The sequence below is a fragment of the Lysobacter firmicutimachus genome, assembly GCF_037027445.1.
GTDB lineage: Bacteria > Pseudomonadota > Gammaproteobacteria > Xanthomonadales > Xanthomonadaceae > Lysobacter > Lysobacter firmicutimachus.
Map to the genome: position 1 here is coordinate 3,612,835 of NZ_JBANDL010000002.1, position 57,671 is coordinate 3,670,505.

General features: G+C 68.2%; 50 protein-coding genes (1 of these 50 running past the window's edge). 22 read left to right on the top strand and 28 right to left on the bottom strand.

Annotated elements, in window-relative coordinates; genetic code table 11:
- Both V2J18_RS15710 and V2J18_RS15715 read left to right on the top strand, forming a co-directional pair.
- Positions 1-371, top strand: partial view of a superoxide dismutase gene (locus V2J18_RS15710; protein ID WP_064748362.1) — the 3' portion only. Its footprint begins 208 nt before the window's first position; 371 of the gene's 579 nt are visible here — the last part of the coding sequence; its start codon lies off the left edge, out of view; the stop codon is at positions 369-371.
- A 140-nt stretch (positions 372-511) separates the two neighbouring features.
- Entirely contained in the window at positions 512-2,437 is a 1,926-nt protein-coding gene (locus V2J18_RS15715) for an esterase/lipase family protein (RefSeq protein WP_064748361.1), read from the top strand.
- Positions 2,438-2,539: 102 nt separating this feature from the next.
- On the opposite strand, the gene V2J18_RS15720 is transcribed toward V2J18_RS15715, so the two are convergent.
- Together V2J18_RS15720 and purE are read right to left on the bottom strand one after the other, a co-directional pair.
- A complete protein-coding gene (locus V2J18_RS15720; protein WP_064748360.1) occupies positions 2,540-3,679 on the bottom strand; it encodes a 5-(carboxyamino)imidazole ribonucleotide synthase in 1,140 nt (379 codons plus the stop codon).
- On the bottom strand, positions 3,676-4,200 hold the full coding sequence (gene purE, locus V2J18_RS15725) for a 5-(carboxyamino)imidazole ribonucleotide mutase (RefSeq protein ID WP_064748359.1): 525 nt from the start codon (positions 4,198-4,200) through the stop codon (positions 3,676-3,678). Before purE ends, V2J18_RS15720 begins: the two co-directional genes overlap by 4 nt.
- A gap of 64 nt (positions 4,201-4,264) precedes the next feature.
- On the opposite strand from purE, the gene V2J18_RS15730 reads away from it, so the two are divergent.
- From V2J18_RS15730 to V2J18_RS15740, 3 genes are read left to right on the top strand one after another with little or no spacing between them, the layout of a single operon-like run.
- The gene (locus V2J18_RS15730) at positions 4,265-4,534 is read left to right on the top strand and encodes a Trm112 family protein (RefSeq protein WP_064748358.1); all 270 of its coding nucleotides are present in this window, start codon (positions 4,265-4,267) and stop codon (positions 4,532-4,534) included.
- Positions 4,531-5,409: a carboxylating nicotinate-nucleotide diphosphorylase gene (gene nadC / locus V2J18_RS15735; protein ID WP_336132267.1), complete on the top strand. Its 879-nt coding sequence runs from the start codon at positions 4,531-4,533 to the stop codon at positions 5,407-5,409. The genes V2J18_RS15730 and nadC overlap by 4 nt, the downstream gene beginning before the upstream one ends.
- Before the next feature lie 40 nt (positions 5,410-5,449).
- Entirely contained in the window at positions 5,450-5,773 is a 324-nt protein-coding gene (locus tag V2J18_RS15740) for a DUF3301 domain-containing protein (RefSeq protein ID WP_064748356.1), read from the top strand.
- A 264-nt stretch (positions 5,774-6,037) separates the two neighbouring features.
- On the opposite strand, the gene V2J18_RS15745 is transcribed toward V2J18_RS15740, so the two are convergent.
- The 6 genes from V2J18_RS15745 to V2J18_RS15770 form a co-directional block, all read right to left on the bottom strand.
- A complete protein-coding gene (locus tag V2J18_RS15745; RefSeq protein WP_425606034.1) occupies positions 6,038-6,499 on the bottom strand; it encodes a ClpXP protease specificity-enhancing factor in 462 nt (153 codons plus the stop codon).
- 118 nt (positions 6,500-6,617) lie between these two features.
- Positions 6,618-7,253, bottom strand: a complete 636-nt coding sequence (locus tag V2J18_RS15750) for a glutathione S-transferase N-terminal domain-containing protein (protein ID WP_064748441.1) — start codon at positions 7,251-7,253, stop codon at positions 6,618-6,620.
- Positions 7,254-7,440: 187 nt separating this feature from the next.
- Positions 7,441-8,100: a cytochrome c1 gene (locus tag V2J18_RS15755; protein ID WP_261370127.1), complete on the bottom strand. Its 660-nt coding sequence runs from the start codon at positions 8,098-8,100 to the stop codon at positions 7,441-7,443.
- Positions 8,101-8,260: 160 nt separating this feature from the next.
- Positions 8,261-9,520, bottom strand: coding sequence for a cytochrome b (locus V2J18_RS15760; protein ID WP_064748354.1), 1,260 nt, complete (start codon positions 9,518-9,520; stop codon positions 8,261-8,263).
- Between the two features lie 3 nt (positions 9,521-9,523).
- On the bottom strand, positions 9,524-10,135 hold the full coding sequence (gene petA / locus V2J18_RS15765; RefSeq protein ID WP_064748353.1) for a ubiquinol-cytochrome c reductase iron-sulfur subunit: 612 nt from the start codon (positions 10,133-10,135) through the stop codon (positions 9,524-9,526).
- Positions 10,136-10,432: 297 nt separating this feature from the next.
- Positions 10,433-11,434 carry a lytic transglycosylase domain-containing protein gene (locus V2J18_RS15770; protein WP_336132274.1) on the bottom strand — a complete coding sequence of 334 codons (1,002 nt, stop codon included), beginning with the start codon at positions 11,432-11,434 and terminating at the stop codon, positions 10,433-10,435.
- A gap of 152 nt (positions 11,435-11,586) precedes the next feature.
- On the opposite strand from V2J18_RS15770, the gene miaB reads away from it, so the two are divergent.
- The gene (gene miaB, locus V2J18_RS15775; protein ID WP_425606035.1) at positions 11,587-13,014 is read left to right on the top strand and encodes a tRNA (N6-isopentenyl adenosine(37)-C2)-methylthiotransferase MiaB; all 1,428 of its coding nucleotides are present in this window, start codon (positions 11,587-11,589) and stop codon (positions 13,012-13,014) included.
- A 21-nt stretch (positions 13,015-13,035) separates the two neighbouring features.
- The gene (locus V2J18_RS15780; RefSeq protein ID WP_336132276.1) at positions 13,036-13,533 is read left to right on the top strand and encodes a GNAT family N-acetyltransferase; all 498 of its coding nucleotides are present in this window, start codon (positions 13,036-13,038) and stop codon (positions 13,531-13,533) included.
- Between the two features lie 449 nt (positions 13,534-13,982).
- Here V2J18_RS15780 and V2J18_RS15785 read toward each other — a convergent pair whose 3' ends face one another.
- From V2J18_RS15785 to V2J18_RS15825, 9 genes are all read right to left on the bottom strand, one after another.
- Complete coding sequence (locus V2J18_RS15785) at positions 13,983-15,377, bottom strand: DUF1501 domain-containing protein (protein ID WP_336132277.1); 1,395 nt, start codon at positions 15,375-15,377, stop codon at positions 13,983-13,985.
- Between the two features lie 23 nt (positions 15,378-15,400).
- Positions 15,401-17,227 (bottom strand): DUF1800 domain-containing protein, encoded by a 1,827-nt coding sequence (locus tag V2J18_RS15790; RefSeq protein WP_336132279.1) that lies wholly within the window; start codon positions 17,225-17,227, stop codon positions 15,401-15,403.
- Between the two features lie 245 nt (positions 17,228-17,472).
- Positions 17,473-18,558 (bottom strand): ABC transporter permease, encoded by a 1,086-nt coding sequence (locus tag V2J18_RS15795; RefSeq protein ID WP_336132281.1) that lies wholly within the window; start codon positions 18,556-18,558, stop codon positions 17,473-17,475.
- Positions 18,555-19,478: an ABC transporter ATP-binding protein gene (locus tag V2J18_RS15800; RefSeq protein ID WP_425606113.1), complete on the bottom strand. Its 924-nt coding sequence runs from the start codon at positions 19,476-19,478 to the stop codon at positions 18,555-18,557. The genes V2J18_RS15795 and V2J18_RS15800 overlap by 4 nt, the downstream gene beginning before the upstream one ends.
- Positions 19,479-19,522: 44 nt before the next feature.
- Positions 19,523-20,467 (bottom strand): HlyD family secretion protein, encoded by a 945-nt coding sequence (locus V2J18_RS15805; RefSeq protein ID WP_425606114.1) that lies wholly within the window; start codon positions 20,465-20,467, stop codon positions 19,523-19,525.
- 26 nt (positions 20,468-20,493) lie between these two features.
- Positions 20,494-21,174: a TetR/AcrR family transcriptional regulator gene (locus V2J18_RS15810; protein ID WP_064748345.1), complete on the bottom strand. Its 681-nt coding sequence runs from the start codon at positions 21,172-21,174 to the stop codon at positions 20,494-20,496.
- 916 nt (positions 21,175-22,090) lie between these two features.
- Positions 22,091-22,969 (bottom strand): MBL fold metallo-hydrolase, encoded by an 879-nt coding sequence (locus tag V2J18_RS15815; protein ID WP_336132285.1) that lies wholly within the window; start codon positions 22,967-22,969, stop codon positions 22,091-22,093.
- A complete protein-coding gene (locus V2J18_RS15820) occupies positions 22,966-23,985 on the bottom strand; it encodes an NAD-dependent epimerase/dehydratase family protein (RefSeq protein WP_336132287.1) in 1,020 nt (339 codons plus the stop codon). The genes V2J18_RS15815 and V2J18_RS15820 overlap by 4 nt, the downstream gene beginning before the upstream one ends.
- A gap of 66 nt (positions 23,986-24,051) precedes the next feature.
- Positions 24,052-25,227 (bottom strand): 3-oxoacyl-[acyl-carrier-protein] synthase III C-terminal domain-containing protein, encoded by a 1,176-nt coding sequence (locus tag V2J18_RS15825; protein WP_336132289.1) that lies wholly within the window; start codon positions 25,225-25,227, stop codon positions 24,052-24,054.
- A gap of 33 nt (positions 25,228-25,260) precedes the next feature.
- Between V2J18_RS15825 and V2J18_RS15830 the strand changes: the two genes are divergently transcribed.
- The 10 genes from V2J18_RS15830 (at position 25,261) to V2J18_RS15875 (ending at position 34,975) form a co-directional block, all read left to right on the top strand.
- Positions 25,261-25,917, top strand: a complete 657-nt coding sequence (locus V2J18_RS15830; RefSeq protein ID WP_336132291.1) for a phosphatase PAP2 family protein — start codon at positions 25,261-25,263, stop codon at positions 25,915-25,917.
- A gap of 11 nt (positions 25,918-25,928) precedes the next feature.
- Entirely contained in the window at positions 25,929-26,162 is a 234-nt protein-coding gene (locus V2J18_RS15835; protein ID WP_064747095.1) for a hypothetical protein, read from the top strand.
- Between the two features lie 83 nt (positions 26,163-26,245).
- Positions 26,246-27,232 carry a PhoH family protein gene (locus V2J18_RS15840; protein WP_064747096.1) on the top strand — a complete coding sequence of 329 codons (987 nt, stop codon included), beginning with the start codon at positions 26,246-26,248 and terminating at the stop codon, positions 27,230-27,232.
- A gap of 92 nt (positions 27,233-27,324) precedes the next feature.
- Positions 27,325-27,804, top strand: a complete 480-nt coding sequence (gene ybeY, locus V2J18_RS15845) for an rRNA maturation RNase YbeY (protein WP_064747097.1) — start codon at positions 27,325-27,327, stop codon at positions 27,802-27,804.
- A gap of 188 nt (positions 27,805-27,992) precedes the next feature.
- Positions 27,993-28,532, top strand: coding sequence for a GspH/FimT family pseudopilin (locus V2J18_RS15850; RefSeq protein ID WP_336132294.1), 540 nt, complete (start codon positions 27,993-27,995; stop codon positions 28,530-28,532).
- Between the two features lie 213 nt (positions 28,533-28,745).
- Complete coding sequence (locus tag V2J18_RS15855) at positions 28,746-29,615, top strand: CorC family transporter (protein ID WP_064747099.1); 870 nt, start codon at positions 28,746-28,748, stop codon at positions 29,613-29,615.
- Between the two features lie 271 nt (positions 29,616-29,886).
- The gene (locus V2J18_RS15860) at positions 29,887-31,155 is read left to right on the top strand and encodes a lipoprotein N-acyltransferase Lnb domain-containing protein (protein WP_425606036.1); all 1,269 of its coding nucleotides are present in this window, start codon (positions 29,887-29,889) and stop codon (positions 31,153-31,155) included.
- A 38-nt stretch (positions 31,156-31,193) separates the two neighbouring features.
- On the top strand, positions 31,194-32,186 hold the full coding sequence (gene corA, locus V2J18_RS15865; RefSeq protein ID WP_064747101.1) for a magnesium/cobalt transporter CorA: 993 nt from the start codon (positions 31,194-31,196) through the stop codon (positions 32,184-32,186).
- Positions 32,187-32,679: 493 nt separating this feature from the next.
- Complete coding sequence (locus V2J18_RS15870) at positions 32,680-34,752, top strand: carbon starvation CstA family protein (protein ID WP_336132297.1); 2,073 nt, start codon at positions 32,680-32,682, stop codon at positions 34,750-34,752.
- A 1-nt stretch (position 34,753) separates the two neighbouring features.
- The gene (locus V2J18_RS15875) at positions 34,754-34,975 is read left to right on the top strand and encodes a YbdD/YjiX family protein (RefSeq protein WP_064747103.1); all 222 of its coding nucleotides are present in this window, start codon (positions 34,754-34,756) and stop codon (positions 34,973-34,975) included.
- Positions 34,976-35,236: 261 nt separating this feature from the next.
- Here V2J18_RS15875 and V2J18_RS15880 read toward each other — a convergent pair whose 3' ends face one another.
- The 3 genes from V2J18_RS15880 to V2J18_RS15890 form a co-directional block, all read right to left on the bottom strand.
- Entirely contained in the window at positions 35,237-36,496 is a 1,260-nt protein-coding gene (locus V2J18_RS15880; protein ID WP_336132298.1) for a DUF819 family protein, read from the bottom strand.
- 296 nt (positions 36,497-36,792) lie between these two features.
- Positions 36,793-38,874, bottom strand: a complete 2,082-nt coding sequence (locus V2J18_RS15885) for a S9 family peptidase (protein WP_336132299.1) — start codon at positions 38,872-38,874, stop codon at positions 36,793-36,795.
- Positions 38,875-38,989: 115 nt separating this feature from the next.
- Positions 38,990-40,936 (bottom strand): OPT family oligopeptide transporter, encoded by a 1,947-nt coding sequence (locus tag V2J18_RS15890; protein ID WP_336132300.1) that lies wholly within the window; start codon positions 40,934-40,936, stop codon positions 38,990-38,992.
- A 352-nt stretch (positions 40,937-41,288) separates the two neighbouring features.
- Here V2J18_RS15890 and V2J18_RS15895 point away from each other — a divergent pair, with 352 nt between their 5' ends.
- Positions 41,289-43,076, top strand: a complete 1,788-nt coding sequence (locus V2J18_RS15895) for a peptide MFS transporter (protein ID WP_336132301.1) — start codon at positions 41,289-41,291, stop codon at positions 43,074-43,076.
- A gap of 101 nt (positions 43,077-43,177) precedes the next feature.
- Here V2J18_RS15895 and V2J18_RS15900 read toward each other — a convergent pair whose 3' ends face one another.
- The 8 genes from V2J18_RS15900 to V2J18_RS15935 all read right to left on the bottom strand — a co-directional run bounded on the left by V2J18_RS15900 (position 43,178) and on the right by V2J18_RS15935 (position 51,736).
- Entirely contained in the window at positions 43,178-45,178 is a 2,001-nt protein-coding gene (locus tag V2J18_RS15900) for an alpha/beta hydrolase family protein (protein ID WP_336132302.1), read from the bottom strand.
- Positions 45,179-45,333: 155 nt separating this feature from the next.
- Positions 45,334-46,233, bottom strand: a complete 900-nt coding sequence (gene rfbD, locus V2J18_RS15905) for a dTDP-4-dehydrorhamnose reductase (protein WP_336132303.1) — start codon at positions 46,231-46,233, stop codon at positions 45,334-45,336.
- Complete coding sequence (gene rfbC / locus V2J18_RS15910; protein WP_064747108.1) at positions 46,230-46,787, bottom strand: dTDP-4-dehydrorhamnose 3,5-epimerase; 558 nt, start codon at positions 46,785-46,787, stop codon at positions 46,230-46,232. The genes rfbD and rfbC overlap by 4 nt, the downstream gene beginning before the upstream one ends.
- A 10-nt stretch (positions 46,788-46,797) precedes the next feature.
- A complete protein-coding gene (rfbA, locus tag V2J18_RS15915; RefSeq protein WP_064747109.1) occupies positions 46,798-47,682 on the bottom strand; it encodes a glucose-1-phosphate thymidylyltransferase RfbA in 885 nt (294 codons plus the stop codon).
- A 10-nt stretch (positions 47,683-47,692) separates the two neighbouring features.
- The gene (gene rfbB / locus V2J18_RS15920) at positions 47,693-48,745 is read right to left on the bottom strand and encodes a dTDP-glucose 4,6-dehydratase (RefSeq protein WP_064747110.1); all 1,053 of its coding nucleotides are present in this window, start codon (positions 48,743-48,745) and stop codon (positions 47,693-47,695) included.
- Between the two features lie 382 nt (positions 48,746-49,127).
- Positions 49,128-50,555, bottom strand: coding sequence for a hypothetical protein (locus V2J18_RS15925; RefSeq protein ID WP_336132304.1), 1,428 nt, complete (start codon positions 50,553-50,555; stop codon positions 49,128-49,130).
- Positions 50,556-51,143: 588 nt separating this feature from the next.
- Positions 51,144-51,281, bottom strand: coding sequence for a hypothetical protein (locus V2J18_RS15930; RefSeq protein WP_186442535.1), 138 nt, complete (start codon positions 51,279-51,281; stop codon positions 51,144-51,146).
- Positions 51,260-51,736 (bottom strand): hypothetical protein, encoded by a 477-nt coding sequence (locus V2J18_RS15935; RefSeq protein ID WP_336132305.1) that lies wholly within the window; start codon positions 51,734-51,736, stop codon positions 51,260-51,262. The genes V2J18_RS15930 and V2J18_RS15935 overlap by 22 nt, the downstream gene beginning before the upstream one ends.
- Before the next feature lie 346 nt (positions 51,737-52,082).
- On the opposite strand from V2J18_RS15935, the gene cpaA reads away from it, so the two are divergent.
- From cpaA to V2J18_RS15955, 4 genes are all read left to right on the top strand, one after another.
- The gene (gene cpaA, locus V2J18_RS15940; protein ID WP_336132306.1) at positions 52,083-53,876 is read left to right on the top strand and encodes a metalloendopeptidase CpaA; all 1,794 of its coding nucleotides are present in this window, start codon (positions 52,083-52,085) and stop codon (positions 53,874-53,876) included.
- Complete coding sequence (gene cpaB, locus V2J18_RS15945; protein ID WP_336132307.1) at positions 53,873-54,628, top strand: metalloprotease secretion chaperone CpaB; 756 nt, start codon at positions 53,873-53,875, stop codon at positions 54,626-54,628. Before cpaA ends, cpaB begins: the two co-directional genes overlap by 4 nt.
- An 854-nt stretch (positions 54,629-55,482) precedes the next feature.
- On the top strand, positions 55,483-56,856 hold the full coding sequence (locus V2J18_RS15950; protein ID WP_336132308.1) for a hypothetical protein: 1,374 nt from the start codon (positions 55,483-55,485) through the stop codon (positions 56,854-56,856).
- 53 nt (positions 56,857-56,909) lie between these two features.
- Complete coding sequence (locus tag V2J18_RS15955; RefSeq protein WP_336132309.1) at positions 56,910-57,605, top strand: aspartate/glutamate racemase family protein; 696 nt, start codon at positions 56,910-56,912, stop codon at positions 57,603-57,605.
- The last annotated feature ends 66 nt before the right edge of the window (positions 57,606-57,671 follow it).

The window sequence follows — 57,671 nt, forward strand, 5'->3', positions numbered from 1 at the left end:
AGATCTGGAACCACACCTTCTACTGGAACTGCCTCTCGCCCAAGGGCGGCGGCGAGCCGACCGGCAAGCTGGCCGAGCTGATCAACAAAGCCTTCGGCGATTTCGCCAAGTTCAAGGAAGAATTCACCAAGACCGCCATCGGTACCTTCGGTTCCGGCTGGGCCTGGCTGGTGCAGCGTCCGGACGGCTCGCTGGGCCTGGTCAGCACCCCGAACGCGGCCACCCCGCTGACCGGCGAAGACACCGCCCTGCTGACCTGCGACGTGTGGGAACACGCCTACTACATCGACTACCGCAACGCCCGCCCGAAGTACGTCGAGGCGTTCTGGAACCTGGTCAACTGGGACTTCGTCGCCGCCAACCTGAAGTAAGCGCGCGCGGTCCGCAGCATCGGGACGGCCGGGGCGACCCGGCCGTCTTTTTTTTTAGCGCCCACCCGCCGCCAGACCGGTTCCGCGCCGCCGTTGCGTTGCTGGATATGCACGCATCGCCGCCGCAGGAGCCCGGACGTATGAACAGCATCGGCCGCACGAGCTGCATCGGCCGCAGGGTCCGGACCGCCGCGCTGTCGCTGGCGCACCACGGCTTCGCCGCCGGCCCGGCCGCGGCGCTGGCCCTGGGACTGGCCGGCTGCCCCGGCCCCGAACCCGCGCCCGGCCCCGACGGGCAGACCCAGGCCGCCGAAGCGCCGGCCAACACCACCGATCCGCGCTGGATCCGCCAAGCCCAACCGCACGCCAAGATCGCGGTGGTGTTCGTCCACGGCATCTTCGGCGATACCCTCGGCACCTGGACCCACGCCAACGGCGCGCGCTTCTTCGACTTGCTCGGCAGCGCGCCCGGGGTCGGCGACAAAGTCGACACCTACGCGTTCGGTTTCACCTCGCGCATGTTCGGCCAGGGCTCGCAGGACATCCGCGAGGCCTCGCTCAAGCTGCACGAGTACCTGCAGTACCACGGCGTGACCGACTACGACACGGTGGTGTTCGTCGCCCACAGCATGGGCGGGCTGGTGGCGATGCGCGAGCTGATCTCGCATCCGGAGCTCAGCGCCAAGGTGCCGCTGCTGATGTTCTACGCCACGCCCCAGGAAGGCTCGGACATCACCCGCATCGCCAAATACGTGGTCCAGAACAACGCGATCCGGCAGATGCTGCCGGCCGACGGCAACGACTACCTCAAGCAGCTCAGCGACGACTGGACCGGGCTGAAGGCCGCCGGCCGGGCGCCGAAAGTGATCTGCGCCTACGAAACCGTGACCACCCACGGCCAGATGATCGTGAAATGGACCAGCGCCACCCGCTTCTGCGACGAAGCCCCACCCGGCATCGCCGGCGCCGACCACATCAGCATCGTCAAACCCGACCGACAGGAGCACGAGTCGGTGGTCAAACTGGTGAACGCCTTGCGCCGCTATGCGCTGCCGCGACTGGAGGCCTCGGCCTGGGACACGCCCGATTTCGTGCCCGAGGCCGACGGCTGGAGCTACGTGCTGCAGCGCGCCGACGACCTCAACCACGCCGGCCTGATCAACAAAAGCGCGACCAGCCAAAGCTATCGCATCGCCCTGCCGCAGAATTCCAAGCTGTGGATCTCGCCGGAAACCACGCCCAAATTGATTCCGGCCGGAGGTCGCGAGGACCTGCGCCTGTTCGTCTACGGCGTGCCGCAGGCGGAGTACCGCTTCACCCTGCAGCTGGCTTCGCTGCCCGAACGCACGGTGGTGGTGCGGATCCCGGACCTGGCCGCGGCGCAGACGGCCAAGACGCAGCGGCTGGAAGCCACCGCCGAGGCGATCAATGCCCGGATCGAATCGGCCGATGGCGGCGTCGCCTTCCAGGACCTGCCCGATCAGGCCAAGTGGCAGGCCGTGGCCGAGGCCGCGCAGGCCTCGATCGCCGCCGAACGCCCGGACCTGCCGGCCGGCGCGCGCTGGGTCGCCGCCGCCGACACCCTGTCCGAACTGGGCATGCTGGATTCTTCGGTGGCCGCCCTGCACACAGTCGAGCAACGCTACCCGGGCACGGCCAAGTCGATCGCGGTCAAGCAGGTCGCCGCGCAGATCTCGGCCCAGTCCGGCCGCGACGACGTGCCGGTGGCGCCGAAACTACAGCCGCAGCTGCAGCCGCGCGAACGCCCGGCCGGCACCGCGCCGCGGCCCGACACCGCTCCGCCTTCCGAATCGCGGCGCGACCCGGTGGTCGTCGCGCCGGCCGTGACCGCACCCGCCGTCGCCGCCACGCCGGCAGTGCGCGAGTTGTCGGTCAAGCTGCAGTCGATCCCGGCGACCCGACGCGAAGGCTTGTCGCTGCAAGGCGATGTGCTGAAGGCGCAAGGCGACACCGCCGGCGCAGCGCGCGCCTATTCCGAAGCCAAGTCGATCCGCGCCACGCCCCTGCTCGAGGCCAAGTTGCGGGGGGCTGGGAATGGGGATTAGGGATTAGGAAATCGTCGAAGCAAAAGCGCGTTTAACGGTGCCTGGCGCACGAGTGCGCAGCACCGCTCTGACCAATCCCCAATCCCTAATCCCGCCTTGGCCTCAGGCCAAGGCAAGAATCACCGGCTCGACCTGCGCCTGGCGACCGAGCGCGACACCGACCCGGCGCAGCGCCGCGGCCAGTTCGGCCGGGTCGTCGGCGCGCAAGGTGGCGTGGCCGACCTTGCGCCCGTCGCGCGCGGACTTGCCGTAGTCGTGCCAGTGCCCGCCGGCTTCGGCCAGCACCGGCGCGGCCTCGGGCATCGCGCCGATCCAGTTGAGCATGCAGGCGTGGCCGAGCATGCGGGTGTCGCCCAGCGGCAGCCCCAGCACCGCGCGCAGATGGTTCTGGAACTGCGAGGTCTCGCTGCCTTCGATGGTCCAGTGGCCGGAGTTGTGCACGCGCGGGGCGAGTTCGTTGGCCAGCAGCACGCCGTCGCGGCAGAACAGCTCCAACGCGAACACGCCGACGTAGTCCAGCGCCTGCGCCAGCTTGCGGGCGTGGGCGATCGCGGTCGCGGCCAGTTCGTCGTCGACCCGCGCCGGCGCCAGGCTGGCCGACAGCACGCCGTCGACGTGCCAGTTCTCGGTGATCGGCCAGGCGCGGAATTCGCCGTCGCGGCCGCGCACCGCGACCACCGACAGCTCGCGCTCGAAGCGCACGAAGCCTTCCAGTATCAAACCGACCTTGTCGGCTTGCGCGCCCAGCGCGTCCCAGGCGGCGTCCAGGTCGGCCGGAGCCTTGATCCGGAACTGGCCCTTGCCGTCGTAGCCCAGGCGGCGGGTCTTGAGGATGCAGGGCGTGCCGATCCGCTCCACCGCCGCGGCGAGCTGCTCACGGGTGTCGATCGGGGCGAAGTCCGGCACCGGAATGCCGAGTTCGCGGAACAGGGTCTTTTCGGCCAGGCGGTCCTGGGCCACGGCCAGCGCGCGCGGGCTCGGGAACACCGGCCGGCGCTCGGCCAGCCAATGCGCCGATTCGGCCGGGACGTTCTCGAAATCGAAGGTCGCCACGTCGATCTTGGACGCGAACTCGTCCAGCGCCGGCTGGTCGGTGTAGTCGCCCACCACCATCGGCGCGAACTGGCCGGCGCAGGCGTCGGCGGTGTTGTCCAGGACCAGGAAACGCAGGCCCAGCGGCGCGCCCGACAGGGCCAGCATGCGGGCCAGTTGCCCGCCCCCGAGGATGCCGACGGTGGTCATCGGCGCGGGTCGTCGTTGGCCAGCACGTCGTCGGTCTGGCGAGCGCGGAACGCGCTCAGCGCCGCGCCGATCGCCGGATACTCGGCGGCCAGCAAGGCGGCCGCGAACAGGCCGGCGTTGGCCGCGCCGGCGTTGCCGATGGCGAAGGTCGCCACCGGAATGCCGGCCGGCATTTGCACGATCGACAGCAGCGAGTCCATGCCGTTGAGCGCCTTGGACTGCACCGGCACGCCGAGCACCGGCACCGCGGTCTTGGCCGCGAGCATGCCCGGCAGGTGGGCGGCGCCGCCGGCGCCGGCGATGATCGCGCGCAGGCCGCGCGCGGCGGCGGTGTCGGCGTAGTCGAACAACACGTCCGGAGTGCGATGGGCCGAGACCACCCGGACCTCGTGCGGGACGCCGAGCGCCTCCAGCTTGGCGGCGGCGTGCTGCATGGTCTCCCAGTCCGAGCGCGAGCCCATGACGATGCCGACCAGCGGCGGCGGAGCGGACGAGGGGGCGGAACTCTGGGCTGGGGACATGGGACGTGCCTTGGCGCAAAGACGTATTCTAACGCCCTGTCCCGTCGTACCGGCATCGCACCGTATGGATCGCAAATTGCTCGACCTGCTCGTTTGCCCCACCACCCGCCAGCCCCTGCTGCCCCTGGACAGCCGCGGCCTGCAGGCGTTGAACGCGGCGATCGCCGCCGGCGCGGTGGTCCGCGGCAGCGGCGACGCCCAGTCCCAGACCCTGCGCGAGGCCCTGGTCACCCGCGACCGCAAGATCGTCTACATCGTCGACGACGGCATCCCGCTGCTGGACGCGGAGAACGCCATCGCCGCGGCCCAGATCGACGGCCTGCCGGCCGCATGAACGCGCCCGAGCGCGACCTGACCCCGCCGCCGGCGGGCGAGATCGAGGCCGACGTCGCCGACGCCCTGGCCGAGGACCTCGGCCCGGGCGACGTCACCGCCTCGCTGCTGCCCGACGCCGCCGACAGCGCCTACCTGCTGTGCAAGGAAGACGCGGTGGTCTGCGGCCGGCCCTGGTTCGACGCCTGCCACCGCGCGCTCGACCCCGAGGTCGTGATCGACTGGCGCGTGGCCGAGGGCGACCGAGTCGCCAAGGGCACGGTGCTGGCGACCCTGCAGGGTCGCGCCCGCGCCCTGGTCAGCGCCGAGCGCGCCTCGCTGAACTTCCTCCAGACTCTGTCCGGCACCGCCACGGTCACCGCCCGCTACGTCGAGGCGGTGCGCGGCACCGGCACTCGCATCCTCGACACCCGCAAAACCCTGCCCGGCCTGCGCCTGGCGCAGAAGTACGCGGTCCGGGTCGGCGGCGGAGTCAACCACCGCATCGGCCTGTACGACACCGTCATGCTCAAGGAAAACCACGTCCGCGCGGCCGGCTCGCTGACCGCGGCGATCCACGGCGCACGCGACCGTTATCCGCAGCTGCCGCTGATCGTCGAGGTCGAGACTCTGGCGCAGCTGCGCGAAGCCCTGGACCAGGGCTGCGACCGGATCTTGATCGACGACTTCGACGCCGCGACCCGGCGCGAAGCCGTGCGCATCGCCCGCGCCGCGCCCTATGGCGGGCGGATCCCGCTGGAAGTCTCCGGCGGCGTGGACCTGGAAGGCCTGCGCGCGATCGCCGAGGACGGGGTCGACTGCATTTCGATCGGCGGCCTGACCAAGCATGTGCGCGCGATCGACCTTTCGCTGAAACTCGGTCCGCCGCCGGCCTGAGCCCCTTGGCTTTGCCCTTCGCCGCCGCCACCACTGCGCCATGCCTACCCTGATCCTGCTGATGATCTTCGGCGCCGCCGCCTTCGCTTTCTGGAGCGCCGGCCGCGCCGCCGCGGAGCGCGCCGAGGCGGTCGGCCGCGACGCCTGCCGCGCCGCTGGCGTGCAATGGCTGGACCAGAGCGTGCACGCCGTCGGCCTGCGCCTGATCCGGCGCGAAAGCGGCTGGCTCGGCTTCGAGCGCACCTTCCGTTTCGACTATTCGATCGACGGCGAAGACCGCCACGTCGGCCGCCTGGTGCTGCGCGACGGCCGCCTGGTCGCGTTCAGCGGACCGGTCGCGCGCGAACCGGCGTCGCTGCACTGAGCGCCAGCCACCTGTAGAAGCGGCGCGAGCCGCGACAACCGCAGCGACGTCCGCCAGCGCGGTTGCCCGAAGTCCGGCCATGCGAGGGCTGTGCGCGCTCATGCCGATCGGCGCAATTCTTGACGCAGGCGAGCATCGTTCAGCGCTTCGGTGGTCGCGGCTCACGCCGCTCCTACGACAGCAGCCGAAGACGGCGACGCGAGAACGGGGCATGGCGGTCGCGGCTTACGCCGCTCCTCCCCCATGCGCAAGGTTCGCGGCCGCTTACTTGACGATGCGCAGGTGTCCGCCGCGGCGCGGCGTGGGGGTCTGCGGGCCGTCGTCGTCGCCGCCGTCGCTGGGGTCGTTGGGGACCGCGGTCAGGGGCGGGGTCGCGGTTTCGCCGGCCTCGTCCTCCAGGCCCGCCTCTTCCATGCCGACGTCTTCCGGCAGGGCCATGCCCTGCCCGGTTTCGCGGGCGTAGATCGCCAGCACCGCGCCGACCGGTACCGATACCGGATGGCTGACGCCGCCGAAGCGGGCGCTGAAACGGATCACGTCGTTGCCCATTTCCAGGTGCGAGACCGCGCGCGCGGCGACGTTGAGGACGATCTTGCCGTCCTTGACCGCGTGGCTGGGCACCTGCACCGCCGGGCGGGTCGCATCGACCAGCAGATGCGGGGTCATGCCGTTGTCGGCGATCCACTCGTACAGCGCCCGCAGCAGGTAGGGGCGGTGGCTGGTCATCGTCGAGCTGCTTTCGGTCATGCCGGCATTTTAGCCCCATGCCGGCATGCGCGACGAGGCGTCCGCGCCGAAGCCCCGGATCCGGCACCGCGGCGCGCCCACGCCGTGGCGCTGAAACTCAGGTCGGCAGATCGCGCAAGCGCCGTTCCTGGTCGGTCAGACTGCGGCTGAACCCGGGGCTGCGGAAGATCCGGTTGCCGTAGTCCTCGATCGCCTTGCCGTCCTTCGGCAGGGCCACGTCCAGAGAAGGCAGGCGCCAGATGATCGGCGCCATGGCGCAATCGGCCAGGCTCATCTCGGGGTTGAGGAAGAACTTGCTGGCCTTGAACAGCGGCACCGAGGCGGTCAGCAGTTCCTTGAGCCGCTTGCGCGCGGCCTCGGCCTGGACTTTGTTGCCCATCTGAATCGCCTGCACCTGCGGCACCCAGTCGTGCTCCAGGCGCAGCATGGCCAGGCGCAGGCGGGCGCGGGACAGCGGGTCGACCGGCATCAGCGGCGGGTGCGGATAGCGCTCGTCCAGGTATTCGCTGACCACGCTGGCCGCGTACAGGACCAGGTCGCGCTCGACCAGGGTCGGCACCGAGTGATAGGGATTGAGGTCGACGAGGTCTTCCGGCGGATTCTGCGGGTCGACCGGTATCAGGTCGTAGTTCACGCCCTTGGCCGCCAGCACCAGGCGGACGCGATGGCACAGGACGCAATCGGTGGACGAAAACAGAGTCAGGGCATTACGCATACGGGGGCTCGCCGCCATCATCGACCTCTCCAGCGACCGGAATCCGCCAGTCGCAAGACGCCCTCCACCCGCTGTGGAAGGTCGTCACGGCCTCGAGTCCGCGCTTCGTTCCGCCCTCGTCCGCCTCCGGACCGGCGGCTCCCCGGCCGCCCCCGCAAACGGAAAAGCCCGCGCCTTGCGGCCCGGGCTTCTCGCTGGACTGGGATCAGTGTTCCACGTCGCGCCAGTACTCGGTCTTCAACAGATACGCGATGAAGGTGAACAACGCCAGGAACAGGATCACCCAAACGCCGATGCTCTGGCGCTTGAGCGCGGCCGGTTCGCCGGCGTACTCGAGGAATGTGGTGATGTCGCGCACCGCGGTCTTGAAGCCCTGCTCGTCGAGCGAGCCGGGCTGAACGACCTTGAGCGCATGCACCGGACGTTCGCCGGTGGTCTTGTCGGGTTCGCCGAACTCGGCGTGCTGCAGCCCTTGCAGCTCCCACAGCGGGTTCGGCATCGAGGCGTTCGGGAACAGCTTGTTGTTCCAGCCCAGCGGCCGCGACTCGTCGAGGTAGAACGAATTCAGGTAGGTGTAGACCCAATCGCTGCCGCGCACGCGGGTGATCAGGCTCAGGTCCGGCGGCATCTTGCCGAACCACTGGTTGGCGTGCGCCTCGGTCAGGTTGACCTGGATGTGCTCGCCGAACTTGGCGCCGGTGAAGTTGAGGTTCTTCATGACCTCCTCTTCGCTCAGGCCCAGATCCTCGGCCATGCGCGAATAGCGCAGGTACTTCAGCGAATGGCAGCCGGAGCAGTAGTTCATGTACAGCTGGGCGCCGCGCTGCAGCGAGGCGCGGTCGCTGAGGTCGGTGCCCGACTGCATCAGGTCGCCGCCGCCGGAGGCGAAGGCGGTGGCCGACACGAGCAGGCCGGCGGCGAAGGTGGCGAGCTTCTTCACGATGCGGTTCTTCTTGAAGGGCTGGCTATTCGGAAAGTCCGCACGCGGGCGTGCGGGCTCTTGCAGAGGGACCTGCATAGCGTGGTTAGTCATGCATCGTCACCCGTTCCGGCACCGGCTTGGTCTTGTCCAGCTTGGTCCACAGCGGCATGGTGATGAAGAAAACGAAGTACAGGAAGGTCAGCACGCGGCCGATGATGGTCTCGACCGGATCGGTGCCGGGGCCGGCGCCGATCTTGCCCAGCCACAGGAAGCACACCGCCAGCACGGCGAGCATCAGCTTGGTGATCCAGCCGCGGTAGCGGTGCGACTTGACCTTGCTGCGGTCCAGCCACGGCACCAGGAACAGGATCGCGATCGCCGCGAACATCACGATCACGCCGCCGAGCTTGTCCGGGATCACGCGCAGCATCGCGTAGTACGGCGTGTAGTACCACACCGGCTTGATGTGCTCCGGCGTCACCAGGCGGTTGGCCTCGGTGAAGTTGTCGTGCTCGAGGAACCAGCCGCCGAAGGCCGGGGCGAAGAAGATGATGAAGGCGGCGATGATCAGGAAGAAGCCGACCCCGACCAGGTCCTTGACCGTGTAGTACGGGTGGAACGGAATGCCGTCGGCCGGCTTGTTCGCGTCCCAGCGGTTGCCCTTCGGGCCGTACTTGATGTCGACGCCGTCGGGATTGTTGGAGCCGACCTCGTGCAGCGCGCCCAGGTGCAGCACGACCAGCAGCAGCAGCACCAGCGGCAGCGCGATCACGTGCAGGGCGAAGAAGCGGTTGAGGGTGGCGTCGCCGGGCAGGTAGTCGCCCATGATCCACTCGGTCAGGCCGTTGCCGATCACCGGGATCGCGCCGAACAGCGAGATGATGACCTTGGCGCCCCAGAACGACATCTGGCCCCACGGCAGCACGTAGCCCATGAAGGCTTCGGCCATCAGCACCAGATAGATGAACATGCCCAGGATCCACACCAGCTCGCGCGGCTTCTGGTACGAGCCGTACATCAGGCCGCGGAACATGTGCAGGTAGACGACGATGAAGAACAGCGAGGCGCCGGTGGAATGCATGTACCGGATCAGCCAGCCCCATTCCACGTCGCGCATGATGTACTCGACCGAAGCGAAGGCCTCGGTCGCGCTCGGCTTGAAGTGCATCGTCAGGAAGATGCCGGTGACGATCTGGTTGACCAGCACCAGCAGGGCGAGCGAGCCGAAGTAGTACCAAAGATTGAAATTCTTCGGCGCGTAGTACTCGGTCATGTGCTTGCGGTAGACCGGCATCATGCCGGGCGCGCGGGCGGTGACCCAGTCGAACACGTTGTTGGCGGTGCGGGTGAGGATGTTGGCCATGGCTTACGCCGCTCCCTTCGGGTCAACGCCGATCACGATCGTGGTGTCGTTCTCGTAGTGATGCGGCGGCACCAGCAGGTTGATCGGCGCCGGCACGCCCTGGAACACGCGCCCGGCCATGTCGAAGCGCGACTTGTGGCAGGGGCAGAAGTAGCCGCCCTTCCATTCCGGATCGAACGGTTCGGGGCGGATCTCGGCCTTCATTTCCGGCGAACAGCCCAGGTGGGTGCACAGGCCGACCAGGACCGAGATGTCCGGCTTGATCGAACGCAGCTCGCCCTTGATGTAGTCGGGCTGCTGGTCCTTGTTGTCCGACTTGGGATCGCGCAGGTGCGGATCCAGGGTCGGCAACGCGTCGAGGATCGCCTTGGAGCGCTTGACGATCCAGATCGGCTGGCCGCGCCACTCAAGGATCAGCCGCTGGCCCTCGGCCAGGGCGCTGATGTCGGCCGTCACCGGAGCGCCCGCGAGCTTGGCGCGCGCGCTCGGATTCCAGGACTTGATGAAAGGCACCGCCGCAAAGCCGGCCCCGACCGCGCCGACCACTGCCGTGGTCGCCGTCAGGAACCGACGGCGGCCCGTGTTGATAGGATCGTGGACCCCTTGGTTGGCCATCCGGCACTCCGCAAAGCTGCAGTTCGAAGTTACGCCGCGAAGACCTGCACCAGGAGCGACTACTTGTACCACTGGCGGAAGGCTGGCGGCTCAAAAGACAGGGAAGTGTAGCGGAACCGTTAAGGGCGCGACAATCGGCCCTATTGCAAAAAACCGGACCGCCCGCACCCGCGCGTCCGCGCCCTGCCTGGGCGACGCCCGACGGACGCCGCGACCGCGACAGGAAACGCGGTAAAACAAGCGAAAAACGACTCTTTCCAGGCTACCGCCGCGGCGCCTCCCCGGCGCCGGACGGGCTCAACGCGCCAGGGTCGCCGCGGCGCGATAACGCTCGGCCAGCACGCCGACCCGCTGCACGTAGCGCTGGGTCTCGCTGTACGGGGGCACGCCCTTGTACTTGTCGACCGCGCCCTCGCCGGCGTTGTAGCCGGCCGCGGCCAGGGTCAGGTTGCCGTTGAAGCGCTTCAGCAACCACGCCAGGTACTGCACGCCGCCCTGGATGTTCTGGCCGGCGTCGAAGGCATTGGCGACTCCGAAGCGGCGCGCGGTGGCCGGCATCAACTGCATCAGCCCCTGCGCGCCGACCCGCGACATCGCGTTCGGGTTATAGGCCGACTCGGCGTGGATGATGGCGCGCACGATCGCCTCTTCGACCCCGTGCTGGCGCGCCGCGGCGGCGATCTCGTTCGAGTAGGCCTCGGTGTTCAGGCGCAGGGTGCCGAAGTTGACCCCCGGCCGGGCCGCGCAGGCGAAGCAGGTCTCGATGAAGGAATAGCGGATGGTGCGCACCGCGGTGGCGCTGGCCAGCCCCTTCGGCCGCTTGCTGGTGTAGTGGCGCACGCCGTCCTGGATATAGGAGTAGACCTGGCCTTGCACCAACCGGGTCGGCGGCGCCTGCGGCGCGGCCGGTGCCGGCGGCGGCGTCACCGGCGCGATCGCGTTGGCGGCGCCTGCGGTCGCGGCGGCGGCGGCCGGCGCGGCGGGCTTGAGCCCGGCCGCGGTCATCATCGCCGCGGCCCCGCTGTAGGTCGCCGGCGGGTTGTTGTTGACCGTGGCCGGCGCGCCGAGCGCGGCGACGCTGGCGGCCGGCGGCGGCGCGTACGGCGCCGGGGCCGGGTTGCGCGGCCGGCTGGCGCGGCTGGTGTATTGGCTGGCGACCACGCAGGTCTGGCCCTTGGGCTTCTTGCTGACGTAGCTGCGCTCGCCGGCGGCGTTCTCGCAGCGCCAGACGGTACCGGCCACGGCCGGCGCCACGGCCAGCAGGCAAGCCATCCCCAACAGTAGTGAGCTCCCCCTCATGGCGGCGAGTGTCCTCTGCCGCGCCCTCACTGCCAAGTCTTTGATACTGAAACGTGACCGGCGGCGCGGACAGGGCCCGCCGGGCCCCGGTTGCGGCTACACTGTCGCCCCCTTCCGGCGCGGATTAACCGCCGCCCTCCCCGGACCGAACCATGACCGACCTGCACCCCCTGCCCACGGCGCCCGCCGCGGGCGCCGCCCGGCCGTCCACGCCCGGCGCCAAGAAACTGTTCATCGAGACCCACGGCTGCCAGATGAACGAGTACGACTCGGCCAAGATGGCCGACGTGCTCGCTGCCAGCGAAGGCCTGGAGCTCACCCAGGACGCCGCCGAGGCAGACGTCATCCTGATCAACACCTGCTCGATCCGCGAGAAGGCCCAGGAGAAGGTGTTCAGCCAGCTCGGCCGCTGGAAGCAGCTCAAGCAGGGCGGGCGCCCGGTCATCATCGGCGTCGGCGGCTGCGTCGCCTCGCAGGAGGGCGCGGCGATCGTCAAGCGCGCTCCGCACGTGGATCTGGTGTTCGGCCCGCAGACCCTGCACCGCCTGCCCGAGCTGATCCGCGCCAAGCGCGAGACCGGCCTGCCCCAGGTCGACATCAGCTTCCCGGAGATCGAGAAGTTCGACCGCCTGCCCGAGCCGCGCGCCGAAGGCCCCAGCGCCTTCGTCTCGATCATGGAAGGCTGCAGCAAGTACTGCTCGTTCTGCGTGGTGCCCTATACCCGCGGCGAGGAAGTCAGCCGGCCGTTCGAGGACGTGCTGGTCGAAGTCGCCCAGCTCTCCGGCCAGGGCGTGCGCGAGATCAACCTGCTCGGCCAGAACGTCAACGCCTACCGCGGGCCGATGGCCGGCGAGGACGGCGCCGCCTCGGCGGAGGTCGCCGATCTCGGCCTGCTGATCCACACCATCGCCCAGATCGACGGCATCGACCGGATCCGCTTCACCACCTCGCACCCGCTGGAGTTCAGCGACTCGCTGGTCGAGGCCTACCGCGACGTGCCGCAGCTGGCCGACTACCTGCACCTGCCGGTGCAGGCCGGCAGCGACCGCATCCTGGCGGCGATGAAGCGCGGCTACACCGCGCTGGAGTTCAAGCAGAAGATCCGCAAGCTGCGCGCGGTGCGCCCGAACATCTCGATCTCCTCGGACTTCATCGTCGGCTTCCCCGGCGAGACCGAGGCCGACTTCGAGAAGACCATGAAGCTGATCGAGGACGTCGGCTTCGACCAGTCGTTCTCGTTCATCTATTCGCGCCGCCCGGGCACCCCGGCCGCGGACCTGGAAGACACCGTCTCCAGCGAGGAGAAGCACGCGCGCCTGTCGCGCCTGCAGGCGGCGATCAACGCCAATGCGGCGAAGATTTCCCAGGCCATGGTCGGCAGCGTGCAGACGGTGCTGGTCGAAGGCCCCTCGCGCAAGAACCCCAACGAGCTCACCGGCAAGACCGAGAACATGCGCTCGGTGAACTTCCCCGCCCCGCCGCGGCTGATCGGCCGGTTCGTCGACGTGCTGATCACCGAGGCCATGTCCAACTCGCTGCGCGGCCGGGTGGTCACCGACCAGGACGCCGGCGCCGCCTGACCCGCACCCGGAGACCTGCGCATGGATCGCGACTTCAACATCCGCGAAATCGGCCCGGACGAATTCGAGCGCGTGTGGCCGATCTTCCGCGAGGTGCTGGCCCGCGGCGAGAGCTACAACTACCCCGCCGAACTGTCGATGGAGCGGGCGCGGGAGATGTGGACCAGCCCGCCCTACCGCAGCTTCGTCGCCGAGGGCGACGACGGCGAGGTGCTGGGTTGCTACAAGCTCGGCCCCAACTACGCCGGCCGCGGCGACCACATCGCCAACGCCAGCTACATGGTCGCCGAACGCTATTGGGGCAAGGGCATCGGCGCCGCCCTGTGCGCGCACTCGCTGGCCCAGGCCAGCCAGGCCGGCTTCGCCGCGATGCAGTTCAACTACGTGGTCAGCAGCAACGCCGCCGCGGTCAACCTGTGGCTCAAGCACGGCTTCGAGATCGTCGGCCGCGTGCCCGGCGCGTTCCGCCATGCCAGCCTGGGGCTGGTGGATGTGTTCGTGATGTATCGGCCGTTGTGAGGCGGGGATTGGGGATTGGGGATTCGTTGAAAGCGTGATGGGGAATCGCGAAAGCGGTGGAGGGTCGCGTCGCTAAGGCTGCCCAACTCCCGCTTATCTCCCTCCTGCCTCGCTCTTACCCCCTTATCTCGCCATCGCCCTTCATCGCACCCTGGCCGCCTTTTCGTCGCGCGTCTGACAGCCACGTCGCGATCCTGGCCGCCTCCAACATCGTCGCGCCCTTGCCTACAGCCCGTCATTCCCGCGAAAGCGGGAATCCAGGGCCGTTCGCGCGAGAACGCTTGAAGTCGGTGGATTTCCTCTTTCGTCGGGATGATGGACCGCAACGAAATCGCTGACGGCCCTGGCCTGCGAATACCCGGCTCCGCCGCAGCAAAGCGGAGCGCGCTCTTACCAGCGTTTGCACCCGAAAAGATCCCCGGCGCGCGACTGCGCGCGCGCCGGGCCGGCTAGGCCATGAATCCAAGATCGCGCGAGTTGAAGTTGCCCAAGTTCGGGAAGATCAGATCCAGCTCGCTGTCGCCCACTCCGAACCACCGGGCCAAGGTCGCCCCGTACTGGTCTACCGAGGTGGTCGGAATGATCTGGCCCCAGCCGGCGTCGTCGGCGCCGCCGTTGATCAGGGTCGGCATGGTGCCGAAGAATCGCCCGCCGCGCACCGCGCCGCCGACGATGAAGTGATGCCCGCCCCAGCCGTGATCGGAGCCGTCGCCGTTGGAGGACAAGGTGCGGCCGAAATCCGAAGCGGTGAACGCGGTGACCTTGTCGGCCACGCCGAGCTCGCCGGTGGCCGCGTGGAAAGCGGTCATCGCCTGCGACAGCCGCGCCAGCAAGCCGGGCTGATCGCCGAGCAGACTGTCGTGGTGGTCGAATCCGCCCATCGACACGAAAAACACCTGCCGCTTCAGGCCCAGCACCTCGCGCACCTTGATCAGCCGCGCCACCATCCGCAACTGGCTGCCCAGATCGGTGTCCGGAAACGCGGTCTGCAACGGCGCGGAGGCCTCCAGCGCCATCGCCACCGCCGAGGCGTTCTCGCGCGCGCGCCGGAACGCGCCGGCGTAACTGCGCCCGAACACGTGCGGCTGCGCGCCGGGCGCCATCAGCTCCAGAAAAGCGCGGCGGCTGTCGTCGTCCCACTCGAAGCGGCTGAACTGGCGCGGACCGTCGTTGCCGATCACGTACTGGCTGGACTGGCTCGCGCGCTGCAGGATGCTTTCGAAGTTCAACGACACCGACATCGGGATGAAGGCATCGGGATTGGCGTCGCGCAGCAGGTCGGCGATGTGCCCGGCCCAACCGAAACCGCGGCCCTCGCCGGTACGCGAGACCTGCCAATACTGTTGCTGATCGTTGTGCGAGAACAGCTGCGGCGGCAATTCGACCCTTTGATTGAGGTAGTCGGCCTTGCTGGTCGGCCGGATCAGGGTACCGACATTGCCCAGCACCGCCGCCTGCCCGCTGTTGAACAAGCCTTGCAGGCCGCCCATGCCGACCGGGTCATCCTCGGTGGTGCAGGCCTGCAAGCCGTACTCCGCGCCGTCCGAAGCGCCGCCGCCGGCGCGCGCGACCAGGGGCAGCAGCCGGTCCTGATCGACCGCCAAGGTAGCGCGCGCGGCGCGGTACTGTTGATAGTGGCCGTCGTCGCGCGGCACGATCATGTTCAACGAATCGTTGCCGCCGAACAGGAACACGCAGACCAGAGCCTTGTAATCGTCGAAGCGCGACGGGCCGTAAGCGTTGGCGGCCGCCTGCGCCAAGCGCAGATTGCCGAGCGCGGAATAAAGGCCGGCGCCGCCGAGCGCGGCGCAGATCGTGTTGGTCAGGAATTGCCGACGTTTCATGGGTGCTATCTCCGTATTCCGGCTTACTTCTGCACGATGTAATCGGGCGAGTTGACGATCAGGTACAACGCCTCCTGCACCCGCAGGCGCTTGGCCGCGGTGGTATTGGCCGGCATGGCGGTCAACCGCTGGGTCAGCACTTGCTTCATCCGGTCGCTAATCTGCCCCGACAGGAACAGCGCGTCGTAACGCGCGATCAACGCGGGAATGTCGTGCGCAACCGCGACCTCCGCGCTGAGGTCGATCGCCACCTCGTCGTTGCCGATGCCTTCCGGATTGCCGACGTAGGCGTCGAAAATCTTCCTCATCAGATAGCTTTCGTTGGCCGGCATCATGTAATCGGTCGCCAACTGCAGTTCCGGCGCCACCAGTCCCAGACTCTGCGGCTCGCCGTTGGGGCTGTAGCGCGGGCTGAAGAAGTTGAACACCGACGGCGCATACATCGGCACCTGGCCGAGGTAGTTGTCGACGCTCCAGAACTCCTCGGTGTGCCCGCTCTTGGACTTGCCCTTGAGCGCGCGCCACAGATGGGTCAGGCGCAGGATCGGCTCGCGCACCTTGCCGAAATGCGCCGGTTGCGCGGCCGGATCGCGCGCTTCGGGATCGAGCAAAATCGCGCTGACCACCGCGCGCAGGTCGCCGCGCACGCCCTGGCCGTTGTCGTTGAACGCCGCCGCGACGCGGCCGACGTAGGCCGGGCTGGGATTGCTGGTCACCAGCCGCTGGATCAACTGCTTGCCGATGAACGGCCCCACGTTGGGATGATTGAAGATATTGTCCAGCGCCGCGCTCAGGTCGCTACGGCCGCTGCCGCCGGCGGCGAGCTTGCCGGCCGGCAGGCTCACGCCGGGATACAGCAGCAACTGCTTCTCCTGCGCCGAGGCGTGGTACGCCGCATGGTTCTCCATCGGCGACACCCAGGCCGGCGCGGTGATGTCGTAGAAATAGCAGTCGAACGAGCCTTCGGCCTGGCAGCCCTTGAAGGTCCAGCCGGTGAACACGTGGGCGAACCCCCTGACGGTGTCCTGGCCGTAGGTCGGGATGGGCTGCTGCTGCGCATCGAGCAGCGGCGTTCCGTCTTGATTGAGCTGGACCAGGCCGACGCTGAACAACTGCATCACTTCGCGCGCGAAGTTCTCGTCGGGACGGATGTTGTTGACCGGATCGGGCTTCCGGTTCTGCAGCATCGACAGATAGATGCCCATCACCGGATGCAGCGTCACGTCCTCGAGCAAGGTGCGGTAGTTGCCGAACGCATCGCGGGCCAAGGTGTCGTAGTAATGGGTCATCCCATACGTTGCGTGATACAGCGGATCGGAGGTCGCATCGGACACCACCATGATCTGGCTGAGCGCGAACGCCACCCGCTGGCGCAGTTGATCGCGGTGCACGATCTGGGTCGGCTTGATCGGGTCTTTGCCGCCGACGGCGTTGACGAACCACGCGTCCAGCCGCCAATCGCGGCTGTAGTCGTCGGGTCGGCGCGCCCTGGCGTTCTTGAGGAACGTCAATTGCGAAGACACCGGGAAGCCGATCTGCTCGTTGATCCAGGCGGTGTAGCCGATCTGCTTGAGCCGGTCGATGTCCTCGCGGGTCGGTCCGAACGTGGCCTGGGCGAGGAAGCGCGCGGCTTCGCCGTCGGTCGCTGGAATGTCGGCGAACCGCGCCGCAGGCGCAGCGCCGATCGCGTCGCGGTCGCTGCGCAGTTGCAGCGCATCCGGCGCGCCGGGGTACGGCCCGTAGTGGTCGGGCATCGGCGTGACGCCGCGCAAGGCGATGAAGATGCCCAGCGCTAGCAACAGGCGCGACGATGCGCCCATCCGCGCCGCGCGCAGAAGTGTCGATTTCATTGCAGGCCCCCAAGGCTGGCTGTTCGGCAGCGATGCTAGGGGCGACGCCGGCGCCGGAATTTGATCGGCGACGCGTTTTCCATTGGAAACACAACCAAATCCGGATTGACAATCACGGAATTACGCGGCCGTGACAATCGTCATCGGCGCCGCGTGATCGTCGCTTGCCGCCGCGCGGGCGGCAGCGCACCTCGGCTTTCGGCGAGCGCGCGACGACGCACGCGCGGCGGTCGCGGCGACGACGCTCAGTCCAGGCGCTTGCGGAACCGCGCCACCGCCAGGCTCATCATCGTCGCGATGAACCCGACCAGGTAGAGCACGTCCTGCCACAGCTCCCACAGGCTGGCGCCGCGCAGCATCACCCCGCGGATCAAGCGTAGGAAATGGGTCATCGGCAGCACTTCGGCCAACCACTGCGCGACCCGCGGCATGCCCGCGTAGGGAAACATGAAGCCCGACAGCAGGATCGACGGCAACAGGATGAACACCGTCATCTGCATGGCCTGGAACTGCGAAGCGGCCTTGGTCGAGATCATCAGGCCCAGGGTCAGATTGGCCAGGATCAGCAGGATCGCCGCCAGGTAGACGTCGAGCACGCTGCCGCGGATCGGCACCTGGAACAGCCACAGCCCGAGCAGGATCACCACCGTGGTCTGGATCAGCCCGATCAACGCGTACGGCAACACCTTGCCGACCATCAGTTCGGTGCGGCTGACCGGGGTGGTGATCAGCAGTTCCATGTTGCCGCGCTCGCGCTCGCGCACGATCGCCACCGAGGTGAACATGACCATGGTCATGGTCAGGATCACGCCGATCAGGCCCGGCACGATGTTGACCGGCGAGCGCCGCTCCGGGTTGTAGAACGACACCACGCCGATCGGCGCGGCCTTGCGTGGCGCGGCCACGCCGTCGATCGGCAATTGCGCGAGTTGCACCGCCGCGCTCTGCACCACCGTGTCGCTGCCGTCGACCAGCACCTGCACCGCTTCGCGGCCGTCGATGCGCCGCCGCTCGAAATCCGCCGGCACGCTGACGCCGACGCTGATCTCGCCGCGACGCAGCATCGCCATCAGCTGCTCGGGGGTGTCGGCCGTCGCCACCGGCCGGATGACCCCGGTCGCGACCATGTCCATGACCACCGCGCGCGAGCCGGCGGTGCCCGACTGATCGGCGACCGCCGCGGTGAGCCCGCGCGGATTGAGGTTGATCGCGTAGCCGAACAACACCAGCTGCCCGACCGGAATCATCACGATCATCGCCAGGGTGATGCGGTCGCGGCGCAATTGCCGGACCTCCTTGAGCACGATCGCCCACAGCCGCCGCAGATTCATGATCCGCTCTCCGCGTCCGCCGCGCGCCGCTCGCGGCCGCGGGTGGCCGAAACGAACACGTCTTCGAGATTGGGTTTGGCCCGGCCGACCTCGGCCTCCAGGCCGGCCGCGCGCAGGGCGTCGCGCAGCACGCGTTCGCCGACCCGCGCATCGGCCAGCAACACGCGCAGGGCATTGCCGACCTGCGCCACGCTGAGCACGCCGTCGAGATCGACCAACACCCGCTGCGCCCTGCGCGGCTGCGCCGCCAGCACTTCGACCGCGCGGCCGTCGAGCTGGCCGGCGAGTTCGGCCGGGGTGCCGTCGGCGACCAGCACGCCGCGGTCGAGAATGGCCAGGCGATGGCAGCGCTCGGCTTCGTCCATGTAATGGGTCGAAACCAGCAAGGTGGTGCCGGCGTCGGCGAGCTCGAACAGCTTCTCCCAGAAGTCGCGTCGCGATTCCGGATCGACCGCGCTGGTGGGTTCGTCGAGGAACAGCAGCTCGGGCTCGTGGATCACGGCGCCGGCCAGGGCCAGGCGTTGCTTCTGCCCCCCGCTCATGGTGCCGGCGAGTTGCTTCTGGCGGTCGCCGAAGTGGTATTGCTCGATCAGCTCGTCGACGCGCTTGCGCGCGCGCTCGCGCGGCAACTCCTGCACCGCGGCCAGGAATTCCAGGTTCTCGCGCACGCTGAGGTCTTCGAACAGCGAGAACTTCTGGGTCATGTAGCCGATCCGCCGGCGCAACGCCTCGGCCTGGGCCGGGATCTTCAGCCCCAGCACTTCGATCTCGCCTTCGCTGGGAGTCAACAGGCCGCACAGCATGCGGATGGTGGTCGACTTGCCGGAGCCGTTCGGGCCCAGGAAGCCGTACACGCAGGCGCGAGGCACGCTCAGGTCGACCCGGTCGACCGCGCGCAGCGAGCCGAACTGTTTGCTCATGCCGCGTGCGCGGATGACCCACGCAGCGCTTTCGGGCAGCGCGCTCATCGCGCGAACTCGACCCGCACCGGCAGCCCGGCCGGCAGCGCGACCGCATCGGCCTCGGTGAACTCCACTTCGGCCAGATAGCTCAGGCGCGCCGCGTCCTCGCCGGTGAGCGCGTAGTACGGCGTGAAACTGGGCTCGCTGCGGATCATCCGCACGCGGCCGGTCCAGGCGCGCTCGCGGCCTTCGATGCGGATCCGCGCATTGCCGCCGACGCGGACATCGGCGCGGATCGTCTCGGGCACGTAGACCCGCGCATAAGGACGCTCGCCGACCAGCATCACCGCCAGCGGCGCGCCGACCGGGGCCTGATCGCCGAGCTTGTACGGCAGGCTGTCGACCACGCCGTCGCGCGGCGCCAGCACGTCGAGCTTGGTCAGGCTGATCGCCTGCGTCGCGGCCTGGGCCTGCGCGGCGGCGAGCGCGGCGCGGCCCTGGGCGATGCGTTCGCGGCGGGTGCCGTGCTCGAGTTCGAGCAGCGCGGCCTGCGCCGCGCGCACCCGCGCCTGGGCATTGCCGGCGGCGGCGCGGGCACGATCGACCTCGGCCGCGGCGATCAGGCGCTGCAAGCCCAGCGGCTGCACCCGCGCGTAATAGGCAGCCGCATCGCGCGCCTGCGCCTGCGTCGCGGCGACGTTCGCGCGCGCTTGTTCGATGCTTTCGCTGCGCGCGCCGGCCTCCAGTTCGGCCAGCGCATCGGCCGACTGCTGCGCCTGCGCCTGCGCCGCCTCGGCCTGGGCCCGGCTGCGATCGGCTTCCAGTTGCAGCAAGCGCGCGCCGGCGCGCACGCGCTGGCCTTCGCGCACATCGATCCGCACCACTTTCTCGGCGACCGGTGCCGGCAGCGTGACCCGGTCCCACTCCAGGGTGCCCAGCGCCTGCGGCGCGCGCTCGCCGCAACCGGCGATCAGCAAGACGGTCAACGCGGTCAACACGCGCACCATGACGGTTCGGGAAATCGGGCGAGTGGTCATGGTTGCAGTCCGCGATCGAGCAGGGCCAATGCGTGCCGGCGTTGCCGGTCCAGATCGAGATCGTCGGCATCGAACAGATGGCGCCAGATCGGCGCGCTCGCCGCCGGGAACAGGGTCAGGCCGATCAGGCTGACCATCAGCAGGCGCGGGTCGAGATCGGGGTTGATCTTGCCCTCGGCCTGGGCCTGGGCGAAGCGCGCCGCCATCATCTTCGGCAAGGCCGGCGCGATTTGCTGGAACAGCACGCTTTCGCGCAGCGCCCCGCCCTCGCACAGCACTTCGCGCACCCACAGCGACGGCAGCCAGGGATGCGCGGCGACGATCCGGCCCATGCCAGCGACGAAGCCGCCGATCAGGTCGAACACGTCGCCCTCGCCGGCCGCGCTTCCGCGCAGGCTCATGAACACCGGCAGCAGGCGCTCGCCGACTACCGCCTGTTGCAGCTGCTCCTTGTCGCCGAAGTAGTAATGCAGCAGCGCCGGGTTGACCCCGGCTTCGGCTGCGATCGCGCGCAACGAGGTCGCGGCGATGCCCTGGCGGGCGTAACAGGCGATCGCCGCGTCGAGCAGGCGCTCGCGCAGGTCGGGGTTGTCCGCCGCCGCCGGCCGCCCGGGGGCGCGGCGCACGGCGGCGGTCTTGCGCGGTCGTCCGCGCGGCTTGGGGGCTGACGGGTCCATGCGCCATATTTAATTCAGTGATTAATTAGTTTTCAAGAGCCAGCCGACGGACGGTCGGACCCGTGGCGACGCGACCGGACTGGGATGGCTTTGATAGGAGCGGCGCGAGTCGCGGCTGCCGCAGAGGCGAAATGCCGCGCCGGCCGCCACACTGGCGATCCGGGCACCGCCGGAAGCGACCGGTTGCCCGGGCTTCGGTCGCGACGCCCGCGCGCACCTGTGCGTTGTTCCCGGCTTGCGCCGCTCTTCCCCCACCCGCCGCGATGCAGCGCCTGCTCTTGCCTTTGCCTTTGCCTTTGCCTTTGCCTTTGCCTTTGCCTCTGCCTCTGCCTCTGCCTCTGCCTCTGCCTTTGCTGTTGCTGTTGCTGTTGCTGTTGCTGTTGCCGTTGCCGTTGCCGTTGCCGTTGCCGTGAATAGCTTGGCGCCGCATCGAACTTGCGAGAACGCCCTGACGCCCCGGAGGGCGGCCCGCAGGGAGGCGGGCCGTGCGCAGCCAGGCCAAGGATGGCCTGTGCGGAGCAGCCCGGCGAAAACCTCGTCCCATAGTGGCTTTTGATCCGAAAACAGCCATGGCGTTTTCTTTGGTTACTTTTGACCGAAGGAAATCCAGTCGGACTTTGTCGCCTTGGACAAAGAAAGTGACCCGGCCGCTTGCGGACGGAAGCTTTGCTTTGGAGTTTTGGGGCTTTGGAGCTTTGGAGCTTCAGAGACCTGAGAACGATAAACGCCGCGAGACCGCAAGAGCGCGGTCGCGGCTTACGCCGCTCCTACAGGGGGCAAAGGGCAAAGACGCGGTGAGAGTGAAGCATGGCGGTCGCGACTTGCGTCGCTCCTACCCCGCGAGGGTGTCGGGCTTCGATCGACGGCGAAGAGGTTGGTTCTTCTGCGCGTCCCGGGGGCGCGGCTTACGCCGCTCCTACAGGGGGTCGCTGTCGTCGAGTACGGCCTGCGGGTGACGGGCGCGCCATTGCGCCAAAGTGTCGGCGCAGTGCGCGGGAATCACCCACGCCTGCGGATGCTCGCGCTGGAAGCGCGCCAGCTTTCGCACCGTGTCGCGATAAGCCGCCCCATCGTCCACCGCCAGCCAGCGCGTCAGCCAGGGCAGTTCGACCTCGCGCTGCAATTGCTCGCGACGCCAGAATGCGTCCGCGGCAAGCAGCGCCCGCTCCCCCTCGACGGTGCGCAAGGCCAGACCGATCTGCCCGCGCGCATGGCCCGGCAAGGACACCACGGCTACGCTGCCGTCGTCGAACAGATCCCAGCCCAATCCGAGACCGGCCAGATCCCCGTCGAGCGCGCGTGCGCCGCGCTCGTCCAGGCATTGCAGGCGCGCGGCGAAGTCCGCCGGCAGCAATTCCTTCCAGATCTGCGCGTGCAGCAGGCCGAACCAGCCGCCGCGCCGGACCTGGCGCCAGGCCTCGGCGTGGACCACGAACCGGGCGTTGGCGAACGGCGCCAACCCGCCGATGTGATCGGGGTGAAAATGGCTCAGCACCACCGTGCCGATATCGGCGCAGCGCAGGCCGCGCTGTTGCAGCAGGCTGGCCGCGTCGGTGTGCGCCGCCGAGCAGGCGTGGATCACATGCCGGTAGATCCGGCGCAGGCCGCGGCGCATCGCCGCGCGCGCGGCGGCGCCGTAACCGCAGTCGAACAGGACCGCGCCGTGGCGCGGATGTTCGATCAGGGCCCAGCCGGCCGGGAAGCGCAGCGCCGGTCCGCCGCCCAGGCCGAGGTGGCGCGGCGACGCGCAGCTATGGCCGGACACGCCGAGGCTGAGCGCGACCCCGGCGCTCACCGCCGCGGTTCCTTGCGCGCCAGTTCGGCCAGGGTGCGGTTCAAGGCCTCGTCCATGCCAACGCGCGGACGGTACCCGAGCTCGGTACGGGCGCGGCCGATGTCCAGGGTCATGTCCACGCTCAACAACTCGATGCCGTAGCGCAGCAGCGGCGGCTCGCGATCCGGACGCAGGCGGCGGTAGCCGGCCTCGACCGCGCTGGCCAGCGCCAGCACCAGCGGCCGCGGCAGGCGCCGCTGTGGGCGCGGCAGCGACAGCGCGTCGGCGAGACGGTCGATCACGCTCCAGATCCGCACCGGCTCGCCGTTGCTGATGTTGTACACGCGGCCGGCCAGGCGCCAGGACGCATCCATCGCCAGCACGATCGCGTCGACCGCGTTGTCGACATAGGTCAGGTCGACCTCGCAGTCCTCGGCGCCGAGGCGCGGCAGGCGGCCGCGACGCAGCGCATCGGCCAGGCGCGGCAGGATCGCGCTGTCGCCGGGACCGAAGATCGCCCGCGGCCGCAACGCGATCGCGGCCACTCCGCCGGCGGCGCAGCGCGCCAGCACCCGTCGTTCGGCGATCAGCTTGGTCGCGGCATAGTCGTTCACCGCGCGCGCCGGCAGCGGCTGGTCTTCGCGGATGTTCCGATGCGAACGGCCGTCGTGATAGATGCCCGGGGTGGAAATGTGGACCAAGCGGCGCACCTGATGAGCGACGCAGGCCTCGGCGACATGCTCGCTGGCGTCGACGTTGGCGGCGACGAAATCGGCGCGCCGGCCCCAGGGGCTCGACAACGCGGCCGCATGGACGACGATGTCGGCGCCGCGCAGCACGCGATGCACCGCCGCGGCGTCGGTCAGGTCGAGCGCGGCGAATTCGACGCCCTGCGCCTGCAGCGCGCGGCCGCGCACCGCGTCGCGGCCGAGGCCCAACACCCGGTCCCAGGGCCGGGCCGCAGCCAGATGACGCGCCAAGGCGCCGCCGAGGAACCCGGTGGCGCCGGTGACGACGATGCGGCGCGGCGCGCTCATGCCCGCCGCTCCGACGCGTGAACCGCGTGCGAGCGCCGGAGTCGGTTCGTCTTCGACGCCGTCATGTCAGTAGGTCAACGTCATGCCGACGCCGGACAGACCGGCGCCGGTGCCGAGCAACACGCCGCGTTCGCCGCGGCGGATCGCGCCTTCGCGCACGCCCTGTTCCAACGCCAGCGGAATCGAAGCGGCGATGCAGTTGCCGGTCTGCTCCAGCGTGCGCACCAGGCGCGCGCCTTCGAAGCCGATCTGCTCGATCACCTCCAGCGCCGCTCGGCTGGCCTGGTGGCTGACCACCCAACGCAGCTCGCGCCGCGCCTGACGGTCTTCCAGCGCCAAAGCGCGCATCACGTGCGGGACCAGGCGGATGCCGCTGCGCAGCGCGGCCGGCCCCTGCATGCTGAAGTACGCGTCCTCCGGCCGGGTCGACGCGCCCAACGGCGGCCGCCAACTGCCGCCGCCGCGCAAGGTGGTCAGCTCCACGCCTTCGCCCAGCGTGCGCCAGGCGACGCGATGGATGCGGCTGGGGCAGTCGTCCGGCGCGCGCTCCAGTACCGCCGCCGCAGCGCCGTCGCCGAACAGCGTGCAGACCTCGGCGTCGGCGAAGCTCAATCCGACCGAGGCGATCTCGCTGCTGACCACCAAGGCGCGTTCGATACGGCCGTGATGGATGCGCTCGGCCGCCAGCTCCATCGCGGCGACGAAACTCAGGCAGGTCGCATGCACCGACAAGGCCGGAATGCCCGAACGGCCGAGTCCGAGTTCGCGCTGCAATAGCGGCCCGCCGTCGGGAATCGCGCGCTCGGCCGAGCCGGAGGCGTTGACGATCAGGTCGACCTGCTCCGGTGCGATGCCGGCGCGCTCGCAGGCCTCATGCGCGGCCTGCGCTCCCATCCAACTGGCGCGCTCGCGCTCGGGTTCGGCCCAATGGCGAAAAGCCACGCCGCTGTACTGCAGAGCCCAACCGTCCGGCAAGCCCGCGTGCGCCTCGATTTCGGCGCTGGCGACGCGGCGCTGCGGCAGATAGCGGCCGAGCCCGGCGATTCGCACCCGCCAATCCAGGTCGGGGCCGGCGCCGCGGCGGCGGATCGCGCCGCCCGCATCGGAAGCCAAGTCCGGATTCGATTCGCTGTCCCTGTTCTGGATATCACTCATCGCGATGCAGTATGAGCCCTGCATCGCGGTTTGCCGATACGCGCCGGCGGCGTCGCGCCCCTGGCCGAGCGCGCGCGGATCGCCCATGCTCGACATCCGTTCCCCTTCCGTCGCCGCCCTTTGTCCGCGATCGCCGCCTCGCCGCCCGCCGTTCTGCCCTGGCCGCAGCGCCTCGCCGTCGTGCTCGCGGCGACCGCGCTGGGCGCCGTGGTGTACCTGGGCATCAATGCGCACCCCTGGCGCCTGCCGGCGAGCCTGCCGCGCACCGTGATGGACGATGCGATCGGTTGGCGGGCCTGGGCGATCTGGCCGTACTGGGCGATGTTGCTGACCGGGCCGGCACTGGCGTTGGCGATCCGCGAACGCGCGCTGTTCTACGCCACCCTGCGCGCCTTCGCTCTCGCCGCCGGGCTCAACGCGGCGATCTGGCTGGCCTGGCCGACCCGGATCGCGCGACGAGCGCTGCCGGAGGGGCTCGATGCCTGGACCCAGGCCGCCTGGCGCGCGTTGTACGCACTGGACGCGCCGCACAACTGTTTTCCCTCCGGTCACATCACCGTGCCGGCGGTGGCCGCGGTCGGTTTCGCCTTGCAGTATCCGCGCGCCCGGCCCGCCGCCGCGCTGGGCCTGGCCGCGCTGGCGCCGAGCGTGGTCGCCACCGGCCAGCACTACGCCTGGGACGTCGCCGGCGGCCTGGCGACCGCGACCCTGGGTCTCTTGCTCGCCGGGGCGCCCTCGTGGCGATCTGTCGCTCCCCCCGCCGTCATCTGCCGCTGAAGGACGCCGCCATGCCCGCTCCCCCGCCCCCTTCCGGCAAGCCCTCGCGCGATGCGGTCGGTTTCTGGTTCCTCGGCCTCGGCCTGCTCGGCCTGGTGCGTTCGCTGATGCGCGCCAACCGCAACGGCAGCTTCGACGCCGATGCGATCACCCTGCTGTGGCTGATCGGTTCGATCCTGCTGACCGCGATGGGCGCGCTGCGGCTGTGGCGCAGCTGGCGCGAGGGCCGTCCGCCGCGCGCCTGAACCGCGCGGCTTTGCGAAAACCCGGCGACAGGCGCAAGCTTTTACACCCCATTCGCAGCCCTTGCGCGCACCGCCCCGGTCTCATGCCCGCCCGAACCGCTTCCGAATTCGCCCTCGACCCCGCCGACAGCGAGCGCCTGGCCAACCTCAACGGCCCGTTCGACGGTCATCTGCGCATGATCGAACTGCGCCTGGGCGTGGAAATCGCCAATCGCGGCAACGTGTTCCGCATCGACGGCCCGCTGGCCGCGGTCGGCAAGACCGAAAAACTGCTGCGCAGCCTGTGGCGGGAAGCGGCCGAGCAGACCCTGGACGAGAACGCGATCCACCTGGCGCTCAGCGAAGCCGGCGTCGAACAGGTCGTCGCCGACGACATCGAGCCGCAGGAGGTCGCGATCCGGGTCAAGCGCGGCACCATCCGCGGTCGCGGCGCCAATCAGGCCAAGTACCTGCACGCCATCGCCACCCACGACATCAACTTCGGCATCGGCCCGGCCGGCACCGGCAAGACCTTCCTGGCCGTGGCCAGCGCGGTCGAAGCCCTGAACGAAGCACGGGTGCAGCGCCTGATCCTGGTGCGTCCCGCGGTCGAGGCCGGCGAGAAGCTCGGCTTCCTGCCCGGCGACCTGACCCAGAAAGTCGACCCCTATCTGCGCCCGCTGTACGACGCCCTGTACGAAATGCTCGGGGTGGAGAAAGTGGTCAAGCTGCTGGAAAAGAACGTCATCGAGATCGCGCCGCTGGCCTATATGCGCGGCCGCACCCTCAACGACGCCTACGTGATCCTCGACGAAGCGCAGAACACCACCATCGAGCAGATGAAGATGTTCCTGACCCGCATCGGCTACGGCAGCACCGCGGTGGTCACCGGCGACCTGACCCAGATCGACCTGCCCAAGCACCAAAAATCCGGGCTCAAGGACGCGCTGGACGTGCTGCGCAACGTCAACGGCATCAGCTTCACTTTCTTCGAGGCCAAGGACGTGGTCCGCCATCCCCTGGTCGCGCGCATCGTCAACGCTTACGACGCGCGCGACGCCAAGGACGCCGAGACCGGGCCCTCGGCCTGATCCGGCCGGGTGCCCGCGGGTCGGCGCTTCCGCTCGCGGCACCCCGGCAGCTCTCATCGCGAAGCCCCGCACTCCATGCAGCGAACGCCGTAATGACCCAAGGCCCCGTCCGACTCGATGTCACCGTCAACTATGCGATGCCGCGCAAAGGCCTGCCGGCCGCGACCAGCTTCCGCAAGTGGGTCGCGGCGGCGCTGGCCGGACGCATCCGCGAAGCCGATCTGGCGATCCGCCTGGTCGACAGCAAGGAAGGCCGCGCGCTCAACCGCCACTATCGCGGCCGCGACTACGCCACCAACGTGCTCAGCTTTCCCGCCGACCTGCCCGAAGGCCTGCCGGAGGGCGTGCGCCTGCCGCTGCTCGGCGACCTGGTGATCTGCCCCCCGGTGGTCGCCCGCGAAGCGCGCGAGCAGAAGAAAGCGCTCAACGATCACTACGCCCACCTGACCGTGCATGGCGTCCTGCACCTGCTCGGCTGGGACCACGAGGACGAGCGCGAGGCCGAGTGCATGGAGCAACTCGAGCGCGAGATCCTCGCCGGGCTCGGCATCGCCGATCCGTACCGCGAATAAGCGCGTTACAGACGCAGGCGGATCAAGCGCGCCATCCCCTCCGTCCTTGCCCGTGTCAGCCGGCACATTCGTCCGGGCGAAGTTCCGACATCCACGCCCGGAAAATCCGACCCCGCGTCGCGCCGGGCGCCGATGCCCGCCGGCGTTGCCGCAACCGACACTGAGCGCCTCTTCCAGGAGGAATGCTCATGCGCCGGATGCGCGGGATCACATTGATCGAGGTCGCGATCGCACTGACGATCGGCTTCCTGCTGTTCGGTTTCGCCGTACCGGCCATGCACCAGGCCGTGGCCCGCACCCGCATCGGCCACGCCCGGCTGGCCTTGGCCGACAGTTTCCTGCATGCCAATCGGGTCGCCGTCGCCACCGGCAGCGCCACCGTGATCTGCCCTGCGCCGCAAGACGGCGGCTGCCGCGCCAGCACCGACTGGAGCGCAGGCTGGCTGGTGTTCGCCGACGTCGACGGCGACCGCCGCTACGGCCCCAGCGACACCCTGATCCAACGTCGGCGCGCGCTCGCCGGCGACATTCGCCTGCTCAGCACCGCCGGCCGCACCCGCATCGTATTCCAGCCCGAGGGCGACGCCGCCGGCTCCAACCTGACCTTCACCCTGTGCTCGCGCGGCGCCGGACAGGCGGGCCTGCTGGTGCTGTCCAACCCGGGCCGGGTGCGCCTGGATGCCGCCAGCGCCGCCCAGACGGCGGCCTGCCGGTACGGACCCGGCTGACCCGCTCGGCGGCCTCGCGCGCCGATGCGGCGCGTGACCGACAGCGCAGTCCGCGCCCGCCGCGCCGGCCGGGACCGCCCGCACCGGACCGTGCCGCGGCGACGGGCGGAACGCGGCGGCAGGGCGGACGGCGATCCTGCCACCGTCCCCTACGACCTTCCGGGTTAGACTTGGCGTACGGCCCTCCCCCCGGGGGCACGGTTCATGAATCGAATGTCCGAGGACGACAGTAGTAGCACCCACGCGCCGGAACACCATGAGAAACGGCGCTCCTGGCTCGACCGCATCAGTTCCGCGCTGTCGGGCGAACCCAGTTCCCGCGAAGACCTGGTCGAATTGCTGCGCGATGCGCAATCCGACGGGCTCATCGCCGCCGACACCCTGCGGATGATGGAAGGCGCGATCGCCGTGTCCGACCTGACCGTCGGCGACGTGATGATCCCGCGCTCGCAGATGGTCGCCCTGCCGGCCGACGCCAAGTTCCTCGACCTGATGAAACTGGTGGTCGAATCCGGTCACTCGCGCTTCCCCGTCCATGGCGAAGACAAGGACGAGATCCTCGGCATCCTGCTGGCCAAGGACCTGCTGCGCGGCGTGGTCGCCGACAACGGCCCCGGCACCATCCACGAGTTGCTGCGGCCGGCGGTGCTGATCCCGGAGTCCAAGCGCCTGGACGTGCTGCTGCGCGAGTTCCGCCAATCGCGCAACCACATGGCGATCGTGATCGACGAGCACGGCGGCGTCGCCGGCCTGTTGACCATCGAGGACGTGCTGGAGCAGATCGTCGGCGAGATCGACGACGAGCACGACGATGCCGAAGACCCGAACGCGCTGATCGCGGCCCAGGCCGACGGCCAGTACGTGGTCGACGCGTTGACCCCGATCGCCGACTTCAACGAGCGCTTCGGCGCCGATTTCGACGACGACGAGTACGACACCATCGGCGGCCTGATCACCGCCGCGATCGGCCACCTGCCCGAAGCCGGCGAGGAGCTGACCTTGGACCGCTTCGTATTCCGCGTCGCCAGCGCCGATGCGCGCCGGGTGCACGCCTTCCACGTCGGCGTGCTCGGCAACGGCTGAACCATCGCGGCCGGTGCTCGCGCCGGCCGCCGCATCGATAGCCCCCGAATACCGCCCCGCCGCGCGCGGTCCGCCGAGCATTGCGCGTCCGCGCGTGTCCGTGGCCGCCGGCGATCCGGCCGGGCCCGGGAGCGGACACGCGCGCAGGCGCTCGAGCGCGCCCGCCGGCCTCGGCTCCGGTCGAAGGTAGATGCGGCCTCGACGCCATATCCCGCGCGATCCGGCCCGACCGGAGCCTGCGCCGACCGGGCGCCGCCGAGGCCTGTTTACAATGGCCGCCACTCGCCCCGCTGGACCAGGCCGCCCGCCCGTGACCGCATTCCCCCGTTTCGTCCGGCTCTACGCCCTCGCCGCCCTGCTGCTCTTTTCCGCCTTCGTACACGCCGCACCGGCGCCGGCGCCGGCCCACGCCGCCGGCGCCAGGCCGCCGCGGATCGGCATGGTCACCATGCAGCCGGGCGAAGAGTTCTGGTCGCGCTTCGGCCACGACGCCCTGGTGGTGCTGAATCCGGACAGCGGCGAGGCCATTTCGTACAACTTCGGCTACTTCGACCCCAGCGAACCCGACTTCGTCCAGCGCTTCGTCCGCAACGACATGCGCTATCGCCTGCTGGCGTTGCCGTTCGACGCCGACATGTCGCAGTACGCGCACGAAGGCCGCGGGGTGAGCGTGCAATGGCTGGACCTGACCCCGGCGCAGGCGCGCGAGTTGGCCGAGGCGTTGCGCATCAACGCCCTGCCGGAGAATTCTTACTACCGCTACCAGTACTTCGACGACAACTGCGCCACCCGCGTGCGCGACGCGATCGACCGTGCGATCGGCGGCGAACTGCGTCGCCAGACCGAAGGCCGCTCGCACGGCAACACCCTGCGCAGCGAAGCGCTGCGGTTATCTTCGCCGGAGCCGTGGATGTGGGTCCTGCTCGATGTGATGATGGGCCCCAAGGCCGATTTTCCGGTGCCGGTATGGACCGAGTCCTACGTGCCGGGCCGCCTGGCCGCGGCGCTGCGCGAGGTCAAGAACCCGCAGGGCCGGCCGCTGGTGGCCGAAGAACGCAGCCTGCTGCCGCACCAGATCTCGCCCGAGCCCGAAGGCCGGCCGCTGCCGTGGTGGCCCTGGGCCCTGGCCGGACTGGCGTTGGGCGCGGCGCTGGCCTGGATCGGCGACCGCAGCCCGCGCGTGCTCGCCTTCGCCGCGTTGCCGTTGTGGGGCGCGCTCGGCGCAGTCGGTGCGGTGCTGGTCTATGCCTGGGCCGGCACCGGCCACGACTACATCTGGGCCAACCGCAACCTGCTGCTGTTCAACCCCTTGTGCCTGCTGCTGTGGCTGGGCGGTCTGCGCGCGCTGTTCGGCCGCGAGACCGGCTCGGTCTTCGTCTGGCTGACCGCGCTGGTGGCCCTGTGCGCGCTGGCGGCGCTGTTCCTGTACTGGTTGCCGGTGTACCCGCAGCGCAATCTGCATTGGATCGCGCTGTGGCTGCCGATCCACATCGGGCTGTGGCTGGGCTTCCGCAAAGCCGCCCGACTGCGCCTGGCCTGAGGCTTGCCCGTGCCGGCCGCGGCGGGCAGGATGCCGGCATGACCACGCCCGCCCTGCCCCAATGCGTCATCAACGCGGCCGCTTACGACCGCAACGGCAAACGCCGCGACATCGGCCTGGACGAGATCAGCGACGTGCTCGCGGTCGACGACGGCAGCTTCGTCTGGGTCGGCCTGTACGAGCCCGATGAAGGCATCCTGGAAAAGCTGCAGGAAGAGTTCTGCCTGCACGACCTGGCGGTGGAGGACGCGCACAACGCGCACCAGCGGCCGAAGATCGAGTCCTACGGCAACTCGCTGTTCATCGCCATCCATACCGCGCAGAAGATCGACAACCGGATCCGCTTCGGCGAGACCCACATGTTCGTCGGCCCCCGCTACCTGGTCACCGTGCGCCACGGCGCCTCGGTCAGCTACAAGAATGCGCGGGCAAGAATGGAGCGCGAGCCCGACCTGCTCGAACACGGCCCCGGCGCGGCGCTGTACTCGGTGCTCGACAGCGTGGTCGACAACTTCATGCCGATCGTCGAGGGCTTCACCCTGGAGCTCAACGAGTTGGAGAAGGACATCTTCGCCGAGGATTTCCGCAAGGACACCGTGCAGGAGCTGTACGACCTCAAGCGCGAGCTGACCCGGCTGCGCATGGCGGTGTCGCCCTTGCAGGACATCCTCGGCCAGCTCGCGCGTTCGCGCGGCGGGCTGATCGACGAGGAAATCCAGCTGTATTTCCGCGACGTCCTCGACCACGCCGTGCGAATCAACGAAACCACCGACACCCTGCGCGAGATGCTGACCACCGCGGTCAGCGTCAACCTGTCGCTGGTGACCGTGCGCCAGGGCGAGATCGTCAAACGCCTCGGCGCCTGGGCGGCGCTGCTGGCCGCGCCGACCCTGATCGCCAGTTGGTACGGCATGAACTTCACCCACATGCCGGAGCTGGCCGGACAGTGGAGCTACGCCATCCTGATCGGGACGGTGGCCGTGGTCTGCATCGTGTTGTACTTCGGCTTCAAGCGGGCGAAGTGGTTGTAGGGCGCGGTAAGGGCGAACAGCAACCTCCCCTGCCCCGTTTTTCAAAGGGGGGACAACAAAAGCAGCGGTAACTTCAAAACGACGACAACGACGGCGGCTAGGGCGGCGGCAGGCGCAGATAACGCCAACTGCTTATGCGCCAACTCGTGCGGCGAACCAAAACTCACCGCGGTACGCCGCAACGCGCTGCAGCGCGCGACAATTCGCCTCCTTTGAAAAAGGCGGCTGGCGCCTGAGGCGGCACGAAGTCCGACGGCTCCAGCGGCGCCGGGATTTGCTTCGGCTTTGGGGCGCTTTGGCTTGGCCTTGGCTTCGCTCTCGCCGCACAGAGCCCGCTCAGCCCATCATCGGCGCTCCCCGCCGCCCGAAACCGCATCGCCGACGCCCCAAGTCGCCCCCTAAGACCAAAGTATCAGCCGCGTTTGCGGCACTGCGCATTGACCCGTGCCGTCCCGGGGGCGACCCTTCCAAGGGTCAAACTGGGAGGCTCGTCATGAAAGGTGGTCTCGGCAAATTGGGCTGGGCGGCCCTCGCAGTCCTCGGGGCGTTCTGCCTCGGCACCATCGCGCTGCGTCGCGGCGAACACATCAATGCGCTGTGGATCGTGGTCGCGGCGGTGTCGATCTACTTGGTCGCCTATCGCTACTACTCGCTGTTCATCGCCAACAAGGTGATGCAGCTCGACCCGACCCGCGCCACGCCGGCGGTGATCCACAACGACGGGCTCGATTACGTCCCGACCAACAAGCACGTGCTGTTCGGCCATCACTTCGCCGCCATCGCCGGCGCCGGCCCATTGGTCGGTCCGGTGCTCGCCGCGCAGATGGGTTATCTGCCCGGTCTGCTGTGGCTGATCGTCGGCGTGGTGTTGGCCGGTGCGGTGCAGGACTTCATGGTCCTGTTCGTCTCCAGCCGCCGCAACGGCCGCTCGCTCGGCGACCTGGTGCGCGAAGAAATGGGCCGCGTGCCCGGCACCATCGCCCTGTTCGGCGCGTTCTTGATCATGATCATCATCCTCGCGGTGCTGGCGATGATCGTGGTCAAAGCCCTGGCCGAAAGCCCCTGGGGCATGTTCACGGTGATGGCGACGATTCCGATCGCGGTGCTGATGGGCGTGTACATGCGCTACATCCGCCCGGGCAAGATCGGCGAGATCTCGATCGTCGGCCTGGTCCTGCTGTTGGCGGCGATCTGGTACGGCGGCAAGGTCGCGGCCGATCCGGTCTGGGGCCCGGCCTTCACCTTCACCGGCACTCAGATCACCTGGATGCTGATCGGCTACGGCTTCGTCGCCGCGGTGCTGCCGGTGTGGCTGGTGCTGGCGCCGCGCGACTACCTGTCGACCTTCCTCAAGATCGGCACCATCGTCGGCCTGGCCATCGGCATCTTCATCGTCATGCCCGACCTGCGCATGCCGGCGCTGACCCAGTTCACCGACGGTACCGGCCCGGTGTGGAAGGGCGGGCTGTTCCCGTTCCTGTTCATCACCATCGCCTGCGGCGCGGTGTCCGGCTTCCACGCCCTGATCTCCTCCGGCACCACGCCCAAGCTGCTCGCCAACGAATCGCACATGCGCTACATCGGCTACGGCGGCATGCTGATGGAGTCCTTCGTCGCGATCATGGCCTTGGTCGCCGCCTCGGTGATCGATCCGGGCGTCTACTTCGCCATGAACAGCCCGGCCGCCCTGGTCGGCAGCGACGTGCAGACGGTGTCGCAGACCATCAGCAGTTGGGGGTTCAGCGTCACTCCCGACGTACTGGAAGCCACCGCCAAGGACATCGGCGAGCACACCATCCTCGCCCGCGCCGGCGGCGCGCCCACGCTCGCGGTCGGCATCGCCCAGATCCTGCACAACGTGCTGCCGGGCGAGAACACGATGGCGTTCTGGTACCACTTCGCGATCCTGTTCGAGGCCTTGTTCATCCTCACCGCGGTCGACGCGGGCACGCGCGCCGGCCGCTTCATGCTGCAGGACCTGCTCGGCAGCTTCGTGCCGGCGCTGCGCCGCACCGAGGCCTGGGGGCCGAACCTGCTCGCCACCGCGGGCTGCGTCGCGCTGTGGGGCTACTTCCTGTACCAAGGCGTAGTCGATCCGCTCGGCGGCATCAACACGCTGTGGCCGCTGTTCGGCATCGCCAACCAGATGCTGGCCGGCATCGCCCTGATGCTGTGCACGGTGGCGCTGTTCAAGCTCAAGCGCGACCGCTACGCCTGGGTCACCATCGTGCCGACCGTGTGGCTGCTGATCTGCACCAGCGCCGCCGGCCTGATCAAGATCTTCGACGGCAACCCGGCGGTCGGCTTCCTCGCCCAGGCCAACAAGTACAGTGCCGCGATCGCCAAGGGCGAAGTCACCGCGCCGGCCAAGAGCATCGAGCAGATGCAGCAGATCATGGTCAACAGCTACGTCAACACCGGCCTGACCGCGCTGTTCCTGTTCGTGGTGTTCAGCGTGCTGGTGTATTCGGTCGGCGCCATCCTCAAGGCCCGCGCCAATCCGCAGCGCAGCGACCGCGAATCGCCCTACGTGGCTTTGAAGCCGCACGAAATGGGGAACCTCTGACATGGGCACCGCACTCGTTCCCGCCAGCCAGTACCAGCTGTACAAGCGAACCTGGCGCCGCCTGGTGCAGACCGCGCGGCTGTGCTGCGGGGTGCCGGACTACGACAACTATGTCCGTCATCTGATGGAGAAGCATCCGGAGCGGCCGATCCCCGACTACGCGACCTTCTTTCGCGAGCGCCAGGAGGCGCGCTACGGCGGCGGGCGGTTCGGTTGTTGTTGAGCCGCTGCGACGCGAGCGACGAAAAACGCGAAGGGCCGCCTCCGGGCGGCCCTTGCTTTTGCGACGTTCTTTTTTGCAGCGTTGCCGCCCCCTGTAGGAGCGGCGAAGCGGCGACAACCGAAGCGGTGCGATACCACGCCACCGACCGCAGCCGATGATCGCGGAGATTCGCTTCGGACACCGCGCTCGCGTACGTCGCGTCTCCTGTCGCGGCTTATGACCGGAGGAACCCCCTGCGGGACGCCGCTGCTACAGGGGCATTCAAACCGGCGCGGCGCCGGCCAGCGAGCGCAGGGTGACCCCGACCACGTAAGCCAGGCCGGTGCCGGTCGCATAGCCCAGCGCGCCGAGCAAGGCGCCGACCGGCGCCAGCGAAGGATGGAAGGCCGAGGCCACCACCGGCGCCGAGGCCGGGCCGCCGATGTTGCTCTGCGAGCCGATCGAGAAATAGAACAGCGGCACCCGCAGCAGACGCCCCACGCCCCACAGGATCAGGATGTGCACGGCGATCCAGATCAGCCCCAGCGCGAACAGCCAGGGCTTGTCGAGCAAGGCCAGGATGTCCATCTGCAGGCCGATGCAGGCGATCAGGAAGTACAGGAGCAGGCTGCCGATCTTGGACGCGCCCGCGCCTTCCAGCTCGCGCGCGCGGGTGAAGCTCAACGCCAGGCCGGCGAAGGTGGACACCGCCACCACCCAGAAGAACGGCTCGTGCAGGCTGACCGTGCGCGCCCAGGACACGTTGGCGCCGAACCAGGCCGACAGCGGCGCGGCGACCGCGTGCGCCAGGCCGACCACGCCGAAGGCGATGCCGACGATCATCGCCAGGTCGGTCAGGCTGGCCACGCGCTGGTGCTGGGCCTGGAAGCTCTCGATACGGCGCTTGAGCTCCTCGATGCCGCGGGTGTCCGCGCCGCTGCGCGCATCGATCGCCTGGGCGCGGCTGGCGAGGAAGATCAGCACCGCCATCCACACATAGCCGACGCCGACGTCGACCACCGCGAACTGGCCGAAGGTGGTCGCATCGACCTGGAAGATCTCCTTCATCGCCAGCATGTTGGCGCCGCCGCCGATCCAACTGCCGGCCAGCGCGGCCATGCCGCCCCAGGTGTCGCCGGCCACGGTTTCCGGGTGCAGCGCGCGCATGGCCAGGAACGCGACCACCGCGCCGAGCATCACGCTCAGCGAGGACACCGCATACATGACCAGCAGCTTGGGGCCGAGCTTGAGCACGCCCTTGAGGTCGATGGTCAGGGTCAGCAGCACCAGCGCGCCGGGCAGCAGCACGCGGCTGGCGACCGGGTTGTAGAGCTTGGTGTTCTGGCCGTCGACCAGGCCGATGGTGTTGTAGATGCCGGGAATGAAGTAGCACAGCAGCAGGGCCGGAACGAAGGTGTAGAACTTCTTCCAGAAACCGGTCTGCCGCGAGGAAGTCCAAAACACCGCGCCGAGGGTGGCGGCGATCAGGCCGAGGACGACGATGTCGTTGCTGATGAGCGCCGTGCGGGCGGGTTCTTGCATGCCGGACTTCTCTGGGCTTGGGTGACCCCGCTTTTACTTCGGATCGGCGGCCGCGGGCAAGGGCCGGCGGTGTTGAGGCACGGGTTCAGGCGGCGCCTGTCGCCCGAAGCCCTGTAGGAGCGGCGCAAGCCGCGACCGCGAAACCTGGCTTGCGTCGCAGGTGCGATGTCGCGGCCGCTTGCGACCGCAGCCCCCCCTTGGGACACAGCGCCTACGGTCGAGTACCCGGCGACGACGATATCCGATGCAAAAAAGAAGGCCGCCCGAAGGCGGCCTTCTTTTGGTCTGCGCGACGCTTACTGGCCGATGTGCTTCTTCAGCCAGGCGTTGACCGTGTCGTGCCACTGCACGCTGTTGTGCGGCTTGAGCACCCAGTGGTTCTCGTCCGGGAAGTACAGGAACTGGGATTCGATGCCCTGGCGCTGCAGCGCGGTGAACACGCCGATGCCCTGCTCGACCGGAATGCGGAAGTCCTGCTGGCCGTGGATCACCAGCATCGGCACCTTCCAGTCCTTCACATGGTTGACCGGGTTGAACTTCTCGTAGCTGGCCGGCTTGTCGTACGGCGTGCCGCCCTGCTCCCACTCGGTGAACCACAGCTCTTCGGTGGCGTAGCCCATCATGCGCTGGTCGAACACGCCGTCGTGGCTGACCAGGCACTTCCACGGCTGCGGCCAGTTGCCGGCGATCCAGTTGACCATGAAGCCGCCGTAAGACGCGCCCAGCGCGCAGGCCTTGTCGCCGTCGAGGAAGGGGTACTTCTTCTGCGCCGCGGCCCAGCCCTTCTGCAGGTCTTCCAGCGGACGGTCGCCCCAGTGCTGGCTGATCGCGTCGGTGAAGGCCTGGCCGTAACCGGTCGAGCCGTGGAAATCGATCATCACCACCGCATAGCCCTGGCCGGCATAGGTCTGCGGGTTCCAGCGGTAGCTCCAGCCGTTGCCGAAGCTGCCCTGCGGGCCGCCATGGATCAGGAACGCGACCGGGTACTTCCGGCCTTCCTGGTAGTTCCACGGCTTGACCACGTAGCCGTACACCGTGTCGCCGTTCCAGCCCTTGAAGTCGAACTGTTCGAAATCGCCGAACTTGACCCCGGGCAGCAGCTCCGACGCGCTCGGCGTGATCGCGCGCTGCGGCGCGCCGTCGAGGCCGCCGACGAAGATCTGGTCGCCGCTCTTGAGGCTGTTGCGGGTGAAGGCCAAGGTCTTGCCGGCCAACGCGACCGAGCCGACCGAGCCGTCGCCGATCAGCAAGGTCGCCTTGCCGCTGGCGATGTCGACGCCGAACAGCGGCTGCTGGCCGAGGTCTTCGGTGGTGGTGTAGATGCTCTTGCCGTCGCCGGACAAGACGATGCCGGAAGCCGAACGGTCCCATTGCGGCGCGATTTCGCGCGCTTTGCCGCTGGCCAGGTCGAGCGCCATCAGGCCGAAACGGTCGGCCTCGAAGCCCGGGCGCTTCATCGCACGGTAGTAAAGCGTCTTGCCGTCGGCGCTGAACACCGCGCCGGTGTCCCAGGCGGGATTCGCAGCGGTCAGGTTCTTGGCGGGGCCGCCGTCGGCGCCGACTTGGTACAGATCGAAATTGGTCGACCACGGCTCCTTGGCATCGGCCTGGCGCGCGCTGAACACCAGCGAGCGGCCGTCCGGCGCCCAGGTGTATTCGCTGCTGTCGCCGAACGGACGCGAGGGCACGTCGCCGTTCACTTCGCCGCTGACCAGCTTGGCGCTGGATACGGTCTTGCCGGCGGCCGGCAGCTCGGCGACGAACAGCCGGTTCAGGCGACCGTCGTTCCAGGCGTCCCAGTGACGGATGAACATCCGGTCGAAGACCTTGCCGGTGGCCTTGTTCTTCTCAGCCGCGTCGAGCTTCTTCTTGCTGCAGGCCAGATCGGCGGCGCAGTCGGGATAGGCCTCGGCGTTGAAGGCGACACGCTTGCCGTCGGGCGAGATCTGGAAGCCGCCGACGTCGCCGTCGAAGGCGGTGATCTGCTTCGGCGTGCCGCCACTCAGCGGCAACGAATACAGCTGCGAGCTGCCGTTCTTGCTGCTGAGGAAGTACACGCTCTTGCCGTCCGGCGCGAACGCCGGCGAGTTGACGTTCCAGCCTTCCGGGCTCAGGCGCTTGGGCGGCGCGGCGTCGCGCGCGAACAAGTCTTCGATCCACAGCGAGGTGCTGGACTTGTTGGCGGCGAAGTCGACGCTGCGCTTGGCGAACACCAGTTGGCGGCCGTCGGGCGACAGCGTCGGCGAGGAGAAGCGGTCCATGCTGGCCAGATCGCGGATCTGCAGTCCCTGCGGCGCCGCCGGGGTGAGGGAGAAAGCCGGCGCGGATGCGCAGGCCAGGGTCAGGGCCAGCGGCAGGAGAGCGTGGCGTGGCGTCATGGCGAACCTCTGAGCGTGATCGATACGGGGACGGCGGCGCCGCGCGCGGCCGGGCTTGCGGAATCGGAACGGAAACGCGACGGCCCGGCATCGCTGCCGGGCCGTCGCCTGGAACTTACGCCTGCGGCACCGCCGCGTTCTTGCTGCTGCGGTAGAACAGCCACACCACCGCAGCCAGAACGGCCAGACCGACCAGCGAACCGAAGTGGAACTGCTCCGGCAGCGCCAACACCTCGCGGTTGCTGGTGATCACGATCGGGAAGGCGATGGCGATGCCCATCAGCGCCTCGCCGGTGATCAAACCGGCGGCGAACAGGGTGCCCGGACGGTGCACACGGTCGCTTTCCTCTTCGCTGCTGTTCGCGGTCAGGCCGCGACGGCGGCCGACGATGTGCGACAGCAGGCCGCCGAGGAAGATCGGCACCATCAGCTCCAACGGCAGGTAGATGCCGATCGCCGCGGCCAGCACCGGCACGCGGAACTTGGCTTTGCGCGACTTCAGCCATTCGTCGAAAGCGATGATGAGCGCGCCGATGCCGGCGCCGATGCCGATCATCGTCCACGGCAGCTCGCCGCCGAACAGCCCCTTGGCCACCGAAGCCATCAGCGTCGCCTGCGGCGCCGCCAGCGCATTGGGATGCTCCGGCGTCGGCGCGCCGATGCCGTAGGCGGCGGACAGCAGGTTCAGCACCGGCGCCATGATCAGCGCGCAGGAGAACGCGCCGATGCCCAGCATCAGCTGCTGCTTCCACGGCGTGGCGCCGACGATGTAGCCGGCCTTGAGATCCTGCAGGTTGTCGCCGCCGACCGCGGCCGCGCAGCACACCACCGCGCCGATCATGATCGCGGCGACCGCGCCGATCGGCGAGTCGCGCCCCAGCATCAGCACCAGCACCGCTGAGGCGAACAGGATGGTGGAGATGGTGATGCCCGAGACCGGGTTGTTGGACGAACCGATCAGGCCGGCCAGATAGGCCGACACCGACACGAACAGGAAGCCGGCGACGATCATGATGACGGTCATCGGCACGCTGACGAACCAGTTGCCGACGATAGCCTGGTACAGCAGCAACAGCGGCAGCACGAAGCCGACCAGGGCGACCAGCATCCACTTCATCGGCAGGTCGCGGTCGGTCTCGGCGACGTCGCCGACCGCCGCGCTCTTGCGCGCCGCGGCCAAGCCGCTCTTGACGCCCGACAGCAGCGACTTGCGCAGCGAGAACAGGGTCCACACGCCGCCGATCAGCATGGTGCCGACGCCGAGGTAACGCACCTTCGCCGACCAGATCGCGCCGCCGATGTCGGCTGCGCTGCCGCCGGCGATGCGCGCCGCCAGGGCCGGATCGGAGTCGAGGAAGAACATGTGGTAGATCGGAATCGCGAACTGCCAGGACAGGATCGACCCCGACACGACCACGATGCCGACATTGAGGCCGACGATGTAGCCCACGCCGATCAACGCCGGCGACAGGTTGGTGCCCATGTAGCCCAGGTACTTGCCCATGAAGCCGGAGATCACCGCGTTGTCGGGGATCAGCTTCATGCCGCTTTCGGCGGCGAGCTTGAGCACCGCGCCGATGCCGCCGGCCAGGCCGAGGATCTTCATGCCGGGGCCCGGGTTCTCGCCGGCCTTGAGCACCTCGGCCGCGGCCTTGCCTTCGGGGAAGGGGAGCGGGTCTTCGACGATCATCGAGCGCCGCAGCGGCACCGAGAACAGCACGCCGAGCAGGCCGCCGAGGCCGGCGATGGCCAGCACCCAGGAATAACGGAAGTCGTTCCAGTAACCCAGGATCACCAAGGCCGGGATGGTGAAGATCACGCCGGCCGCGATCGACGAACCGGCCGACGCGCCGGTCTGGACGATGTTGTTCTCCAGGATGGTGCCACCGCCGAGCAGGCGCAGCACCGCCATGGAGATCACCGCGGCCGGGATCGCGGTGGCGATGGTCAGGCCGGCGAACAGGCCCAGGTAGGCGTTGGCGGCGGCCAGGATCACCGCCAGGAAAATCGAGAGCGCGACGGCTCGGAAGGTCAATTGCTTCTGCGTTGCGGGCGATGCCATCGGCGTCTCCATCGCGGTAGGTCGGGCGGTAAGGCGGCGTATGGGCGGGTGGGGATCGCCGCCGGGCGGCGCCGCACAATCCGCCGATGATCGCATCCGCCGCGGGCGCCTGTAAAAGTGCAGTGCGGCAAAAAGCGTGATTGCGCAAACCCCGGCTCCGCCGCGGCAAAGCGGGGTTTTTCCGCATTCATCGGGGAAAAGCGCGATCGCGCACCGTCGCGGCGGGCCGCCCGGCACAGACGCCGTCCGCCGCGGCGACGGGCGCGCCGGCCGCCCCGGCCTATACTCGCGCCTCCCGGTCCGGCCCGGATCGGCCGGGACCGGTCCGATTCCACGAGAGGAACGTCCGCACGTGCCCGCCAGCCCCGCCCTGCCCGGTTCCTCTCAACCCGGTCCCGCCGCTTCGCGCGCCGACGAGTTCCTCGGCCATCCCAAGGGACTGTACGTCTGCTTCTTCACCGAGATGTGGGAGCGCTTCTCCTTCTACGGCATGAAGGCGCTGCTGCTGTTGTACTTACTCAAGTACCACTTGTTCGGCGACGACGCCGGCTACGACCTGATCGGCGCCTACGGCGGCCTGGTCTATGCCGTGCCGGTGATCGGCGGCCTGCTCGCCGACCGGTATCTGGGCATGCGCAAGGCGGTGGTGCTGGGCGGCGTGCTGCTGGTGCTCGGACACCTGGGCATGGCCTACGAGGGCCATGCGGCGAAGATGGTGAACGGCGTGGCGGTGCGCGACGAGACCGCGCTGCAGGTGTTCTATCTGTCGCTGGCGCTGATCATCGCCGGAGTCGGCTTCCTCAAGCCGAACATCTCCACCATCGTCGGCCGGCTCTATGCCGAGAACGACCCGCGCCGCGATTCGGGCTTCACCCTGTTCTATGCCGGGATCAACGTCGGCGCGCTGTTCTCGGCCTTGATCTGCGCCTTCCTCGGCGAAACCTACGGCTGGAAGTACGGCTTCGGCGCCGCCGGCATCGGCATGGTCGCCGGCCTGCTGATGTTCCTGTGGGGCCAGCGCTATCTGCACGGCCATGCCGAACCGGCCGACCCGGCCAGGCTGCGCGAAACAGTCCGCGGCCTGTCGCGCGAGGCCTGGATCTACCTGGGCAGCGCCGCCGGCGTGCTGGCGCTGTGGGGCACCATCCAGCTGGCGTCGCAGGTCACCCTGCGCCTGGGCAGCCTCGACTTCACCGCCGCGCTGGGCATCATGCTGGCGACGCTGGCGGTGTTCCTGATCTGGTTCTTCGGCTTCATCGCCCGCCATTGCGGCCAGGTCGAACGCCAGCAGATGCTGGCCCTGGTGGTGCTGATCTTCGCGGTGCTGATCTTCTTCACCCTGTACGAGCAGACCTACGGCTCCTGGGTGACCTTCAACGATCGCCTGATGACCAAGGACATGTTCGGCCTGGCGGTCGGACAGTACGCGCCGACCCTGCCATGGTCGCTGTTCTCGATGGCGGCCAGCCCGCCGCTGATGGTCGCCGCCCTGGTCGCCAGCGACCGCGGACGCGACGGCCTGGCCAAAATCCTGGTGGCCGTGCTGGTGTTCGGCCTGGCTCTGGCGACCGCGCACGACGTGGTGCTCGTGCCGCAGACCGCCGGCTCGCTGACCTACCTGGGCGCGTTCTTCATCGTCGTGCTGGCGCCGTTGTTCTCCTGGCTGTGGCCGTGGCTGGCGCGGCGCGGGCGCAGCCCGGGCAAGCCGGTGACCATGGCCCTGGGGCTGGTCTTCGCCGGCCTGTCGTTCCTGCCGCTGGTGGCCGCGGCCGATATCGCCGCCGGCGGCGCCATGGCCAGCGTGTGGTACCTGGTCGCGGCGTATTTCATTCTCGAGGTCGGCGAGATGTGCCTGTCGCCGATCGGCCTGTCGGCGGTGACCCAGCTGTCGGTCGCGCGCGTGGTCGGCCTGATGATGGGCGCGTTCTGGCTGGCGACGGCCTTCTCGGAAGTGCTGGCCGCGCAGTTGGCCAAGATCGCCTCGGTCGAGATTCCCGAAGGCGGCGCGATCGACATGGCCGCGGCCGCCGCCAAGTACGGCGAACTGTTCTCGATGCTGATGTGGCTGGGCGTCGGCTCCGGCGCCGTCTTCCTGCTGCTGGCGCCGCTGCTGCGGCGCTGGATGCATGGCGTGAAATGAGCGGGGCCGAACGAGGGAGAAGATGAGCGTAGAAGCGGCGGGCATGCGCGGCGGCGGAGGCTCCGCAAACGCCTCGCTCCGCCGCGCTCGCTCCTGACCTTCTACTTCGCCCCGGTCGACGCGGCGGCCCCCGCAGGCGCCGCCGTCCGGCCGCCGAGCGAGCGCGACAGGAACGCCAGCAAGCGGGTGTAGAACTCGCGCTGGTGCTCATCGACGTAGAAGCCGTGGCCTTCGGTCTTGTAGTACAGGGTTTCCACCGGCACCCCGGCGGCGCGCAAGGCCTTCTCCATCTTCTCGCTGTGCGCGATCGGCGCGCGCTGGTCTTCGCCGCCCGCGGCCAGGAACACCGGCACCTTGATCTGTTGCGCCAGTTCGGTCGGCGAGACTTTGGCCGTCTCTTCCTTGGAGCCGATCCATTCGCGGAGGTAGGTTTCGCCCGAACCGGCCTTCTGGATGTCGCCGGTGCTGTGCATCATCGGCAGGTCGTAGACGCCGACGTAACCGGCCGCGCACTTGTACAGCGCGGGCTCCTTGGCCACGCCCATCAGCGAGGCGTAGCCGCCGTAGCTGGCGCCGTACAGACAGATCCTGGCCGGATCGGCCACGCCCTGCTCGATCGCCCAACGGGTCGCATCGGTGAGGTCGTTCTGCATCGCGCCGCCCCACTGGCGCTGGCCGGCGAGCCGGAACGCACGCCCGTAGCCTGCGGAGCCGCGGTAGTTGAGCTGCAGCACGGCATAGCCGGCCTGGGCCAGCATCTGCGCGTCGCTGTCGAACTGCCACACGTCCTGGATGCCGAACGGACCGCCGTGCGGCATCACCACCATCGGCAGGGACTTGCCGCTGCTGTCCTTGGGCGTGGTCAACAGGCCGGACAGCGCCAGGCCGTCGCGGGCTTTGAGCCGGATCGGACGCACCGGCGCCATCTTTTCCGGGTCGACCCAGGAGCCGCGGCTGATCACATGCGCGGCATGCTTCTTGGCGTTGTCGTACAGGAAAATGTCGCCGGGGTTGCGGTCGCTCCAGCTGCGCAGCAGAGCCAGACCGCCGTCTGCGGTCTCGGAGGTGATGCGCACGCCCTCGCCCTTGAACGCGGCTTCCAGGCTGCGGTACTGCTTGGCCTCCGGCGAATTCTTGTCGAAGAATTCGCTGCGCGGCACGCCGTCGGCGAAGAACACGCCGACCGGGGTATTGCTGTTGCGACGATAGATCACCCGATCCGGATCGGCGACCGCGTCGCGCAGAATCTCCTTGCGGGACTGGTTGGCGATGTCGAAGGCGACGATCGCATCCGGGCCCTGCGGCTGCTCGCTGCGGAAGTAGGCGACGCTGTCGTCGGCGGAGAAGCCGATCGGATGATCGATGCCCTCGCCCTGCGCGTCGGAACGCAGCAACTGCCAGTCCTTGCCTTCGCCGGCGCGGTAGAACAGCTTGCGCACGTTGTCGGTGCCGTAGCCGAGGGCGAAGCGGACCACGCCCTGGTGGTCGGTGGTGAAGTCGGCGTTGCGCACCGGTGCGATCGCGATCTGGTTGCGGCGACCGGTGTACGCGTCCAGGCGCTCGGCGCGGGTGTAGGCGTCGGCGGCGAACTGCTGCACCGAGATCACCACGTTCTTGTCGTCGCCGGGCAGGTCGTCGACCAGGAAGGCGGCGACTTCCTCGACCTTCTTCGGCTGGATGCGGGTGCCGGCGCCGGCGCCGCGCACGCGGTAGCCGACCAGCACGTCGATGCCGGTGCCGTTGGCGTTCATCGCGTAGATTTCGCCGGTCAGCTGCGGCTGGTCGCGCGAACCCAGCTTCTGCGCCATGCCGATCAGCACCCGGGTCGGGCTGACCCAGTGGAAGTCGTGCACGTGATTGTTCTTGCCGAGCCGGAATGCGCCGGTCATCTTCATGCCCTCGCGGGTGAAGATCACCAACATGGTTTCGTTCTCGGCCGGCACCGAGGCGGCGTAGAACTCGCCGGTCGGCGAAAGCTTGATGTCGACGAAGGCGTCGCGCTTGACGAACGAAGCCACGTCCACGCCGTCCGCAGCGCTCGCGCCCGCCGGCGGCGGCGCCAGCCCGACGGCCAGCAGCAGCGAATATCCCCAGAATTTCATTGCCCGTCCCCCAATGAACGTCGTCCGTGGCGGCCGCCGAAGCGGCCGCTGTCGCTGCGCGACGGGTCGATCATAGGGGGGCTACCGCGGTCGCACAAACGCACACACATCGCGGCCCAAGCCGCGTGTACGGGCTGCGGCAGGGGCCGCCGGGCTCAGCCGGCCGGCCGGTCCAGCGTCGCGCTCAGCGCCTGGCGCCAGTGCGGCACGTCCAGGCCGTATTCGGCCCGCAGGCGGCCGCTGTCCAGCACCGAATACGCCGGGCGCCGGGCCGGGGTCGGATAGTCGGCGGTGCCGATCGCCTCGACCCGCGGCCGGCGCGCGATCAGGCCGCGCGCTTGCGCTTCCTCGAAGATCGCCTCGGCGAAACCGTGCCAACTGGTTTGGCCGCCGGCGACCAGGTGGCGCACGCCGGACTGCTTGAGCCCCTGCCGCAACACCTGCGCCGCGGCGTCGGCCAACAACCAGGCCGGGGTCGGCGAACCGTGCTGGTCGGCGACCACGCGCAATTCCTCGCGTTCGCCGCCCAGACGCAGCATGGTGCGCAGGAAGTTGTGGCCGCGGGTGGCGTAGACCCAGGCCGTGCGCAGGATCAGATGCTCGGCGCCGCTGGCCCGGATCGCCTCCTCGCCGGCCAGCTTGCTCTCGCCATAGGCGCTGATCGGGCCGGTCGGATCGGTTTCGAGATAAGGCCGGCTGCCGCTGCCGTCGAAGACGTAGTCGGTCGAATAGTGGATCAGGCCGATCCCATCCGCCGCGCACAGCTGCGCCAGCCGCGCCGGCGCCTGCGCATTGACCGCGAAGGCGAGCTCGCGCTCGCTCTCGGCGCGGTCCACCGCGGTATAAGCGGTCGCGTTGACCACGTGATCCGGGCGCACCCGCCGCAGCAGGGGTTCGATCGCGTCGGCCTGGGCCAGGTCCAGGGCTTCGCACTCCGCCCCGTCGTCGGCCAGACGTCCGCTGCGCGTGGTCGTCACCACCTCGCCCAGTGCGGACAGGCTGCGGCGCAGTTCGTGGCCGACCTGGCCGTCGCCGCCGAGCAGCAACAGCCTCACGGCGCGTACACCGGCAAGCGGTCCTCGGCGATGTCCTTCAACCGCGGCGCGACCGCGTCCTTGGCCGACAGGCCGGGCTCGCTGACCGGCCAGTCGATCGCCAGGTCCGGGTCGTCCCAACGCACGCCGGCATCGGCCTTGGCGTCGTAGACGTGGGTGCACAGATAGCTGAACACCGCACGCTCGCTGAGCACGGCAAAGCCGTGGGCGAAACCTTCCGGTATCCATAAATGGCGCTTGTTCTCGGCGCTGAGGACCGCCGCGGTCCAGCGGCCGTAATGCGGCGAGCCGCGGCGGATGTCGACCGCGACGTCCCAGACTTCGCCTTCAAGCACCGAGACGTACTTGCCCTGCGGATTGGGCCACTGGTAATGCAGGCCACGCAGCACGCCGCGCGCCGACGAGGACACGTTGCCCTGCACGAAGCGCGGGTTCAGGCCGTGCGCGGCGAGCTTGTCCTGGTTGAACGATTCGTAGAAGAAGCCGCGCGCGTCGCCGAACACTTGCGGTTCGATGACGACGCAACCGGGCAGATCGGTTTCGATGACTTTCAAACGGTCTTCCTCACGGTACGAAGCCGCGTTCGGACAGGCCGAGCAGGTACTGGCCGTAGCCGTTCTTGGCCAGCGGGCGGGCCAGTTCGACCAATTGGGCGGCATCGATCCAACCATTGCTCCAGGCGATTTCCTCGGGGCAGCAAACGCGCAACCCCTGGCGGGCTTCGATGGTTTCGATGTAGTTGGACGCTTCCAGCAGCGATTGATGGGTACCGGTGTCGAGCCAGGCATAGCCGCGGCCGAACCGCTCCAGATGCAGCGAGCCCTCTTCCAGGTAGATCCGGTTGAGGTCGGTGATCTCCAGCTCGCCGCGCGCCGACGGCTTGAGCCCGGCGGCGAATTCGCTGGCGCGGCCGTCGTAGAAGTACAGGCCGGTGACCGCATAGTTGGAGCGCGGCTTGGCCGGCTTCTCTTCCAGGCCGATCACCTGCCCTTCGCGGTCGAACTCGGCCACGCCGTAGCGCTCCGGATCGCTGACCCAATAGCCGAACACGGTCGCGCCGCGCTCGCGCTGGTCGGCGCGCTTGAGCATCGCGGTCAGGCCGGGGCCATGGAAGATGTTGTCGCCGAGCACCAGGCAGCTGGGCTGGCCGGCGACGAAATCCTCGCCGATCAGATAGGCCTGGGCCAGGCCGTCCGGGCTCGGCTGCACCGCGTACTCGATCTTCATGCCCCATTGCGAACCGTCGCCCAGCAGGTTCTTGAACAGCGCCTGCTCGTGCGGGGTGTTGATGATCAGCACTTCGCGGATGCCCGCCAGCATCAGCACGCTGAGCGGGTAGTAGATCATCGGCTTGTCGTACACCGGCAGCAGCTGCTTGCTGATGCCCTGGGTGATCGGATACAGCCGGGTGCCGGAGCCGCCGGCGAGAATGATGCCCTTGCGGTTCATGCGCGCGTCCTCAGGCCTGACCGATGCGTTCCAGGCGGTAGCTGCCGTCGAGCACTCGCTGCACCCAGGCCTGGTTGTCCAGGTACCAATCGACGGTGCGGGCGATGCCCTGTTCGAAGGTCAGGGTCGGCGCCCAGTCCAGCTCGCTCTTGAGCTTGGAGGCGTCGATGGCGTAGCGGCGATCGTGGCCCGGCCGGTCGGTCACGTAGGTGATCAGCGACTCGCGCGCGCGGCCGTCGGCCAGCGGCCGGCGCTGGTCGAGCAGCGCGCAGATGGTCTTGACCACGACGATGTTGGCGCGTTCGGCGTCGCCGCCGACGTTGTAGGTCTCGCCGATGCGGCCGGCCTCCAGCACTCGCGCGATCGCCGAGCAGTGGTCGCCGACGAACAACCAGTCGCGCACGTTGAGGCCGTCGCCGTACACCGGCAACGGCTCGCCGGCCAGGGCCTTGGCGATGATCAGCGGGATGAGCTTTTCCGGGAACTGATACGGCCCGTAATTGTTCGAGCAGTTGGTGGTCAGGACCGGCAGGCCGTAGGTGTGGTGGAAAGCGCGCACCAGGTGGTCGGACGCGGCCTTGGAGGCCGAGTACGGCGAATTCGGCGCGTACGGCGTGGTCTCGGTGAACTTGCCGGTCTCGCCCAGGCTGCCGTAGACCTCGTCGGTGGACACGTGCAGGAAGCGGAAGCCGTCGCGCGCCGGCGCGTCGAGCTGCTTCCAGTAATCGCGCACCTGCTCCAGCAGGCTCAGGGTGCCGACCACGTTGGTGTGGACGAACGCGGCCGGGCCATCGATCGAGCGGTCGACGTGGCTTTCGGCGGCGAAATTGATCACCGCGTCGGGGCGGTGCTCGGCCAGCAGGCGCTTGACCAGGGCCGCATCGCCGATGTCGCCCTGGACGAAGACGTGGTTCGGGTTGCCTTCCAGGCTGCCGAGGGTGTCGAGGTTGCCCGCGTAGGTCAGGGCGTCGAGGTTGACGACCTTGATGCCCTTTCGCACCGCATCGAGAACGAAGTTACCGCCAATAAAGCCGGCACCGCCGGTCACAAGCCAAGTAGGCACTCAGGACACTCCTTTATTTGATCGACGTAAGATCCGCCAACCTGGCCGCGCCCCAGCGCTCGCCGCTGCGGGCTGTTCAGCGAGCCTGGCGGATCCGAACGAGTGCCGGATTGTAATGCCTATCCGGCCCTCGGCCGCGGCGGGCCGGGCAGGCGATTAGGTCTCCTACAGCTTGATCGCCGTGCCGCCGGCGCATTCGTTGCGTGATGGAGCGCGCATCCCGTCGCGGTCGGCGCCGATCGCCCCCGGGAAGGCCGGACAGGAATTCAAGACGTAATACAAGCATGAAAGCGCCGTATACGATACAGCGGCCATGCCGTCGCCGCCGGCCCGCCCCCGGATGGGGCCGCCCTCCCGGGAGGGCGGCCTGCCCGCCACGGCCTCAATCCACCGTCACCACCACCACGCTCATCCACGGCACCTGCACCACCACCCGTCCCTGCGCGAACGCGACCGCGTTGGCGATCCGGGTCGGCGCGCGGAACTGGGCGCCGGCGGCGAAATCGGCCGGATTCATGCCGCGGCCGTGGCGCCAGGCCGAGTAGACCCCGCTGGCCTGCCCGCGCAGATCCATCACCACGCGCCGGTCGAGCGAGGCCGACTTATTGACCAACACGATCTTCTTGCGGTCGTCGGTGGCGAACACTTCCAGCTCCGGAATCGCACTGGTCGCGGCGACCATGGTCGAGCCGTAACGGCGCGACCAGGTGCCGCCGGTCCATACGCTCAAGCCCCAATAGGCCGGCAACCGCACGTGCTGCCCCTGCGGCTGATCGTTGCGATCGGTGCCGTCGGTGATCAGGCCGAGCGGTCCGTTGTTGTCGGCGTATTGGTAGGCGCTGCCGCCGGCATTGAGCACGTGGCCGATCACCGATGCGGTATGCACCAGATTGCGCGAAGTGTAGAACGCATCGCGCCAACTGCCGTCGTACCAGGAGTTGTAGTTGAACTCGCCGACCTGGATCGCGATGCCGCTCGCGCGGTCGCCGAAACTCGCATCGATCTCCTGGCGCAGCCAGGCGATCGCGTCGGCGTACTGGCCGGTGCGGCGCAGATTGTCGACGCGCTCGCCGTCGCCGTACTTGTGGAAGTCGACCACGTCGACGTCGGCATGGCGAGCGGCGAAGAACTTGCGGAAATCGCCGAACTTGTAGTCGGCCCAGGTCACCAGCGACGGGCCGGCGATCGACAGCGGCCGCGCACTGGCGCCGCGCATCGCCACGGCGATGGCGTGGAAGCCGTCGCTACCGTTGCCGCCGTGGATGTAGGGGTCCATGCCGAAGCCGTTGTCGGGTTCGTTGCCGATGATGTAGTCGTCGACCGGACCGCCATGGCTGCCGCCGTTGTCGTTGAAGTAGCGCACCAGCGCCGCGGCGTCGCCGGCGCGGATGTCGTTGTCGTTGCTGCTGCCGCCGACGGCGATCATCGGAATGCCGCCGATGCTCTTGATCGCGCGCACATAGGCTTCGCCTTCGTTGCCGCCGTGCACGCCGCCGGCGGCGGAACCGACCTGGCCGTCGTGGTGGTACAGCGGAATGCGCCAGACCAACGGGCCGAGCTCGCCCAGGTAGCGCTGCCACAGCGCCTGGTTCGGGCCCTTGATCAGATTGCTGCCGCCGTCGGCGAAGGTCGACACCGTCGAACCCAGCGAATACGCCGAGGTCGGCTGGCGATGCGCGGTGAAATCGACCACCACGTTGGCGGCTTCGGCCGCATGCAGTCGCGGCCCGCCGATCAGGGCGAGCGCGCCGGCGAGGATGGCGGCGAGACGGAGCGAAGGCGGTGCGGACCTGCGGAATTGCGAATGCATGGGAAGCCTCGAGAGAGCGGATAGGATGCGATTCGCCCGCGGCTGCACGGGCACCGGCCCGACACGACCCGAGGCCTCGCGCCGGCGCACTCCCGCACGGCGCCACGGACCGGCAACCGCGGCGCGGACCCTAGCGTCCCACGCCTCGCCGAAACGCGACGCGCATTGGCGATGCACAGGCGCTTACAGCCCGCGAACGGAACCGCAGACGCAATCACACCCTTGATTTGACGGCGCTCCCATCCATGGCGATCGGGCCTGCAAAGGCGCCGCCAGCTGGATAGTTCCTAACGTTTCTGGGCCAAAAGTGAAATGATCCAGACAAGGCCGATGGCCCGGGAAGCCTTATCCAGCAAAGCTTGCAAGCCTTCGGGCCCGGTGGTTGTAGCGATAGCAGACTTCACCCAATACAAGAGCAGGAATTAGCGGGGCACCCGCAGTACCGGCCGGCCAGCTCTTGGCATAGCTCCAAAACCCTTCGATGCCGGCGATGTGGTCGCGTCCGACCGGCTTACCCTTCTCATTGCGGATCATCGCATGGCCGCCTCGTAGCCTCAGCGTGGCGCACGCCTGCCTGCAGCCGATGTACTACATCGACCCTTCGCGGGTGTGCGCCTCGATCTGCTGCATCACGCTGTCGCGATCGTGCGCAGCGATCGGCATGACCTTGATTTGAGCGTTGCGCTTGACGGTGCCGAACGCGATCACCCTGTCGGCGGCACCCAACCGGTTTTGCCATGACAAATACCGCCAAACGTGGTTTGGTCGCATCCCGCGCCCGCGTCGAACGGCCTTCGCCACTGCTCTTCGAAGACGCAGCAGGCCCGCAGGACGCGGCAGAACTTTTCCGCTGTGGCCAGGTTGCACACGGGCTGGAATCGCTGCCGGTAGACCGGTACGCCAGGAGCAAAACGTTCGATCAATTGCCGCCTCTGCGAAGCGCTCAAGCGGACCGATTTCCGGGCTGCGACGACCGGACGAAGGCCATGGGTGCCGGTCAGCCACTTGAGCCGTCCATCATTCAATTTCCAAAGCCGCGCAGGTTGGCTAGCCGGATATTTTTGCATCTTGAACCAGCTTAATCCGGTCCAGACTCGTAGGGAATCGCGTCCGATTTCGATTCGCATCGCCATGGAACAAGAATTCAACAGCGACACCGCATCCACGCCCGCAATGAACATCCGCCATCGCACTTCCTTCCTCGAGAGGACATCGATAAGGACGACTGATCGATGGACTCAGTTCATGAATCAGGCTTCGGCATAAGTGTGATTAGGACGCACCAGGACAGAGATTGACTCAGTGGTGTCGCATACGAACCATAGAAAGTGTGCCTTCTTTAGTTGTTGTCCATTCAAGTCGTTGATGACGGTCAAACGTGCCTGCTGGCACGTTTATTGCGGCAAGAATCTCCGGCAGGGCGGTCGCAGCGACCAGGAAGGTTCTGCGACTGCGGTGGCCTCGCCGCCATATGTCCATCGACTCGGGCCGCTCCTGCCGCGGTCGGCACCGACACAGGATTTCTTCATGAAGCCGACGATCGCCTGTTTGATTCCCCTGCTCGCCTCGCTGTCTGCCCCCGCCGCCGCCACCGACCTCAGTCCCAATCAGGTCGGCGGCGGCGACATCCCGGGCAACTACGCCCAGATCGATTTCTATCTCAAGAACGGCGACTGGGCGCCCAAGCTGACCCTGTCCAACGCCGCCGGCGACGGCTACACCGTCGCGATCCATTCCACCGCGGGCTACGACAGCCAGTTGGCGACCGGCAACACCGACTATCCGCTGAGTTCGATGCCGATCCGGGCCGGCGATAGCCTGTCGTTCGTCTACCGGGCCGTCCAACGGCAATGGAGCCTGGTCGGCCCCTCGCTGAGCCCGAACGGCAACGGCGGCAGCGGCGCCATCGCCAGCTATCCGAACGCCCGCGTGCTGCGCTTCAACCTCGCCGACGGCGATTGGGCACAGTCGGTCACCCTGCCCTCCAGCGCTCCGGACAACAGCCTGATCGTGGTCTCGTCCTCGGCCACTTGGAACAGCCGCATCAATCCGCAGAACATCCAGTACGCCAGCAGCTTCAACCTGCGCACCGGCGACCAGTACGCTTTTCTGTACCGCACGGCGCTGCAGCGCTGGGTCAGCGTCAAAGCGCCGACGCAAGCTTTCGACGCCGGCAAGATCGGCACGCAGATCCCGACGCCGGTGGTGCCCAACACCCAGGTCAAGCTCGCCGACGGCAACTGGGTTTCCGAGCTCCGTCTGCCCGCCAGCGCCGGCGACCGCGACCGGGTGAGCATCGTCTCCGATGCCAGCTGGACCGCGACCATCTCCGGCCAGAACGTGGATGCGGCTGCGACGATGAAGCTGGTCACCGGTTCCCGTTACGACTTCATCTACATCAAGGAACGCGCTCGCTGGGTGCTGCAGTCCAGCCCGACTCCGGCCTATACCGCGAACGGCCCGGGCGGATCGCAACTGCCCGATATGACGTCGCCGAACGCGCGCTACTCGGCTGCGGACGGCAACTGGGCCGCCACGGTGAAGCTGCCGGTCAACGCGACCCCGGGCGACCGCGTCGTGGTCAAGAGCGACGCAAGCTGGGATTTCAACGTCACCGGCCAGAACACCACCTTCGGCACGGTTCCGGTCCGTCGCGGCGAGACCTTGCGCTTCGTCCGCACCGCGGCCGGCGCGTGGTCGCTCGACACCCGCCTGATCACCATGCTGTTGATCTACAGCGAGGAAGCGGCCGCGCAACTCGGCGAGACCGCAGCGCAGATGCGGCTGTGGGAAGGGCTGCGGCTGACCAATGAAGCGCTGGAGAACTCCCGGGTCAACTTCTACGTCAAGGCGGTCGGCATGATCAAGCGGCAGTTCCAGGCCACCACGCTCGGCGACATCCTCAACGTCGCGCTCAAGGACTCGGTGGTCAGCTCGACCCGCACGCAACTGGCCGCCGATGCGGTCTATTACGAGGGCACCGAGGAAGGCTGCGGCCTGGCCTGGGTCAACGCGAGCCGCGACAACATGATCGGCTCGGGCTCGCTGGGCTGCGGCACCACCGTGATGCGCCATGAGTTCGGCCACAACATGGGCCTGAACCACGGCGACGACGCCAGCGGCGGCTCGGCGCCGTACGCCAAGGGCTACAGCCTGATCTCCGACATCATGGGCGGCAACGCGATCCCCTACTACTCCAATCCAAACCTCTACACGACCGACACCGAAGTCGCGACAGGCCTGCCGATGGGCATCGCCAACGTCACCGACTCGGTGCGGGCGATGAACGAGCGCTCCCAACTGGTTTCCGAGTTCTATTGACCGCCGGTCCGCCGGCGGGTCTCGCCCGCCGGCGGATCTCTCCCCCGCAAGGACATCCCGACATACCTCTCTCGCGAAACCGGGCCCTGATTCTCGGACTCGTCCTGACCGGCGCCGCCACTGTCGGCCTGCTGGTGTACTACCGGACCGCCCCCGGCGCCACGGGCAACCTGCTGCAGGACCCCGCCTACCGACCGAATGCATCGCCCGTCGCCGTTACCACCCGCTCCGGAACCGACGGCATAGAGGCCTTCGTCGCCCGCCGCAGCGCTACGTTCTCGCTGGACCGCGCACGCCTGCAGAGCGCGCGTGCGCGCAAGGACCTCCTGCAGCTGGTCGATCCGGCCAAGGTCGCCGCCGGCGCCCTGAAACCGACGCCGCGCCAGATGGGCGACGGTCGCCAGTTCGTCGCCTACGACGCCTATGTACTCGAGTCCAAGGGCGTCGGCGACGATATCGAAGTCTACGTCCCGAGCCTCGGACTGACCCTGCACGGCGTGATCGACAACGTCGAAGTCAACGGCGACATCGTGCGCTGGTCGGGCATGTTCGAAGACTTCAATTCGACCATGAGCAAATTCTCGATCAGCCAGACCATGGTCGACGACTACGTACTGGGCAGCTTCGACACGCCGATGGGCAGCTACAGCCTGGAAGCCAAGAACGGTCTGGGCTGGGTGGTCGAGCAAGGCGCCGACTTTCATTTGCCGGCCGACGGCAAGGACTACATCGAAGCGACGCCGCAGCGCTGAGCGAGAAGCCTCGCACTGGATGCCCGGCCGGTTGTTGTCTTTTCCGGCCTGGACAGCCGGGCAAGCCGCGGACTGGGCGAGCGGACGGCGGAGACCCCGGCCCGAGACGCGCGGCCAAAGGACAACGAAAATAGCGGCTTAGTTCGCCAACTGCTTCCCCATCAGAGCGGCCGTCGCGGCCACGCCGATGAACCACTCGATCCCAAGCGTTGCCTTGGGAACAGGGCATGTCTCTGTCGGCGCCGAGCGAGCCCGGCGGCCCCCACCTGTAGCCGCCGGGCTCGCCCCGCCCAAGCCGGATAAATGTGCGTTGATGCACAGCGCGGCAACCTGTTATAAGCATTCGTATACCGTATACTGAATGCCTTGCGGTTTCGGCAGCATCGCGTAGCGAAGAAGGTTCCGCGTACGCGCAGCAATGGCTGGAACCGGAACCGCCGCTTCGGCGGCGGCGGGCAGGGGTATCGGTATGGCTTGGGGATCGCCTGACCGGATCGGGCTTCTCTCCCCCGAAAGTAGCCACTTCGGGCAGGCATCCCCAAGCGCTTCACAGGAGGAGGACGTCGCGGCGGACAACGTGTGTCGCCTGCCGCCCAGGCAGCTACCCACAGACAACCTGCATTGCCTTAGGACCGGCGATCCACGGGCTCCGTTTGGCCAGCGGTTCATGCCCGCTCGACGCTGCCGCGTCACGAGCGGCTTCGTTGCCCGCCGAACATGAGCGACGACTAAACAGTTCCAGCGTCGATCGCACGGATTCCGCTACCTATCCTGTAGCACGCGACAAAGGCGGCCCCGTTCCCCAAGACTCGCCCAGCCGCCTCGAGCCGTCCCTACGCCGCCGATCATCGAGCATGCAGGATCTCGACTGGCCCGAATCCTTCCATCCCACGACAAGCGAAGCAGCCATGGCACTCCGTCTCCTCGCACTCTCACTGACCTTGCTGGCCGCCTGCTCTTCCGGTCAACGCCTGGCTGCAGACAAGCCGGCAACGCTCGATGCGGCCGCCGAACAGTATGTGCGCCTGACTCTGAGCATCGGCGAGCACGAGCCCGGGTACGTCGATGCCTACTACGGACCGGCGGAATGGGCCGATGAAGCCAAATCGGTCAAGCGCCCGCTTGCCGAACTGCGCGCGGCGGTGATCGACCTCGACCGCCGGTTGCACCGCATCGACACCGCGTCCCTGTCCGCGATGGAAGCCAAGCGCAAAGCCTTCCTCTCCGCGCAACTTGCCGCCGCCAGGACTCGGCTGGACATGCTGGCCGGGGCAAAACTGAGCTTCGACGACGAAGCCGAAGGCCTGTTCGCCGTCCGCCCCGAACTCAAGCCGCTGTCGGCATACGATCCGATTCTTGCCGAGATCGATGCGCGCTTGGCCGGCACCGGCCCGCTGTGGAAGCGCTTCGACCAGCGTTCCAGCCGCACCGCAATCCCCAGCGCCCGCCTCGACGGCGTCATGCGGGCATCCATCGACGAGTGCCGACGCCGGACCGTCCGACACATCGCTCTCCCGCACGACGAACGATTCACGCTCGAATTCGTCACCAAGCAGACCTGGTCCGGCTACAACTGGTACAAAGGCAACGCCACGAGCCTGATCCAGATCAATACCGACTTGCCGGTGCTGATCAGCCGCGCGGTCGACCTGGGCTGCCACGAGGGCTATCCCGGTCACCACGTGTTGAATATGCTGTTGGAGCAGCGTTTGTACAAAGGCCGGGGATGGGTCGAGTTCTCGGTGTATCCGCTGTACAGCCCGCAATCCCTGCTCGCCGAAGGCTCGGCCAACTACGGAATAGAACTCGCGTTTCCCGGCGAGGACCGGCTGGCGTTCGAAGCCGGCACGCTCTACCCCTTGGCCGGGCTCGACCCCGCCACGGCCGCACAGGATTTCGAGCTGTTGCAGATGCGCAACAAGCTGTCGGGCGCGCGGCTGACGATCGCCAAAGACTACCTGGACGGCCGGATCACCCGGGACGAAGCGGTAAAGCTGACGCAGAAATACCAGCTCCTGTCGCCCGAACGCGCCGAGCAATCCATCGACTTCACCGGCAAATACCGAACCTATGTCGTCAACTACGGATGGGGACTCGATCTTGTCAGGCGCTTCGTTTCCTCCGCCGGCGCCTCGCCCACCGACCACTGGGCCGCGATGGAGCGGATATTGTCGGAACCGACCATTCCCTCCGACCTGATGCAGCCGTCGACGTCCGCCACGAAGTAACGGCCGCGCCGGTTGCGTCCTTCAGCCGCAGTTTCGTCGGAGACGACTCTTCCATGAGAACCATCGGCTTGATCGGGGGCACGTCCTGGCACTCGACCATCGAGTACTACCGCGGCATCAACCAAGCCATCAACGATCATTTCGGCAACAACACCAATCCGCCGCTGATCCTGCATAGCCTCGATCAACGCGAGATCCATCGCCTGCAGGCCGCGGACCGCTGGGACGCGATCGCCGGCCTCCTGGCGAATGCAGCGGCGAAACTGGAGGCTTCCGGCGCGGAAGCGCTGGTGTTCTGCGCCAACACGCCGCACAAGGTCTATCCGGAGGTCGCCAGCTCGGTCCGAATACCGATCTTGCACATCGCCGATGCCGTCGGCTCCGCCGTCCGCCGCCTGAATCTGAGCGAAGTCGGGCTGATCGGAACCCGCTATACGATGGAAGACGGTTTCATCCAGCGCTGGCTGCTGGAACGCTACGGTATAAGCGTGATTACGCCCTCGTCCGACGAAGCCAGGGACCGGTTGCAACGAATCATCCAGCTCGAGCTGGCCTTGGGCGACTTCGGACAGGACACGAAACGCTATGTCATCGAGCAGATTTCGATCCTGCGGACACGAGGCGCACAAGGCATCGTATTGGGCTGCACCGAATTCCCGTTGCTCCTCGCCCAACACGAGCTCGATCTTCCCAGCTTCGATACCTTACAACTCCACGCCCGGATGGCCGTCGATTTCATCCTCAGCTGAGCCCGTACCGCCATCGAGGAGGCGTTCGGCCCGCGACGTTGCAGAAAGGAAACACGTTATCGGGCG

Coding starts and splice junctions, on each gene's coding strand:
- V2J18_RS15745 (WP_425606034.1), bottom strand. CDS start 6,499: ATGACCAGCCACCGCCCCTACCTGCTGCGGGCGCTGTACGAGTGGATC.
- V2J18_RS15715 (WP_064748361.1), top strand. CDS start 512: ATGAACAGCATCGGCCGCACGAGCTGCATCGGCCGCAGGGTCCGGACC.
- V2J18_RS15730 (WP_064748358.1), top strand. CDS start 4,265: ATGGATCGCAAATTGCTCGACCTGCTCGTTTGCCCCACCACCCGCCAG.
- V2J18_RS15790 (WP_336132279.1), bottom strand. CDS start 17,227: ATGAAATCGACACTTCTGCGCGCGGCGCGGATGGGCGCATCGTCGCGC.
- V2J18_RS15955 (WP_336132309.1), top strand. CDS start 56,910: ATGAGAACCATCGGCTTGATCGGGGGCACGTCCTGGCACTCGACCATC.
- V2J18_RS15770 (WP_336132274.1), bottom strand. CDS start 11,434: ATGAGGGGGAGCTCACTACTGTTGGGGATGGCTTGCCTGCTGGCCGTG.
- petA (WP_064748353.1), bottom strand. CDS start 10,135: ATGGCCAACCAAGGGGTCCACGATCCTATCAACACGGGCCGCCGTCGG.
- miaB (WP_425606035.1), top strand. CDS start 11,587: ATGACCGACCTGCACCCCCTGCCCACGGCGCCCGCCGCGGGCGCCGCC.
- V2J18_RS15800 (WP_425606113.1), bottom strand. CDS start 19,478: ATGAGCAAACAGTTCGGCTCGCTGCGCGCGGTCGACCGGGTCGACCTG.
- V2J18_RS15935 (WP_336132305.1), bottom strand. CDS start 51,736: ATGTTCATTGCGGGCGTGGATGCGGTGTCGCTGTTGAATTCTTGTTCC.
- V2J18_RS15925 (WP_336132304.1), bottom strand. CDS start 50,555: ATGCATTCGCAATTCCGCAGGTCCGCACCGCCTTCGCTCCGTCTCGCC.
- V2J18_RS15880 (WP_336132298.1), bottom strand. CDS start 36,496: ATGCAAGAACCCGCCCGCACGGCGCTCATCAGCAACGACATCGTCGTC.
- V2J18_RS15760 (WP_064748354.1), bottom strand. CDS start 9,520: ATGGCCAACATCCTCACCCGCACCGCCAACAACGTGTTCGACTGGGTC.
- V2J18_RS15855 (WP_064747099.1), top strand. CDS start 28,746: ATGTCCGAGGACGACAGTAGTAGCACCCACGCGCCGGAACACCATGAG.
- V2J18_RS15810 (WP_064748345.1), bottom strand. CDS start 21,174: ATGGACCCGTCAGCCCCCAAGCCGCGCGGACGACCGCGCAAGACCGCC.
- V2J18_RS15870 (WP_336132297.1), top strand. CDS start 32,680: ATGAAAGGTGGTCTCGGCAAATTGGGCTGGGCGGCCCTCGCAGTCCTC.
- V2J18_RS15875 (WP_064747103.1), top strand. CDS start 34,754: ATGGGCACCGCACTCGTTCCCGCCAGCCAGTACCAGCTGTACAAGCGA.
- V2J18_RS15785 (WP_336132277.1), bottom strand. CDS start 15,377: ATGAAACGTCGGCAATTCCTGACCAACACGATCTGCGCCGCGCTCGGC.
- ybeY (WP_064747097.1), top strand. CDS start 27,325: ATGACCCAAGGCCCCGTCCGACTCGATGTCACCGTCAACTATGCGATG.
- V2J18_RS15950 (WP_336132308.1), top strand. CDS start 55,483: ATGCAGGATCTCGACTGGCCCGAATCCTTCCATCCCACGACAAGCGAA.
- V2J18_RS15860 (WP_425606036.1), top strand. CDS start 29,887: ATGGCCGCCACTCGCCCCGCTGGACCAGGCCGCCCGCCCGTGACCGCA.
- cpaA (WP_336132306.1), top strand. CDS start 52,083: ATGAAGCCGACGATCGCCTGTTTGATTCCCCTGCTCGCCTCGCTGTCT.
- rfbA (WP_064747109.1), bottom strand. CDS start 47,682: ATGAACCGCAAGGGCATCATTCTCGCCGGCGGCTCCGGCACCCGGCTG.
- V2J18_RS15835 (WP_064747095.1), top strand. CDS start 25,929: ATGCCCGCTCCCCCGCCCCCTTCCGGCAAGCCCTCGCGCGATGCGGTC.
- V2J18_RS15740 (WP_064748356.1), top strand. CDS start 5,450: ATGCCTACCCTGATCCTGCTGATGATCTTCGGCGCCGCCGCCTTCGCT.
- V2J18_RS15720 (WP_064748360.1), bottom strand. CDS start 3,679: ATGACCACCGTCGGCATCCTCGGGGGCGGGCAACTGGCCCGCATGCTG.
- V2J18_RS15900 (WP_336132302.1), bottom strand. CDS start 45,178: ATGAAATTCTGGGGATATTCGCTGCTGCTGGCCGTCGGGCTGGCGCCG.
- V2J18_RS15820 (WP_336132287.1), bottom strand. CDS start 23,985: ATGAGCGCGCCGCGCCGCATCGTCGTCACCGGCGCCACCGGGTTCCTC.
- nadC (WP_336132267.1), top strand. CDS start 4,531: ATGAACGCGCCCGAGCGCGACCTGACCCCGCCGCCGGCGGGCGAGATC.
- V2J18_RS15805 (WP_425606114.1), bottom strand. CDS start 20,467: ATGGTGCGCGTGTTGACCGCGTTGACCGTCTTGCTGATCGCCGGTTGC.
- V2J18_RS15825 (WP_336132289.1), bottom strand. CDS start 25,227: ATGGGCGATCCGCGCGCGCTCGGCCAGGGGCGCGACGCCGCCGGCGCG.
- V2J18_RS15885 (WP_336132299.1), bottom strand. CDS start 38,874: ATGACGCCACGCCACGCTCTCCTGCCGCTGGCCCTGACCCTGGCCTGC.
- V2J18_RS15890 (WP_336132300.1), bottom strand. CDS start 40,936: ATGGCATCGCCCGCAACGCAGAAGCAATTGACCTTCCGAGCCGTCGCG.
- V2J18_RS15755 (WP_261370127.1), bottom strand. CDS start 8,100: ATGCAGTCGGGCACCGACCTCAGCGACCGCGCCTCGCTGCAGCGCGGC.
- V2J18_RS15850 (WP_336132294.1), top strand. CDS start 27,993: ATGCGCCGGATGCGCGGGATCACATTGATCGAGGTCGCGATCGCACTG.
- V2J18_RS15795 (WP_336132281.1), bottom strand. CDS start 18,558: ATGAATCTGCGGCGGCTGTGGGCGATCGTGCTCAAGGAGGTCCGGCAA.
- corA (WP_064747101.1), top strand. CDS start 31,194: ATGACCACGCCCGCCCTGCCCCAATGCGTCATCAACGCGGCCGCTTAC.
- V2J18_RS15750 (WP_064748441.1), bottom strand. CDS start 7,253: ATGGCGGCGAGCCCCCGTATGCGTAATGCCCTGACTCTGTTTTCGTCC.
- V2J18_RS15780 (WP_336132276.1), top strand. CDS start 13,036: ATGGATCGCGACTTCAACATCCGCGAAATCGGCCCGGACGAATTCGAG.
- V2J18_RS15840 (WP_064747096.1), top strand. CDS start 26,246: ATGCCCGCCCGAACCGCTTCCGAATTCGCCCTCGACCCCGCCGACAGC.
- purE (WP_064748359.1), bottom strand. CDS start 4,200: ATGTCCCCAGCCCAGAGTTCCGCCCCCTCGTCCGCTCCGCCGCCGCTG.